Here is a 57,527-nt window from a genome sequence, read left to right as displayed (position 1 = left end):
CGCTTTCGCAACTGGCCCGTTTTCCCATCGATGCGATTAAACTTGACCAAGCTTTTGTCCGTAATATTCACAAACAACCTGTCTCGCAGTCATTAGTGCGCGCGATTGTCGCCGTCGCCCAGGCATTGAATCTGCAAGTCATCGCCGAAGGCGTGGAAAGCACAAAAGAAGATGCCTTTTTAACCAAAAACGGCATCAATGAGAGGCAAGGATTTTTGTTTGCCAAACCAATGCCTGCCGTGGCCTTTGAACGTTGGTTTAAACGTTACCTGAAACGCTTATAAAGAGACGAATGTATATAATTAGCGATATATAATCTTATCACACATCATTTTCTTGAATGAAAATTGGCCTTTGCCACTATACGCTTCTCTTTTAGTGGCAATTTTTGCATTATTCATTTTTGCCTTTATTTGCCATAAGGATACCCTCATGTCTGAATTTGATGCCCAGCGCGTTGCCGAACGTATTGATATTGTGTTAGATATCCTTGTGGCGGGCGATCACCACTCTGCGATCCATAATCTCGAGATACTAAAAGCAGAACTCTTGCGCCAGGTTGCTGCATCTACGCCAGACATCCCGAAGGCACCGTGGGAGATTTAACAGTCGTGCTTTCAGGCTTTCCATTTAGCAGAAAAGGATGCCAGGCGCGTCAGCTTTTTTATTGAATATTATAACGTTATAAGAATTACAGCGATGAATTCCCGACAACAAACAATTCTACAGATGGTCATTGACCAGGGTCAGGTTAGCGTAACCGAACTGGCAAAAGCCACTGGTGTTTCTGAAGTTACTATTCGCCAGGATCTCAACACCCTCGAAAAACTGAGTTATCTGCGCCGCGCGCATGGTTTTGCAGTTTCGCTTGATAGCGATGATGTTGAAACCCGGATGATGAGTAATTATACGCTGAAGCGTAAACTTGCCGAGTTTGCGGCTTCTCTGGTTCAGTCAGGTGAAACTATCTTTATTGAAAATGGCAGCAGCAATGCCCTTTTGGCTCGCACGTTAGGCGAACAGAAGAAAGATGTTACCATCATTACGGTTAGCAGCTACATTGCGCATTTGTTGAAAGACGCCCCCTGTGAAGTTATTTTACTTGGTGGCGTGTACCAGAAGAAAAGCGAAAGCATGGTTGGCCCTCTGACACGTCAGTGTATCCAGCAGGTTCATTTCAGTAAGGCATTTATTGGTATTGATGGCTGGCAACCTGAAACTGGATTTACTGGACGCGACATGATGCGTACCGACGTAGTCAATGCAGTGCTGGAAAAAGAGTGCGAAGCAATAGTTCTGACGGACAGCTCAAAATTTGGTGCCGTACATTCTTACTCCATCGGCCCTGTTGAGAAAATCAAACGGGTCATTACCGACTCGAAGATACCTGCCAGCCACCTGTTGCATCTTGAGCATAATAGACTGACAGTTCACGTCGTCGACAATTAATTTCCCCTCCTCTACGGATGATTTGCACTTTCGCAAATCATCCGCTCTAAGATGATTCCTGGCTGTTAATTAAGACTATTTACCTGTCCTTAAAACTTCAAAGTTGTAAACTTAACATTAGCGATATAACAGGAAGTGACTGTCACCTGCGTGATATAACCCTGCGCGAGAGGATTTCACGGAAAATAACTTTTTCAGAAAGCGTCTTAACTATTATAGTTAAAGAGAGCTTACTTCCGTGAATCATAAATTCAGGAGAGAGTATTATGTTTGTAACGAGCAAAAAAATGACCGCGGCTGTTCTGGCGATTACGCTGGCTATGTCTCTGAGTGCCTGTTCTAACTGGTCTAAACGAGATCGTAATACCGCAATCGGTGCGGGTGCAGGTGCTTTAGGTGGCGCAGTACTGACTGATGGCAGCACGCTGGGTACGTTAGGCGGTGCGGCAGTCGGTGGTATTATCGGTCACCAGGTCGGTAAATAATCGTAAATAAATGTCGATTAGCGACTCGCAATTATAATACGCTTAACTCTGTTCAGTACGAAATAACTGAATAATACACACAGTAAAATAAACGAAAGCCACGGAATATTTTCGTGGCTTTTTTTGTTAACCGCCTGCGAGTTTTACCTTCATGCCTTTCGCTTCAAGCATTGATTTTAATAAATCACGCTTATCACCCTGAATTTCGATAATTCCTTCTTTTACTGACCCTCCGCAGCCGCATTTTTTCTTCAGTTCTGCCGCTAGCTTTATCAGTTCAGCTTCATCGAGATCAACACCAGTAATCAGGCAAACACCCTTACCTTTGCGACCGCTGGTTTGACGTTGAATACGCACAACGCCATCACCTTTAGAGCGTAAAGGGGCCTCTTTCGGTTCATCGATACGTCCAGTCTCCGTTGAATAGACCAGACGGCTGTTGGAATCACTCATTATGCACTCCGCTGTAACGAGGCGTTGATCGCTTTCAGCGTTTGCGCTGGATCCGCAGATTGCGTCACCGGGCGACCAATCACCATATAATCAACCCCAGCTGCCAGCGCCTGTTCTGGCGTCATAATGCGGCGCTGGTCTCCAGCATCACTCCCCTGAGGACGAATACCCGGCGTAACCAGTTTGAAGTCCTGACCAAACGCTTGTTTAAAACGAACGGCTTCCTGGGCAGAACACACCACGCCATCAAGACCACATTTTTGTGTCAGCGCCGCCAGACGCTCTGCATAATCCGCTGGTGACAGTGTCACGCCGAGATCCGCCAGATCGCTTGATTCCATGCTAGTCAGCACAGTTACCGCTATTAACAACGGCGCGTCTTTGCCAAACGGAACCAGCGCCTCACGAGCAGCGGTCATCATACGCGCCCCACCAGATGCATGAACATTCACCATCCACACACCTAAGTCAGCCGCTGCGGCCACGGCGTGCGCTGCTGTGTTGGGAATGTCGTGAAATTTCAGGTCAAGGAAGATATCAAAACCACGCTCTTGCAGTTCACGGACAAACTGTGGCCCAAACAGAGTAAACATCTCTTTGCCAACTTTCAGACGACAATCGCGTGGGTCGATTTTGTCGACAAATGCCAGCGCAGCATCACGATTATTATAATCAAGGGCAACAACGACGGGAGAACGCGTAACAGCGCGGGAAGAAGATGAAGCAGTTAACGTCATGACCAGACCTTCTTGATGATGGGCACCGGAAGTGGCGCGAAAAAGGTAAACGGCGTGCATTCTACCCGTGGAAATAAAAAATTAACAGTTGCGATTTCTCTCCTGTCAGGCTTTTCCATACAGGAGTTACCGAAGCACATTTGTTGATAACAACTATTAGTATGTTGTAACTAAAATTGTTTTTTTTTAAAAACTACAGGCCGTCCAGACCACGAATTGGTTTAATGGTCGACCAGGCCCGACAGGACGGACAATGCCAGTAAAGGGTATAAGCGGTAAAACCACACTTCTGGCAGCGATAACGCGGCTTACTGCGTACCTTCTCACCAACCATATCGCGCAGCACCATCAGGCTCTCTTTTGCACGCCCTTCTTCCGCTTCATTGAGGTGGTAATCCATCAATTTGTGGAACACGCGCATGGTTGGATGACGTTGCAACTGCCGCGTAATGTAAACCTGAGCTGCATCGCTCCCGTCACGCGATTCAATGATGTCAGCAAGCATCAGTTCAGCATCAGCACCCGTATTTTCTTCCACCGCTCGCTGGAGAAACTCTGCCCATTCGTCAGTTTTACCCAACTGCTGATAGCAGGTTTGCAGCATTTCCAGCGTTTCGCTGACCAGTTCTCTGTCCTGAGAAATAACGCGTTGCAGGCTTTCGACCGCTTTGCCATACTCGCCTTTGGCCATAAACACACGCCCCATCATGATGGATACGCGCGCGCTGTTTTTGTCGGCCGCCGCCCCTTTTTTCAGCAACGTCATGGCACGATCGAGATCTTCGCTGGCAATGTATTGAAGAGCTAATTCACAATAGAAATGAGCTATTTCGACCCGCTGTTTATCTTTACCCAGTTTAACCAAACGTTCGGCGACATCGATCGCCTTTTGCCATTCACTGGTGGCCTGGTAGATTTGCAGGAGTTGTTGCAAAGCGCCAACACGGAAGTCAGTTTCATCAGTCAATTGATTAAACATATCTTCCGCACGATCGTACAATCCGGCAGCCATGTAATCACGACCCAGTTGCTGAATTGCCAACAGGCGCTGTTCATAGGTCAGCGAGGCGCTTTCCATTAAGGTTTGGTGGATGCGAATTGCGCGATCGACTTCGCCACGGGATCGGAACAAGTTTCCGAGCGTAAGGTGGGCTTCAACGGTGCCGGTGTCCTCTTTGAGCATATCGAGGAACAGGTCCACCGCCTTATCTTGTTGATTGCTAAGCAGAAAGTTAACCCCCGCCACGTAATCACGTGACAGGCGATTGGCTTCATCTTGCTTGTTTTGTTGCGCACTTCTGCGGCCCATATACCAGCCATAGGCAGCGGCTACAGGCAAAAGCAGAAACAACAACTCCAGCATAGAAGGTTATTCCTTCGCCACTGACGCATGCGGCGCTACCGCCACATCAGTCGAGGATGAAAGCTGATTTTCCAGTCGCTTTATTTTACGTTCAGCACGCGCCAGAGAAACACGTACTCGCAGCCAGAACAGTCCGCAAATTAACCAACCGATAGCAAAACCCGCAGCAAACAATACCGCCAGCAAAGTAGAGATACGATACTCCCCTTGCGCTAACAGATAGTTAAACGTCACCTGTTGATCGTTCTGCGCACCTAACGTGACCGAAATCACGAAAATCGCCAACACCAATAAGAAAATGAGTAAATATTTCACATTACTTCCCGTTATGTGGTTAGAGCGCATAAATTATGGTCAACTTACCGCAATAGCCCTTTAAAGTACCATTTTCACGCCGACTGCGAAATGGCAACTACGTGCATTGTTGGTGATTTAAGGGCGAAAATCAGAAAATCAACCAGCGTTAACTTTCTTCTTCTCGTTGCGCTATCTCACGATTTTCTTCCGGAGGTGGTGTTAATGGCCCACAAATTCGTTGTGCAAGCCAGGTTGCCACCGCCACCAGCGCCCACGAAATCAATGTAGCCACCACCAAATCACGCGGCCAATGCATCCCGAGTAGCAGACGGCTTCCCATAACTCCCGTGGCCCAAACCAGCAAGAGTGCAATGGTGAACGTTCGCCGACGCGGCCACAGTAACCCAACGGCCAGCAGCGCCCAACTGGCAGCAAACATCGTGTGACCGGAAGGAAAGGCAAAACCCGTCTCTTTCTGCCAGTGAGAGCGTAAATAGCCCGGTATATTATTTTCTGCAGCCAACTGTTCTTTCACTAAACTTCCGCGTTCCGCACGTTTTAAAGTGTAGAACTCCTCAACCGGAATATGATGTGTTTTTTCCAGCCATATCACAAAGGGGCGCGGCTCCTGAACTTTATCTTTTATCCAGGATTTCACGCCTTGTCCAATGAGGATCGCCGCAGCCAGAATGGTAAACAGCATAATTGCGGCTTTGAGGCGAAAACGCAGACACCAGAGAAACCAAGCGAATAAAATCAGATGTGTAATGACGCCCCAGGGCTGAGTAACGGTTTCAGTGATCCAAAAGGCCGCTTTTAACAGCCAACTTTGATCTCCTGGTTGCCAACGCCAGCCAGAAATCCATACAGCTACCGGCATTACAAGTAATAGTGCAGCTCCCACTGCGGTACGTCTGGCAATCGAACGCATGGCCTCTCCTTTTTATAATTCCCACAATCATAACTGAAAATGCCTGCTCCAGTAAAAATTGACAGATTTGTGCCATTCAGTGAACGATTGGCGCGTCGTGATTAGGAGAACCCCTTCGCGTTATGGCAAAATAAGCCAATACAGAACCAGCATTATCTGGAGAATTTCATGCAGCTTAAACGTGTGGCAGAAGCCAAACTGCCAACCCCATGGGGCGATTTCCTGATGGTGGGATTTGAAGAACTGGCAACCGGACACGATCATGTCGCGTTAGTTTATGGCGACATTTCAGGACATACTCCTGTCCTGGCACGCGTCCATTCTGAGTGTCTGACCGGTGATGCCCTGTTCAGCTTGCGCTGCGATTGCGGCTTCCAGCTTGAAGCGGCATTGACGCATATTGCCGAAGAAGGCCGTGGTATTTTGCTGTACCACCGTCAGGAAGGACGTAACATCGGTTTGTTGAATAAAATCCGTGCTTATGCGTTACAGGATCAAGGTTACGATACTGTAGAGGCCAATCATCAGTTAGGTTTCGCCGCTGATGAACGTGATTTCACCCTCTGCGCCGACATGTTCAAGTTACTGGGCGTTAATGAAGTCCGTCTGTTAACCAACAACCCGAAAAAAGTCGAAATTCTGACCGAAGCGGGTATCAACATTGTTGAGCGCGTGCCGTTGATTGTTGGCCGTAACCCAAATAATGAACACTATCTCGATACTAAAGCCGAGAAAATGGGCCATTTGTTCAACAAATAACCCTGTTTGCTACAGACTTAATATATTTGCCGGATGATCCACATCCGGCAAATAAAGTTGAATTACTTCAACATATTACGGATGACATAATGCAAAATACCGTCGTTCCGGTAATAGGTTAATTCTGTTGCAGTGTCGATGCGACAACGGCACGGCACAACGTCCTGCACACCATCAGCTCGCGTTAGTGTCACAGGAACCGTAGCGCCAGGTTGCAGATTTTGCAGATCGGCAATATCAATCTTCTCTTCCCCCGTCAGCCCTAACGATTTACGCGTCACCCCTTGCGGGAACTCCAGCGGCAAAATACCCATGCCGATTAAATTCGAACGGTGAATACGTTCAAACGATTCTGCAATCACCACGCGAATACCGAGCAGACGCGGGCCTTTTGCCGCCCAGTCTCGACTCGAACCTGACCCATATTCTTTCCCGGCAATTACCGCCAGCGGTGTTTTCTCTTGCTGATAGCGCATCGCCGCATCATAAATAGAGATAACATCATTGCCTGGTAGATGGCGCGTCATCCCCCCTTCAACACCAGCCACCATTTCGTTACGAATGCGAATATTGGCGAACGTGCCACGCATCATCACTTCATGGTTACCACGACGCGAACCGTAGGAGTTAAAATCTTTACGCTCAACACCACGACCTTGTAGATATCGACCCGCGGGACTATCAGGCTTAATGCTGCCTGCCGGAGAGATATGGTCAGTGGTAACCGAATCCCCCAGCATTGCCAGAATTCGCGCACCGTGAATATCTTCCACTGGCGCAGGGGTTGCCTGCATTTCATCAAAGAAAGGGGATAAGCGAATGTAGGTCGAATCATCCTGCCATCCGTAGGTATCTGATCGTACAACCTTAATCTCCTTCCACTCCGCAGTCCCTTCGAAAACTTCCGCGTACTCCTTACGGAACATTTCAGTGGAGACTTGCGCAACAGCGCGAGCAATCTCTTGAGTCGATGGCCAGATATCTTTCAGATATACCGGATCGCCTTTACGATCGTGCCCCAGAGGTTCGGAAGCCAGGTTGATATTCATATTGCCCGCCAGTGCATAGGCAACCACCAGCGGCGGCGAAGCCAACCAGTTGGTTTTAACCAGCGGATGAATACGTCCTTCAAAGTTACGGTTGCCAGACAGTACCGCGCCAACGGTTAAATCGCCCTTTTTGATCGCGGTTTCGATAGGATCGGGCAACGGACCAGAGTTACCAATACAGGTGGTACAACCATAGCCCACAAGGTTAAAACCCAGTTCATCAAGATACGGCGTCAGTTTGGCTTTTGCCAGATAGTCAGAAACCACTTTCGAGCCAGGCGCGAGAGACGCTTTGACCCACGGTTGTCGTTTCAGCCCCAGGGTGACGGCTTTTTTCGCCAGTAATCCGGCCGCCATCAGCACGCTGGGGTTAGAGGTATTGGTACACGACGTTATCGCGGCAATAACCACCGCACCATCAGGCAACTGATACTGATGCCCGTTCATAACATAATCGACCGGCTGGCGATCTTTATGCGTGGCGTTGACTTCCAGTTCATTACTGGCGGCAAAAGCTTTTGGCACATCAGGCAGCGCAACACGATCTTGTGGACGCTTTGGACCGGCAAGACTAGCGACTACGTCGTCCATATTCAATTCAAGCGTACTGGTAAAGACCGGTTCATCACCTGCGTTCCGCCACATCCCCTGCGCTTTAGCATATTTCTCAACCAGTTCAACCTGGTCTTCACTACGGCCGCTTAACCGCATGTAATCGAGAGTGACAGCATCGATTGGGAAGAAGCCACAGGTCGCACCATATTCCGGCGACATATTGGCAATGGTTGCACGATCCGCCAGTGGCAGTGAATCCAGACCATCACCGTAAAATTCGACGAATTTACCTACTACGCCATGTTTACGTAGCATCTGAGTAACGGTCAGCACCAGGTCGGTGGCGGTAATGCCTTCACGCAGTTTACCGGTGAGTTTAAAGCCCACCACATCAGGAATGAGCATGGAAACTGGCTGACCTAACATCGCCGCTTCCGCTTCAATTCCACCAACGCCCCAGCCTAACACACCAAGACCGTTGATCATGGTCGTGTGCGAGTCGGTGCCAACGAGCGTATCCGGATAAGCAATCCACTCCCCTTCCTGCAATTCACTCCACACCGCTTTGCCGAGATATTCAAGGTTCACCTGGTGGCAAATCCCAGTGCCTGGTGGCACAACGCTAAAACGACTGAACGCCTGCTGCCCCCATTTCAGAAATACATAACGCTCGTGGTTGCGCTCCATTTCCAGGCGTACGTTTTCCTCAAATGCCTCATCATCGCCAAAGCGATCGACGGTCACCGAGTGGTCAATCACCAGATCGACCGGTGAGAGCGGATTCACCTTCGCGGTATCGCCACCGAGACGTTTTACGGCTTCCCGCATCGCCGCAAGATCAACAACAGCAGGTACGCCGGTAAAATCCTGCATCAACACTCTGGCTGGACGGTAGGCAATTTCGCGGCCGGCGTGGGCATTTTTCAGCCATCCCGCCAGCGCATGAATATCTTCTTCGGTGACCGAATTGCCATCCTGCCAGCGCAGCAGGTTTTCGAGCAGAACTTTGAGCGACTTAGGCAGACGGGTGATATCGCCCAGTGATTTGGCAGCAAGCGGCAGGCTGTAGTAGTGGTAAGTTTTATCTTTGGCCTGCAACGTGTCCTTACTGGCTTCTCGTAGGGTTGACGACATAGCTCCTCCTTAATAACAGGGTTGCGATGCCCTGATTCTCTTCAGGGTGAATATTAAAGATAACACAAACATCGCGTAACGATTTGATAACAACCCAAATTGATAAAAGAGGAGAAAACGTGTGGCAAAGCAAAAGAAAACCCCGCCGCAGCGGGGTCAGGGATCAGTGAGTAACGATCCAGAGGAGTTCAGCCCAGAAGAGCATCGACAGAGAAAATGCGCCCATCCAGGACCAGTATTTCGTATTTGTAGTGATCATAGGCTACACCCTTAACAGTTATTACTTTATGTTGAGATAACTCAACCTGTTATTGCTGTGGTGTAATAAAAGCCGTTATATTCATTAATATATTGGGGAACAAGAATGATGATAATTATTGTTTCTGCTGATCATCTTCAGCAAACATCTCTATAAAGGCTTGCTGTTGCGGTGTTAGTTTCCAGCTATGGGGTATAACGACGGAACAATCCCGTTTCGTTTCCGTTGCATTGTCATTCTGCTGACATAATGGTGACGGCTCCTGATGTTGCTCCTGAACGACCATAGTTATCCCCACACTTTCCAAATCAGCAGTGCGACAACCACCCAAAAGAGCGCAGAACCAAGAAATACCGCAAGCCAAGCTTTGCGTTTTAATTCAGGGTCCCGGCGGGGGTCCTGATTTCCAGAAGGCATTGCTAACCTCATATAATCGCCATCACTTATCAGAAAGATGCTAAACGATTGGTATAATTAATCAAATGATAGGACAAATCCTAATGAAACTTTAGTCAAAAATCCAGCGAATTTACGAATCGTTTCCAGTGAATAATTCAATCTTTTGACCTGAAATAGATATTTGAAGAGTGGAGTTTGCAACGCGGATAAATAGACACTACTTTATGCTCGATTTGCCATAAAAATTTTGTGGATATTTATATTGTGAGCGACTAACAAATAAAAAGGAATAGAGAATATATTCCGGCACCTTTGTCACATAAAAAGATGCCGGAAATAACGTGGGTAATTATTTTTCTGGCAATTTGATATCTTTGAACATGACTTCAATTTCTTCATTGGAACGCAGTGCAACGGCGGCATCAACGACGTCTCGCGTTAAATGCGGCGCAAAACGCTGAATGAAATCATACATATAGCTGCGTAAAAACGTACTACGGCGAAAACCAATTTTAGTTGTGCTGTGGCTGAAGATATCATGTGCATCGACACGCACCAGATCGGGGTCTGAAACCGGATCGACCGCCATGCTGGCAATGACCCCTACTCCCAGCCCAAGACGAACGTAGGTTTTAATGACGTCAGCATCAGTTGCTGTGAAGACAATACGCGGTGTCAGCCCTGCGCGGTTAAACGCTGTGTCCAGTTCGGAACGGCCGGTAAAGCCGAAGGTATAGGTTACTAGCGGATACTGCGCCAGTTCTTCAATCGTGATTTCCTTTTTGCCCGCCAGAGGATGATCCGGGGTTACCACAATGGCCCGGTTCCAGTGGTAGCACGGCAACATCACTAAATCTTCATATAAATGCAGGGCTTCCGTGGCAATTGCGAAATCAGCATTACCTTTAGAGACTGCATCAGCAATTTGTGTCGGCGAGCCCTGATGCATATGCAAAGAAACTCGAGGATAACGCTCGATAAAGCCTTTAATGACATTTGGCAGCGCATAACGTGCCTGAGTATGGGTAGTGGCAATATACAGCGAACCTTTATCAGGCCAGGTGTGTTCACCGGCTACCGATTTAATGGCGTCGACCTTTGACAACACTTCACGAGCAATACGGATAATTTCCTGCCCTGCGGGGGTTACCTGCGTCAGGTGCTTACCGCTACGGGAAAAAATTTGAATGCCAAGTTCATCTTCCAACATTCTGACTTGCTTACTGATCCCGGGTTGTGATGTGTAAAGTCCTTCAGCCGTTGAGGAGACATTCAGGTTATGATTGACTACCTCAACAATATAGCGAAGTTGTTGTAATTTCATGTTAAACCATCCAATTAGACGCCATCAGAACATCGTTTTTTCGCCACACCTGGCGGGTGACTAATACGATTTAATAATAAAAAAAGTGATAACTATAACCACTATATCATTTATAGCTTTAGTGTATAGGTATGTAGAAAAAATAATATGCAATGAAAAAGGGCCGCTTTTGCGACCCTTTGTTTATAAAAACCTGACAGACTTAAAGGTTATTTTTTCCCTTCAACCCATTTGCCATCAACATAAAATGCTGACCAGCCAGTTGCCTTTCCGTCTTTTTCCGAAGAGACATATTGCTGTTTAGTTTTGCGGCTAAAGCGAACCATTGTCTTATTACCGTCTGGATCTTGCTGCGGAGCCTCCGCCAGATAACGCAGTTTTTCCGGTAGACGGTCGCGGAAGCGATAAAGCTCTTCCACCAGCGGCGCACGCGTTTCACGAGATTTCGGGAAGGTGTTGGCAGCCAGGAACACTCCAGCAGCGCCGTCACGGAGCACGAAATAAGCATCCGATTTTTCGCACGCTAATTCTGGCAGCGGAACCGGATCTTCTTTCGGTGGCGCCACTTCTCCGTTACGTAAAATCTTACGCGTGTTTTTACACTCTTCGTTGGTGCAGGCCATGTATTTACCGAAACGCCCCATTTTCAGGTGCATTTCAGAGCCACATTTTTCACACTCAACGATCGGGCCGTCATAACCTTTAATGCGGAATTCGCCCTCTTCGATCTCGTAACCATCGCAGGTTGGGTTATTACCACAAACATGCAACTTACGTTTTGGATCGATGAGATAGCTGTCCATCGCCGTGCCGCATTTCGGGCAACGACGTTTGGCGCGCAGGGCGTTAGTTTCAGCGTCTTCGCCTTCCAGTACGTTCAGTACTTCGTTTTCCGGCACCAGGTTAATGGTGGTTTTGCAACGCTCTTTCGGCGGCAGCGCATAGCCAGAACAGCCAAGGAATACCCCGGTGCTCGCTGTACGAATACCCATTTTGCGGCCACAGGTAGGGCAATCAATGCTGGTCAAAACCATCTGGTTTGGACGCATACCGCCCTCTTCCGGATCTTTTTCCGCTTTATCAAGCTGCTGGGTGAAATCCGAGAAGAAGTGATCCAGTACGGCTTTCCATTCCGCTTCGTGATTTGCCACCTGGTCGAGGCTGTTTTCCATCTGCGCGGTGAAGTCGTAATTCATTAATTCGCGGAAATTTTCTTCCAGACGATCGGTTACGATTTCACCCATTTTTTCCGCATAGAATCGACGGTTTTCCACACGCACATAGCCGCGATCCTGGATGGTCGAAATAATCGACGCATAGGTAGACGGACGACCAATACCGCGTTTTTCCAGTTCTTTAACCAGCGAGGCTTCGCTGAAACGGGCTGGCGGCTTGGTAAAGTGCTGTGCCGGAGTCAGTTCAACAAGCGACAGAGAGTCGCCTTTATCGACTGCCGGTAAAATACGATCTTCATCGCCTTTACGCAGCGCAGGCATTACTTTCGTCCAGCCATCAAAGCGCAGAATACGTCCGCGTGCTTTCAGGCGGAAATCGCCTGCACCGACGGTCAGCGTGGTGGAATCATATTTCGCCGGGGTCATTTGACAGGCAACAAACTGACGCCAGATTAACTGGTAAAGTTTCTGTGCGTCCGCTTCCATATCCTTCAGCGATTCCGCCATCACATTGACGTCAGAAGGACGAATTGCTTCGTGCGCTTCTTGTGAGTTTTCTTTGCTGGCGTACTGATTCGGACTTTCCGGCAGATATTTATTACCAAAATTATCGCTGATATAACCGCGAACCATATTTACCGCGTCCTGACTCAGGTTAGTGGAGTCAGTACGCATGTAAGTGATATAGCCTGCTTCATACAGACGCTGCGCCATCATCATGGTCTTTTTCACGCCAAAACCAAGACGGGTGCTGGCAGCCTGTTGCAGCGTAGAGGTAATAAAAGGAGCGCCAGGTTTACTGGTGGTCGGTTTGTCTTCACGTTCCAGCACGCTATAGCGCGCTTTTTCCAGCAGACTTACCGCAGCCTGAGTTTGTTCTTTATTGACCGGGCGGAACGGTTTGTCATTCTGATGAGTCACCTGCAAAGCCAATGCCTCGCCGGATGGCGTGGTCGTGCTGGCATCCACTTCCCAGAACTCTTCCGGTACGAACGCTTTAATTTCACGCTCACGTTCAACCACCAGGCGGACCGCTACCGACTGCACACGCCCGGCAGACAGACCACGAGCAATTTTTTTCCACAGCAGCGGAGAAACCATATACCCCACCACGCGGTCCATAAAGCGACGCGCCTGCTGGGCATTAACACGATCGATATTCAGCTCACTTGGCTTGTTAAATGCCTGACGAATCGCGTTTTTCGTAATTTCGTTAAATACCACTCGGCTATAGCGCGCATCATCACCACCAATCACTTCCCGCAGGTGCCATGCAATGGCTTCCCCTTCGCGGTCAAGGTCGGTTGCGAGATAGATGTGGTCGGCTTTTTCAGCCAGTTGTTTCAGTTCAGAGACGACCTTCTCTTTACCTGGCAACACTTCATAGTGCGCCTCCCAATTGTGCCACGGGTCAACCCCCATACGGTTGACGAGAGCGCCACGTTCATCCTTTTTAGGCTTTTTAGCCGTCTTGGTGGAGGTAGAGTCGGCACTCTTTTTGGCTGCTGAGCCACTGGTCGGCAAATCGCGGATGTGACCGACGCTGGATTTCACCACGTAGTCACTACCCAGATACTTGTTGATCGTTTTGGCTTTTGCCGGGGACTCAACGATGACAAGAGCTTTACCCATATTCACCTTACCTAATTTGATTCTTCCAGGAATGCGTCGCACATTGATAAACCTTCCACTGGCAACGAGTTACCGATATGGACTCGCTCTCTGCGGATATCAACCCCTTGTCGTGACTCTGTTCACGATAATTCAGGTGACTGAGTTAACAGGTCTGGCCTACAGGCGCTATAGCACGACGTAATTTTGGTCGAATGTCAAGCAAATCTATTGCCAGATTGACGAAAGCGTCACACTGTACCTGATAAAATCCGTTACGCAACTTTATTAGCATGCAAAATCCAAAGTTGCCAGTAAGGCGCTCTTGCCGTCAGCGTGGTATATTTGTCTGCAAGCCATGCCTGGCGTAGACTAATGTCCTTGTTTAAGGAGTAAATAATGAACAAAGAGACACAACCCATCGACCGCGAAACGCTGTTGAAAGAGGCTAACAAAATCATACGTGAGCATGAGGATACGCTCGCAGGGATTGAAGCCACCGGCGTCACGCAGCGTAATGGCGTGCTGGTGTTTAGCGGCGATTATTTTTTAGATGAACAAGGATTGCCGACAGCGAAAAGCACCGCGGTGTTTAATATGTTCAAACACCTGGCCCATGTGCTCTCGGAAAAATACCATCTGGTCGATTAAAGCAAAACGCGAGGTTTTACCCTCGCGTTCATCTTTTACATCAACGGCTTTTGCCCGCGTTGCCACCAGCGTAGCAACAATCGGTCGGCGCTCTCTGCCGCGCTGCCAGTGAATCGATCGATCAACCGTTTACGCTGCATATAGCGTACATTGACCACTTCACGACCTTCCATCAGGCTAAGGATCACTTCATCACTGGTGTTGATTTCGTCAACCAGGCCTTTCTCCACCGCCTGTTGTCCGTACCAGTGTTCACCGGTTGCCACCATTTCAATGTCCAGAGACGGACGCATACGCTTCACAAAATCTTTAAATAACTGATGCGTTTCGTTCAGTTCTTCGCGGAATTTCTCGCGCCCTTCTTCGGTGTTTTCACCCAGCACTGTCAGCGTGCGCTTATACTGCCCGGCAGTGTGCAGTTCGATATCAATATCTTTGCTTTTCAGGAAGCGGTTAAAGTTGGGCATTTGCGCCACAACACCAATAGAGCCAACGATTGCAAACGGCGCTGAAACAATTTTATCCGCCACACAGGCCATCATGTAACCGCCGCTGGCAGCCACTTTGTCTACCGTAACGGTTAAAGGAATATTTTTATCACGCAGGCGCTGCAACTGTGAAGCCGCCAGACCGTAACCATGTACCATGCCTCCGGGGCTTTCCAGACGCAGAACGACCTGATCCTGCGGTTTAAATGCCGCGAGTACCGCAGTAACCTCTTCACGTAGCGCGTTCACTTCATGGGCGTCCATGCTGCCCTTGAAATCCAGCACCCAGACTCGTGGCTTGCTTTCGGCTGCCACCTCGCCCAGTTTGGCTTTTGCTTTCGCTGCCTTCGCTTCTTGCTTGTGCTTTTTCTTCTGCGCTTTGTGCCACTGTTTTTGCTGATGTGGATCCATCAGCGCCGCAGCCAGTTCTTCTTTCATCTCCTTATACTGTTCGCTGAGATTGTTGACTCGTAACTCGCCACGCTGGCGTTTATTACGTTGAGCAACATTGACAATAATGGCGGCAATAGCCGCAATCGCCACCACAACGGTGACGATTTTCGCCAAAAACAAACCATATTCAGACAACAATTCCACGAGTCCCACCTTGGTTAAACAACGCTTTGGCTCACAGTTTACAACAGGCATGTTAAGCCGTCTCGCAGAGATGTTATTGCGGCGAAAGTATGACAAAGTATTCATTTTACGGCGTTATCGCCCCAGGCTGATTGAAATGCCCTCCTGTTTCAGGCATAAAACCCCAAAGTCATAAAGTACACTGGCAGCGCGACTGTTGATGTCGTCGGGGAGTAGCCATGCATTACCAACCAAAACAAGATTTACTCAATGATCGTATTATCCTGGTGACAGGCGCCAGCGACGGCATTGGTCGTGAAGCCGCTTTAACTTATGCGCGCTATGGCGCGACGGTCATTCTGCTGAGCCGGAACGAAGAAAAATTACGTCAGGTGGCCCAGAGCATGTTCGAAGAGACAGGACGCCAGCCGCAATGGTTTCTTCTCGATTTGCTGACCTGTACGTCCGAAGACTGCCAACAACTGGCACAGCGTATTGCTGTTAATTACCCGCGTCTGGACGGCGTGCTGCATAACGCCGGATTGCTCGGCGATGTTTGCCCAATGCGCGAGCAAAATCCGCAGGTCTGGCAGGACGTCATGCAGGTCAACGTTAATGCCACCTTTATGCTCACCCAGGCACTGCTTCCTTTATTACTCAAATCGGACGCCGGTTCGCTGGTCTTTACCTCATCAAGCGTTGGGCGTCAGGGGCGTGCCAACTGGGGCGCATATGCGGTGTCGAAATTTGCCACCGAAGGAATGATGCAAGTGCTGGCCGATGAATATCAGCAGCGCCTGCGCGTCAACTGCATTAACCCCGGCGGTACACGTACTGCAATGCGTGCCAGTGCTTTCCCCACCGAAGATCCACAGAAACTCAAAACACCCGCCGATATCATGCCACTCTATTTATGGCTGATGGGCGATGACAGCCGCCGTAAAACCGGCATGACCTTTGACGCCCAACCGGGCCGCAAACCAGGAATTTCCCAATGAGTGATGAACGCTACCAACAGCGTCAGCAGCGTGTTAAAGAGAAAGTTGATGCTCGCGTGGCGCAAGCGCAGGATGAGCGTGGCATTGTCATCGTCTTTACCGGCAATGGAAAAGGCAAAACCACCGCGGCATTTGGTACCGCAACTCGCGCGGTTGGCCATGGCAAAAAAGTGGGGGTCGTGCAGTTTATTAAAGGTACCTGGCCTAACGGCGAGCGCAATTTGCTGGAGCCACATGGCGTTGAGTTTCAGGTGATGGCAACGGGCTTTACCTGGGATACGCAAAATCGCGAGTCTGATACCGCCGCCTGCCGTGAAGTCTGGCAACATGCAAAGCGGATGCTGGCAGATCCCTCAGTGGATATGGTTTTGCTCGATGAGCTGACTTATATGGTGGCGTATGACTATTTGCCACTTGAAGAAGTGGTGCAGGCGTTAAATGAACGTCCAGATCAGCAGACGGTGATTATCACGGGTCGTGGTTGTCATCGGGATATTCTTGAACTGGCGGATACGGTAAGTGAGTTACGCCCCGTGAAACATGCGTTTGATGCTGGCGTAAAAGCGCAGATAGGGATCGATTACTAAGTGAAAGCACCTCAAAAGAAACCTCTTGAGGTGCTTTAATCATAATTATATTCAAGCGGCAATAGCAAAATTCAGAATGCGTGTAATCTCATTAAAATGTCTCTGATATGTTCCATGATTCTCAGCGTCAACATCTTCAATAAATAATATCAATTCAGTAATTAACGCATTAGCATTGTCATAATTTATCTCGGCTAACTCTGGCGAAGTTTCAGTACCATAGTTAATCGTCAGGTTGTTCATAACTGTGAGGATATGGATAAAATATTTATGACAAACATTGCATGTGGTTTTATTGCCCAGGGTATTATACAGCATATCAAGTAATGCCAGTATCCTACGATTTTGCACATCGTTCATAAAAAGCCTCCTATAACATTATTCCGCTGGCAATAAGTAATTTTGCCAGCCCCTCAGACGCCTTTAACCCACTAATGACCTGTGCGCGTAATATCTCATTTAACCTTTTTTGTTCAGCTGCCGTGCGTGTTTTATTAACGTATAAGCTTTTCAGATAATCACCCTTATCTATAAAGGCATTTAAAGCCTCAATCGCAGGCATGGCAGGTGCCGATGCCTGTAGTCTGGTTTCATTCACATTGATTACTGAACTTAGAAACTCTTTCCTGTTTTTCAGCGTGTTAAACTCTGTATTCTTAGAGTTTTTAGATGCCGTATTATAATAGAACATATTATCATGCACATTCGCAAAGGTATAATTTTCAATCTTGTTGCTTTTTGTATAAATATCATTACGCAAAACTGTCATGTTCTTTATAAGTCTTACCCAGTTTTCATCTACCGTTTTACCTATTTTCCCAGAATTGACTTTTATTATATATAACTCATTGAAATAATTTACTAAATATTTAACCGCCGCTGCAGACTGAGCTAAATCTTTGCTATATGAAACACCAAGTAGCGTTTGTGCGTTGTTTGCGTGATCCAGAGCCTGTTTAAGTAATGCCACTTGCTGACTTTCCGTTGTTGCCATATCCTCAGTCAGAAGTTCTACATAAGCGCTCATGCTATTAATGACTTCCATTGAAGCCAGTAATTTTTCTTTCTCGAAAGGGACTAATTGTACTTGTTTTGTATTTGGCCCTGGACGCTGGCATAATTTCCCTCCATTACCATCACCGCCTATATCTATGGCATAATCAGGTCGCAGGGCACAATCCGGATTAGTTGCATAGAAATTAACAAGGAAGTTTTCACGAGAAGCATAATATTGTTTAAAGAAACTTGCATTCGCTGCCACCGCTTTGTTACCCACAGTAATAACAGTTTCAGCTTGTTCGTTTTTCAATGCTTCAGTTGCACAACCTGAAAGCATTAACAGCGATAGAAATATTCCACTATATCTAATCATAACCCACCTCTTGACGTTGAGTTTATCTCAGATAATTAAATAGTAATGTGGCTATTTCCGGGCATTATTCATAAGCAAGTATGAAATTAAATTAAAATACTGCGACTATTTATCATGCTTCAAATGAAGAAAAGGCCCCGCAGGGCCTTTATTTTATACTCATCTTAAATTAACCGTTATTATTACGTCCGCCAGAACGACGACCGCCGCTCACCTGGCTATGACGTTTCACCGCACGTCGAATTTGATTTGCCTTCATGCGACGACGATCTTTTTCTACAGCGACTTTAGAGCTGGTTTCTGGCGGTAGATCCACCAGTTCGCGCAGATAGTTAGTCTGGGCGAGATCCAGCTCCGTCCAGCCGCCACGTGGCAGACCTTTCGGCAGTGGAATATCACCGTAACGCACACGGATCAGGCGACTTACCTGCACGCCAACCGCTTCCCACAGACGACGAACTTCACGGTTACGGCCTTCGGTCAGAGTAACGTTGTACCACTGGTTGATCCCTTCACCGCCGCTGAACTTGATGGTTTTAAAGGCTGCCGGACCATCTTCCAGCTGCACACCACGGCTTAAATCACGCAGTTTCGCGTCGTCAACCTGACCAAATACACGCACGGCATATTCACGTTCAACTTCACGGCTTGGATGCATTAAACGGTTTGCCAGTTCACCATCGGTGGTGAACAGCAACAGACCACAGGTGTTAACGTCCAGACGACCCACGGCAATCCAGCGTGCGCCACGCAGCTTCGGCAGACGGTCAAACACCGTTGGGCGCCCTTCCGGATCGTTACGGGTACACAACTCACCTTCTGGTTTGTAATAGGCCAGAACGCGACAAATTTGTTCAGCGGACTCACGTACCGAAATCAGGTGACCATCGATACGGATTTTCAGCCCAGGGGTAACTTCAACGCGATCGCCGAGTTTGGCAATTTTGCCATCAACACTCACACGACCGGCTTCAATAATAGATTCGATTTCACGGCGAGAACCGTGGCCGGCACGCGCCAGCACTTTCTGTAACTTTTCGCTCATTGAGCTTCCTTTTGGTGTCGCCTTCCCAGGCGTCTGGTATGCTTTTGTGCAACAATGAGTCAGAACTTACATCTGACTCACTGATAGTAAAGTCTGTTTGAACTCTTCAGGCCGTAGCTGGCCTGCCTTTGAGGCGGAACATCATACACGATCTTTATGGTTAAAGCTTGTTTCGATTAACATCGGCTTTATTACCAACCACCACCAGCGCCAGAACCACCACCGGAATAGCTCCGCCCCAACAAACTGGTATAGGCCCCGCAACTCAGGTGCGTCTGTAATGAGAATAAAACGCCGTTACGGGCAATCTCTGGAGCGCGAATCGCCGAAGAAAGCGAAGGGGCAATGCGTAACGCCCATTCCCTCCCCAAATTTGCCGATATAGCCCAACCTAACAACGCGTAATCCAGCTTCCGTGTTTCCCCTTTCCGCCGCCGCCCACTGTGCGTTGCCGCCTCTTTACGCGCAAGATAGTTAACGATAGCTTCACCGTGGGCATAACGTTGCTGCCCAGTTTGGGTAAACTTTGGCAGAAAAATATACCCCATGCCAGTGAGATAAGCGGTCAGGAAAACAGCGCTAAAATAACCCGCCGGCATGTACCAGTAAAAGAATACATCTCCGACATTGATATAGAGAGAATAGAAGGCCACGCCTGAACAAATCAGTGGTAAAAACAAAGTGATGATTACACGATTAACGCAAGGCTTGTCATCATCGCGGGCAAACAAAAGCTCAAGGGAACAAAATAAAAAAGGAAGAAGCCAGCAGACCATAATAAACATATCGCCCACCAGACTCATTCCTGCCCAACCTACCGGACTCAGGTTACCGTAGAGAATGACCGCCAATATCGCCATTCCGCCCCATTGCAAAAACGCATCAGGTCGGTAAAACGAAGACTTTTTACGCGGCAGATAAAATTTCTGCATCCGTAAAAATGCTCTGCGTAAGACTCTGTTGCGCCTCCCCGTAAGAACGACCTTATCGCCTTTACGAAATAGCGCTTCCAGTAATAACTGTTCGGTGGGCAGTAATACCGCATTATTTCTGGTCGCGCCTTCATTAACACGAATCAGGGTTTGCTGATTTTTGTCATACTGATCTTCCAGATGAATTTTTCCTTTCACAATCAGATTTACGATATCGGCACAAAAACCTTTATCGTCGTAAACCAGTTTCGCATCGAGACGTAACATGCCGGGCGTATAATCTGGCGGAATGACATCGGTTTCAATCACATCTACCGGCGTAAATTGCGGCCTGCGCTTCCAGAGATATAACCATCCACACGCCAGGAGCAAACACGGTAACCAAATGATAAGAGACGATGTTGAGGGCCAAAAAAGATGGCTAAAGATATTCGCCGTGTGTTGTGCCGGGGCATTATCCAGCAAGGCATGAGGCCAGCGGTAGAGAACCGTGAAATCTTCACGATAAAACGGATCGCGAGATTCAATTTTTCCGTCCTCAAGGATGCGCCCATTTCGATATGTGTCGCCCTCTTCTCCAGTAAAGAGATCGATTTCGCTAAATGGATTACCCGCAATATTAGAGAACTGGAGAGAAAATCGGGTCTTATAAATTTCAAACGGCCAGTTGTTACCGGTCACGTTCCAGATTAGCAGGTCAGAGTCACCATCGCGTAGAAAAGCATTTTTAACCTGATAATGAATTTGATAATGATAGTCGCCTTGAGGCAAGAAACGTTGTTTATCGCCCACGACAATACTCATTAACCCGATATGCCAGTCAAGATGCCAGAGTTCAGGAACGCCATCACGGGTGACGCTAATAATGCGATAGTTCAGCAGCGCCGCGTCACCATTAGGCTGCATCCATAGTCGGGGTAAATCACGATAAAACCCGTGCTTAATCTGCTGATTTCGCGCCTGAAAATGAATGTTCTCTTTGATGTCGAGCACCCCATCCGGTTGCAGAGTGGCTTCAACATCAAAGAGCGAGATCCCTTCTTCATATGAAGGGATCTCCGTGTTTTTCGCATAACTCAACGAAGAGAAAAAAAGCCCAACTATCAACAGCAAAATGCAGCGATATATCCCTGCCATAATCTTCCATCCGTGGAACGCAATTTTTTATAAGAAAGGCTTCACATCACCCACGCCTTCACGCACCACGACCGGCGTATCATCGGTAAGATCAATGACCGTTGTCGGTTTCTGCCCGAGATAGCCGCCGTGGATAATCAAATCCACCTGTTTTTCCAGACGGTCTTTAATTTCTTCCGGATCGGATTCGGTAAATTCGCTGCCCGGTAGCATCAGCGATGTGGAAAGCATCGGTTCGCCCAATACTTCAAGCAACGCCTGCGCAATCGGGTTAGAAGGCACACGCATCCCAATGGTTTTGCGTTTTTCCTGCAACAGACGGCGTGGCACTTCCTTCGTCCCCTTCAGGATGAAGGTATAGTTGCCCGGCGTGTTGTTTTTCATTAAACGAAACGCAACGTTATCCACGAATGAATAGGTCGAAAGTTCAGAAAGATCGCGACACATCAGGGTAAAGTTGTGACCGTCCGGCAGCTGGCGAATACGACAAATACGCTCCATCGCGTTTTTATCTTCAATTTTACAGCCGAGTGCGTAGCCGGAATCGGTTGGATAAACAATCACCCCGCCTTTACGCACGATCTCCACCGCCTGGTTGATCAGACGTTGCTGCGGGTTATCAGGATGAATATAAAAAAACTGGCTCATAATTCCCTCTCTGTGGTGTTCTGCGGCTGTTCCCATAGCTGCCAGACGCCTTCAACGCCAGCGGGCAGCCAGAGTTTACGACCCAGTTCGATCCACGGGCATGGCTGATGAAAATCAGATCCTTGTGATGCCCATAAATGATGCTGGCGGGCAAGTGTCGCCAGCTGGGTACGTTCATTGGGCGATTGCTGGCACTGCGCGACTTCCATCGCGTCGCCGTGGTGTTCGGCAAAATGCGCAACCAATCTTTTCAGCCATTTAGCACTAAGATTGTACCGCCCAGGATGAGCAAGCACCGCCTTACCGCCAGAATGATGAATGACATCAATAGCTTGTTCTATTGTACACCACTGTGGCGGAACGTATCCGGTTTTCCCGCGCGCCAGATACTTTTTAAAGACATCCGCCATTGAACTGGCTTTGCCGCACTCCACCAGGAAACGAGCAAAATGACCGCGCGTCACCGCACCGCCCTGCGCCAGTCGTTGCGCGCCTTCCAGCGCCCCCGGTATTTGCGCTTTTTCAAGTCTTTCGGCAATTAGCTGCGCCCGCTGATTGCGCCGTTCTGTCTGCTGCGCGAGGAACTCACACATTAGCGGATGAGTAATATCAATATTCAGCCCGACAATATGAATTTCATGATTTTCCCAGACCGTGGAAATTTCCACGCCGGGAATAAGATTCAGCGCCAGTCCCGAACGTGAAATTTCCTCTCTTGCTGGCGCGATTGCAGCTGTGGTGTCATGGTCGGTGATCGCCAGAGTGCCGACGCGCATCTCGACCGCACGGTGCACCAACGCCTCTGGCGTCAGGCAGCCATCGGAAGCTGTGGTATGGCTGTGCAGGTCGTAAATCACTGCGTAATTCGTGTCGCTCAAGGCGCACTCCCGTTTTGGATAATGTTTTTGGCGCCGACATCATAACGGTTCTGGCAAATATTCTGAAATGAGCTGTTGACAATTAACCATCGAACTAGTTAACTAGTACGCAAGTTCACGTAAAAAGGGTATCGACAATGAAAGCGATTTTCGTACTGAAAGGTTGGTGGCGCACTTCCTGAAACGGGCAGTGTATTCACCATGCGTAAAGCAATCAGATACCCAGCCCGCCTTATAAGCGGGCTTTTTTTTGAACAAAATTAGAGAATAACAATGCAAACACAAAAACCGACTCTCGAATTGTTAACCTGCGAAGGCGCTTATCGCGATAATCCCACCGCGCTTTTTCACCAGTTGTGTGGGGATCGTCCAGCAACGCTGCTGCTGGAATCCGCAGATATCGACAGCAAAGATGATTTAAAAAGCCTGCTGCTGGTAGACAGTGCGCTGCGCATTACAGCTTTAGGTGACACTGTCACAATTCAGGCGCTTTCCGGCAATGGCGAAGCCCTGCTGACACTACTGGATAACGCCCTGCCTGCGGGTGTGGAAAATGAACAATCACCAAACTGCCGTGTGCTGCGCTTCCCCCCTGTCAGTCCACTGCTGGATGAAGACGCCCGCTTATGCTCCCTTTCGGTTTTTGACGCTTTCCGCTTATTACAGAATCTGTTGAATGTACCGAAGGAAGAACGAGAAGCAATGTTCTTCGGCGGGCTGTTCTCTTATGACCTTGTGGCGGGATTTGAAGATTTACCGCAATTGTCAGCGGAAAATAACTGCCCTGATTTCTGTTTTTATCTCGCTGAAACGCTGATGGTGATTGACCATCAGAAAAAAAGCACCCGCATTCAGGCAAGCCTGTTTGCTCCCAATGAAGAAGAAAAACAGCGTCTCACTACGCGCCTGCACGAGTTGCGCCAGCGACTGACCGAAGACGCGCCGCCGCTGCCGGTGGTTTCCGTGCCGCATATGCGTTGTGAATGTAACCAGAGCGATGAAGAGTTCGGTGGCGTAGTGCGTTTGTTGCAAAAAGCGATTCGCGCCGGAGAAATTTTCCAGGTGGTGCCATCTCGCCGTTTCTCTCTGCCCTGCCCGTCACCGCTGGCGGCCTATTACGTGCTGAAAAAGAGTAATCCCAGCCCGTACATGTTTTTTATGCAGGATAATGATTTCACCCTGTTTGGCGCGTCGCCGGAAAGCTCGCTCAAGTATGACGCCACCAACCGCCAGATTGAGATCTACCCAATTGCCGGAACACGTCCACGCGGTCGTCGTGCCGATGGTTCACTGGACAGAGACCTCGACAGCCGCATCGAACTGGAAATGCGTACCGATCATAAAGAGCTTTCTGAACATCTGATGCTGGTGGATCTCGCCCGTAATGATCTGGCACGCATTTGTACCCCCGGCAGCCGCTACGTCGCCGATCTCACCAAAGTTGACCGTTACTCTTACGTGATGCACCTGGTCTCCCGCGTGGTCGGTGAGCTGCGCCACGATCTCGACGCCCTGCACGCTTATCGCGCCTGTATGAATATGGGGACGTTAAGCGGTGCGCCGAAAGTACGCGCTATGCAGTTAATTGCCGAAGCGGAAGGTCGTCGACGCGGCAGCTACGGCGGCGCAGTAGGTTATTTCACCGCGCATGGCGATCTCGACACCTGCATTGTGATCCGCTCGGCGCTGGTAGAGAACGGAGTCGCCACCGTGCAGGCCGGTGCTGGCGTGGTACTTGATTCTGTTCCGCAGTCGGAAGCCGACGAAACCCGTAATAAAGCCCGCGCTGTACTGCGCGCTATTGCCACCGCGCATCATGCACAGGAGACATTCTGATGGCTGACATTCTGCTGCTCGATAATATCGACTCTTTTACTTACAACCTGGCAGATCAGTTGCGCAGCAATGGTCATAACGTGGTGATTTACCGCAACCATATTCCAGCGCAGACCTTAATTGAACGCCTGGCGACGATGAGCAATCCGGTACTGATGCTTTCTCCTGGCCCCGGTGTGCCAAGCGAAGCCGGTTGTATGCCGGAACTCCTCACCCGCCTGCGCGGTAAGCTGCCAATCATTGGCATTTGCCTCGGACATCAGGCGATTGTCGAAGCTTACGGGGGCTATGTCGGTCAGGCGGGCGAAATTCTTCACGGTAAAGCGTCGAGCATTGAACATGACGGTCAGGCGATGTTTGCCGGATTAACAAACCCGCTGCCGGTGGCGCGTTATCACTCGCTGGTTGGCAGTAACATTCCGGCAGGTTTAACCATCAACGCCCATTTTAATGGCATGGTGATGGCGGTGCGTCACGATGCGGATCGCGTTTGTGGGTTCCAGTTCCATCCGGAATCCATTCTTACCACTCAGGGCGCTCGCCTGCTGGAACAAACGCTGGCCTGGGCGCAGCAGAAACTAGAGCCAACCAACACGCTGCAACCGATTCTGGAAAAACTGTATCAGGCACAGACGCTTAGCCAACAAGAAAGCCACCAGCTTTTTTCAGCGGTGGTGCGTGGCGAGCTGAAGCCAGAACAGCTCGCGGCGGCGCTGGTGAGCATGAAAATTCGCGGCGAGCACCCGAACGAAATCGCCGGAGCAGCAACTGCGCTACTGGAAAACGCCGCGCCGTTCCCGCGCCCTGATTATCTGTTTGCCGATATCGTCGGCACCGGCGGTGACGGCAGCAACAGTATCAATATTTCGACCGCCAGTGCGTTTGTCGCCGCGACCTGTGGGCTGAAAGTGGCGAAACACGGTAACCGCAGCGTCTTCAGTAAATCTGGCTCGTCGGATCTGCTGGCGGCGTTCGGTATTAATCTTGATATGAATGCCGATAAATCGCGCCAGGCGCTGGATGAATTAGGCGTCTGTTTCCTCTTTGCGCCGAAATATCACACCGGATTTCGCCACGCGATGCCGGTTCGCCAGCAACTGAAAACTCGCACCCTGTTCAACGTGCTGGGGCCATTGATTAACCCAGCGCATCCTCCGCTGGCGTTAATTGGTGTCTACAGCCCGGAACTGGTGCTGCCAATTGCCGAAACCTTGCGCGTGCTGGGGTATCAACGTGCAGCGGTGGTGCACAGCGGTGGAATGGATGAAGTGTCCTTACACGCTCCGACCATTGTTGCCGAGCTGCACGATGGTGAAATTAAAAGCTATCAACTGACCGCTGAAGATTTTGGCCTGACGCCCTACCACCAGGAGCAACTGGCTGGCGGAACACCGGAAGAAAACCGTGACATTTTAACACGCTTGTTACAAGGTAAAGGCGACGCCGCCCATGAAGCAGCCGTCGCGGCGAATGTCGCCATGTTAATGCGCCTGCATGGCCATGAAGATCTGCAAGCCAATGCGCAAACCGTTCTTGAGGTACTGCGCAGTGGTTCCGCTTACGACAGAGTCACCGCACTGGCGGCACGAGGGTAAATGATGCAAACCGTTTTAGCGAAAATCGTCGCAGACAAGGCGATTTGGGTAGAAGCCCGCAAACAGCAGCAACCGCTGGCCAGTTTTCAGAATGAGGTTCAGCCGAGCACGCGACATTTTTATGATGCGCTACAGGGTGCACGCACGGCGTTTATTCTGGAGTGCAAGAAAGCGTCGCCGTCGAAAGGCGTGATCCGTGATGATTTCGATCCGGCACGCATTGCCTCGATTTATAAGCATTACGCTTCGGCAATTTCGGTGCTGACTGATGAGAAATATTTTCAGGGGAGCTTTGATTTCCTCCCCATCGTCAGCCAAATCGCCCCGCAGCCTATTTTATGTAAAGACTTTATTATCGACCCTTACCAGATCTATCTGGCGCGCTATTACCAGGCCGATGCCTGCTTATTAATGCTGTCGGTTCTGGACGATGAACAATATCGCCAGCTTGCTGCTGTCGCCCACAGTCTGGAGATGGGTGTGCTGACCGAAGTCAGTAATGAAGAGGAACTGGAGCGCGCCATTGCATTGGGGGCAAAGGTCGTTGGCATCAACAACCGCGATCTGCGTGATTTGTCGATTGATCTCAACCGTACCCGCGAGCTTGCGCCGAAACTGGGGCACAACGTGACGGTAATCAGCGAATCCGGCATCAATACCTACGCTCAGGTGCGCGAGTTAAGCCACTTCGCTAACGGTTTTCTGATTGGTTCGGCGTTGATGGCCCATGACGATTTGAACGCCGCCGTGCGCCGGGTGTTGCTGGGTGAGAATAAAGTATGTGGCCTGACGCGTGGGCAAGATGCTAAAGCAGCTTATGACGCGGGCGCGATTTACGGTGGGTTGATTTTTGTTGCGACATCACCGCGTTGCGTCAGCGTTGAACAGGCGCAGGAAGTGATGGCTGCTGCACCGTTGCAGTATGTTGGCGTGTTCCGCAATCACGATATTGCCGATGTGGTGGACAAAACTAAGGTGTTATCGCTGGCAGCAGTGCAACTGCATGGTAATGAAGATCAGCAATATATCGACGCACTGCGTGACGTGCTGCCCGCTAACGTTGCCATCTGGAAAGCATTGAGCGTCGGTGAAACTCTTCCCGCGCGCGATTTTCAGCACGTCGATAAATATGTTTTCGACAACGGCCAGGGTGGAAGCGGGCAACGTTTCAACTGGTCACTGTTAAATGGTCAATCGCTTGGCAACGTCCTGCTGGCGGGTGGCTTAGGCGCAGATAACTGCGTGGAAGCGGCACAAACCGGCTGCGCCGGGCTTGATTTTAATTCTGCTGTAGAGTCGCAACCGGGCATTAAAGACGCACGCCTTTTGGCCTCGGTTTTCCAGACGCTGCGCGCATATTAAGGAAAGGAACAATGACAACATTACTTAACCCGTATTTTGGTGAGTTTGGCGGCATGTACGTGCCACAAATCCTGATGCCTGCTCTGCGCCAGCTGGAAGAAGCTTTTGTCAGCGCGCAAAAAGATCCTGAATTTCAGGCCCAGTTCAACGACCTGCTGAAAAACTATGCCGGGCGCCCAACCGCGCTGACCAAATGCCAGAACATTACAGCCGGGACGAACACCACGCTGTATCTGAAGCGCGAAGATTTATTGCACGGCGGCGCACATAAAACCAACCAGGTTCTGGGCCAGGCTTTGCTGGCGAAGCGGATGGGTAAAACCGAAATCATCGCCGAAACCGGAGCCGGTCAGCATGGTGTGGCGTCGGCCCTTGCCAGCGCCCTGCTCGGCCTGAAATGCCGTATTTATATGGGTGCCAAAGACGTTGAACGCCAGTCGCCTAACGTTTTTCGTATGCGCTTAATGGGTGCGGAAGTGATCCCGGTGCATAGCGGTTCCGCGACGCTGAAAGATGCCTGTAACGAGGCGCTGCGCGACTGGTCCGGTAGTTACGAAACCGCGCACTATATGCTGGGTACCGCAGCTGGCCCGCATCCTTATCCGACCATTGTGCGTGAGTTTCAGCGGATGATTGGCGAAGAAACGAAAGCACAGATTCTGGAAAGAGAAGGTCGCCTGCCGGATGCTGTTATCGCCTGTGTTGGCGGCGGTTCGAATGCCATCGGCATGTTTGCTGATTTCATCAACGAAACCAATGTCGGCCTGATTGGCGTGGAGCCAGGCGGTCACGGCATCGAAACCGGCGAACATGGCGCACCGTTGAAACATGGTCGCGTAGGCATCTATTTCGGCATGAAAGCACCGATGATGCAGACCGAAGACGGGCAAATTGAAGAATCTTACTCCATCTCTGCCGGACTGGATTTCCCGTCCGTTGGCCCACAACATGCGTATCTCAACAGCATCGGTCGCGCTGATTACGTGTCGATTACCGATGATGAAGCGCTGGAAGCCTTTAAAACGCTGTGCCTGCACGAAGGGATTATCCCGGCGCTGGAGTCCTCCCACGCCCTGGCCCATGCGCTGAAAATGATGCGCGAAAACCCAGAAAAAGAGCAGCTACTAGTGGTTAACCTTTCCGGTCGCGGCGATAAAGACATCTTCACCGTTCACGATATTTTGAAAGCACGAGGGGAAATCTGATGGAACGCTACGAATCTCTGTTTGCCCAGTTGAAGGAGCGCAAAGAAGGCGCATTTGTTCCTTTCGTCACCCTCGGTGATCCGGGCATTGAGCAGTCGCTGAAAATTATCGATACGTTGATCGAAGCAGGTGCTGATGCTTTGGAGCTAGGCATCCCCTTCTCCGACCCGCTGGCAGATGGCCCGACCATTCAAAACGCCACACTGCGTGCTTTTGCGGCAGGTGTGACCCCGGCACAATGTTTTGAGATGCTGGCACTGATTCGTCAAAAACATCCGACCATTCCTGTTGGCCTGCTAATGTACGCCAACCTGGTGTTTAACAAAGGCATTGATGAGTTTTACGCTCAATGTGAAAAAGTCGGCGTCGATTCGGTGCTGGTTGCCGACGTGCCAGTGGAAGAGTCTGCGCCCTTCCGCCAGGCCGCGTTGCGTCATAATGTCGCGCCGATCTTTATCTGCCCGCCGAATGCCGACGATGATTTGCTGCGCCAGATAGCCTCTTACGGTCGTGGTTACACCTATTTGCTGTCGCGTGCGGGCGTAACCGGAGCGGAAAACCGCGCGGCATTACCACTCAATCATCTGGTCACGAAGCTGAAAGAATACAATGCCGCGCCTCCATTGCAGGGCTTTGGCATTTCAGCACCGGAACAGGTAAAAGCAGCGATTGATGCAGGGGCCGCAGGCGCGATTTCTGGTTCGGCAATTGTAAAAATCATCGAGCAACATATTAATGAGCCAGAAAAAATGCTGGAAGCACTGAAAGCTTTTGTACAACCGATGAAAGCAGCTACACGAAGTTAATTTGAGACAAACCGCCAGAAAACATCTGGCGGTTTATTGATGGTAAAAAATTAGAAGCGGTAACCCGCAGAGAACATAAATACCCACGGGTCGAGGCGTACGTTGTCAGAATAGCGTCCTGCAGGCAGCACTGCGCCATTGGATTTATATTTCACCTCAGTGTCGATATCCATGTACCAGACCGACATATTAAGCAACCAGTCACGGTTGATGAGATAATCCACACCTACTTGTCCCGCCACGCCCCATGAATCCTTCAGACTAAGGTCGGATAAACCAAGACCTTCACCGGTGTCATTGAAGTCATTATTAAAAAAGGTGGTGTAGTTAATACCCGCACCAATGTAAGGACGGAATTTACTGCCGGAATCGCCAAAATACCATTGTGCCATCAGTGTTGGCGGTAAATGGTGGACTGTCGCAATATCCCCGGTTGTGGCTGTGCCAACCTTATGACGAAACGGAGATGCCGCCAGCAATTCCACACCAATGTTATCAGTCGCCATATAGGTGAAGGTCAGGCCCAGTTGGGTGTTATTGGTCACGCTAAAGCCACCCAGGCTTCCCAGAGTTCCATCCGCGCCTTCCGTTGGACGTACCGTTGCCGAACCTGCACGAATAAAGAACTCGCCTGCTTCGTGAGCATAGACGCTACCAGAGAGAAGTGTACTGACTGCCAATGCCGCCACTGTTAATTTTTTCATGTTCGCTCCGTCGTTATGGTTATAAAAACGTGACGAATATACCTACATTGGAGTAACAAATGATCCTACATAGATCACATTGCATTCGCTAAATGACCATTTATTGATCTGGATTAATTTAGAAGTTGTATCGCAAATCCTGGTTAACATGATTCAAATCAATTTGAATGCTTTCCATCTCCGAAAGTATTCTTTTGCTACCTTATTGGCCTTTTAAGCAGGCGGTAAGTTGCGGTATTTATGCAAACAGCCCTTCTGCTTGTCAGGAATTTGTCGTGTCTGGAGAAAGCAATGGATCCTGTGATCGCACCCACGCACGCTGTGGATTACCTGCGCTTTACAAAGATATGCTTTTCCATACAAGTCGTGATGCTGCCACTGAAGGGATAACCAGGGTACAATTGCCCGCTAATTAACACCTGCATAAAACTCAAGGAGAGTGCATGTCTATCACGGCGCAGTCCGTATACCGTGACACCGGAAATTTCTTCCGTAATCAATTTATGACCATTCTGTTGGTATCGTTGCTTTGTGCATTTATCACAGTGGTGTTAGGACATGTTTTCTCACCCAGTGACGCACAGCTTGCGCAGCTCAATGACGGCGCGCCCGTTAGTGGCGGCGGTGGGTTGTTCGATCTGGTGCAAAATATGTCCCCGGAACAGCAACAAATTTTGCTGCGTGCTTCCGCTGCGTCCACTTTTTCAGGATTAATCGGTAACGCCATACTCGCCGGAGGCGTAATATTAATCATCCAACTGGTGTCTGCGGGTCAGAGAGTCAGTGCGCTACGCGCTATTGGTGCCAGTGCGCCGATATTGCCAAAGTTATTTATTCTGATTTTTCTGACTACCCTTTTAGTACAGATTGGCATCATGCTGGTGGTCGTTCCGGGGATTTTAATGGCCATTTTACTGGCACTGGCGCCGGTGATGTTGGTGCAGGATAAAATGGGCGTTTTCGCCTCTATGCGCAGCAGTATGCGGCTGACATGGGCGAATATGCGTCTGGTGGCACCTGCAGTACTAAGCTGGTTACTGGCAAAAACACTGTTGCTGCTGTTTGCCTCTTCGTTTGCCGCATTAACCCCGGAAATTGGTGCCGTACTGGCGAATACTTTAAGCAACCTGATTTCAGCCGTATTGCTTATCTATCTGTTCCGCCTGTACATGTTGATTCGCCAATAACCTGAAGTATTTGATTACGGAATCGTAAAATGAAGCAGTTTCTTGATTTTTTACCGCTGGTTGTCTTCTTCGCGTTCTACAAAATTTATGACATCTATGCGGCAACTGCGGCGCTCATCGTCGCCACGGCAATTGTGCTTATTTATAGCTGGGTTCGCTTCCGGAAAGTTGAGAAGATGGCCCTGATCACCTTTGTTCTGGTGGTCGTTTTCGGTGGTCTGACGCTGTTCTTCCACAATGATGAGTTTATTAAATGGAAGGTCACCGTCATCTACGCTCTGTTTGCCGGTGCTTTGTTGGTTAGCCAATGGGTAATGAAAAAACCGCTGATTCAGCGGATGCTGGGTAAAGAACTCACTCTACCGCAGCCAGTATGGTCGAAGCTGAACCTGGCTTGGGCAGTCTTCTTTATTCTTTGTGGTCTGGCGAATATCTACATCGCATTCTGGCTACCGCAAAATATTTGGGTCAACTTCAAAGTGTTCGGTCTGACCGCCCTCACCTTAATCTTCACACTGTTAAGCGGTATTTATATCTACCGCCATATGCCGCAGGAAGATAAATCATAATCTGTCTGCCGGCCCTTCGGGGCCGGCGCTGCATATCCTCTGTTCTCATTTGGAAAATCATAGTAGCATCGCGCCTGTGATTTTCCTTTTATGTCGGTTTTACCATGTCTACAACACCTAACGTCCCTCAGGGCGATCTTGTTTTACGTACTTTAGCCATGCCTGCCGATACCAATGCCAATGGCGATATCTTTGGTGGTTGGTTGATGTCGCAGATGGATATTGGCGGTGCCATTCTGGCAAAAGAAATTGCCCACGGTCGCGTCGTGACCGTGCGGGTTGAAGGAATGACTTTCTTACGGCCAGTTGCGGTTGGTGATGTGGTGTGCTGCTATGCGCGCTGTCTCCAAAAAGGGACGACATCAGTCAGCATTAATATTGAAGTATGGGTGAAAAAAGTGGCGTCTGAACCGATTGGGCAGCGCTATAAAGCGACGGAAGCGTTATTTAAGTATGTTGCCGTCGACCCTGAAGGAAAGCCTCGTGCCTTACCTGTAGAGTAATAGTCAAAAGCCTCCAAGTTGGAGGCTTTTGATTTTCTGTTTATTGAATTTCGGTGGTGCCGTTAATTTTAAACAGGATATTCACCACAATCCCACTTCCAGGTTTGCCCGGCTCATAACGCCATCTGCGCATCGCGTTTTTCACTTCGCGCTCAAACATGTTCGCCGGTTTGGCTGAAAGAATTTGTACGTTATCCACGCGACCATCCGGTGTGACGTCAAATTTAACTTTAACCTGCCCTTCAATGCGTAGTGCCTGCGCGCGCGCCGGATACTGCGGCTGATTACGGCTTAATGCCCGTGGACCAGACGCGACACTTGTGACCGGTTTGCTGGTTGCAGCCGTTGCCGTACTTGATGTTGGGCGAGCAGGTGCCGTATTTTCAAACGGTGACGCCGGACGTGACTCTACCGGTTTGACATCGCGTTTCGGCTGCTCCTGTACCTTTTTCACCGGCTTCGGTTTTGGCTTAGGTTTCGGCTTCGGCTTTTCAATGACTACCGGTGCTTCTTTTGGCGGTTCTGGTATCGGCTCAGGCTCCGGTTCTGGCTCCACCACTGGTTCCGGCGGCGGTTGAACGGCTTGTGGCGGCTCAAGTTCGGCCGGGGCAACCATGGTGACAGAAATCGGCTGCGCGGGCGCAGGTAGTTCAATAACCTGATGTACCGAGGTATAGAGTAGACCCGCCACAACAGCACCATGAATGCAGACCGAAAGTAACGTCGGCCAGGGGAAGCGGCGAGGTAAATCAAGGGTCATTGAAGTCATAATCGTTTCAGTAAAAAAACCAGGCCTCGATTTTAAATGCAAATAGCAATCATATTCAATAAGGCAAGGCGATCAGGATCAGTGAAAACGCAATTTTTGGCGCTATTAACCTTACTTTTAGTGACGCCTTAACAAAGACATCATCTTTCCGTTGCAGATCTTCGCCCTTTCAAATAACGTACTTTATAACTTTTCCGAACAAGGAGTTGTGCCCGTGTTGTATGTTATTTACGCTCAAGACAAAGCCGATAGCCTCGAAAAGCGCCTTTCCGTTCGTCCGGCACATTTAGCACGTTTGCAGTTACTGCATGATGAAGGGCGTCTGCTGACCGCCGGTCCAATGCCAGCGGTAGACAGTAACGATCCAGGCGCCGCAGGATTTACTGGCTCAACCGTTATTGCTGAATTTGAATCGCTGGAAGCAGCCCAGGCCTGGGCAGATGCCGATCCATACGTGGCTGCGGGAGTCTATGAGCAAGTTTCCGTGAAACCCTTTAAGAAAGTGTTCTGAATATCAACATCCAGGGGCGCGGTGACAGAAACCGTGCTCTTGTTTTTACTTTATATTTACCGATACCCCCAATCCACCACCACAAACAGATAATAACTTTATCTGTATCTCCCTATATACCCTCGGCATCTCCGTCTAAAAATGACAAAATTTCTCTGCCTGATTCGGTTTTGATCAATCAAAACCTTTGATTGCTGCGGATAAAGTCATCTACTATGGTTTAACACATTCACGTGCCGCATGTTTTTCACATTCTGTACGCGTGAAGATAATTAAACAAAATTGTGGTTACAGAGGTATCAGTGAGTCACTGGGCTACATTCAAGCAAACAGCGGTAAATTTATGGGTGACCCTGCGGCACGATGTTATCGCGCTGGCGGTCCTTTCAAATGGATTGCTTATTTTCAAAACAATTTATGGCATGTCGGTCAATCTGCTCGATATTTTCCATATCCAGGCGTTTTCAGAACTTGACCTCTCCTTGCTGGCCAATGCGCCACTGTTTATGCTCGGCGTCTTTCTTGTTTTGAACTCGATCGGCTTGCTATTTCGGGCAAAGCTGGCATGGGCTATCAGTATCATTTTATTGCTGATAACGCTGATTTACACCCTGCACTTTTATCCCTGGCTGAAATTCAGCATTGGTTTTTGCATCTTTACCTTGATAATTTTGTTGGTGCTGCGTAAAGACTTCTCTCACAGTAGTGCTGCGGCCGGGACAATTTTTGCTTTTATTAGTTTTACGACGTTACTGTTTTACTCTACCTACGGCGCACTTTATTTAAGCGAAGGTTTTAATCCGCGAATAGAGAGTCTAATGACCGCGTTCTATTTTTCGATAGAAACTATGTCAACCGTGGGCTACGGCGATATCGTCCCGGTTTCTGAATCAGCGCGCCTGTTTACTATTTCGGTCATTATTTCCGGTATTACCGTTTTTGCCACCTCCATGACCTCGATTTTCGGCCCGCTTATCCGCGGAGGATTCAATAAACTTGTGAAAGGAAACAATCATACAATGCATCGTAAAGATCACTTTATTGTTTGCGGGCATTCCATTCTGGCAATCAACACGATTCTGCAACTGAATCAACGCGGACAAAACGTCACGGTTATCAGCAACCTGCCAGAGGATGACATAAAACAGCTTGAACAAAGACTCGGTGACAATGCCGATGTTATCCCCGGTGACAGCAATGACAGTTCAGTACTAAAAAAAGCGGGAATTGATCACTGTCGAGCTATTCTGGCGTTAAGTGATAATGACGCCGATAATGCTTTTGTCGTTCTGTCGGCGAAAGATATGAGCAAAGATGTTAAAACCGTGCTTGCCGTCAGTGATAGCAAAAACCTGAATAAGATTAAGATGGTGCATCCGGATATTATTCTTTCACCGCAGCTATTTGGTAGCGAGATACTGGCGCGTATTCTCAATGGGGAAGAAATTAATAATGATATGCTCGTCTCGATGTTGCTGAATTCCGGGCATGGCATTTTCAGCGATAACAATGACGACGAAACCAAAACTGACAACAATGAATCTGCGCAAAAATAGATTTTAACGGCGGGAAGATAATCTTAATGGGCACCGCGTTGGTGCCCAGAACATTTAGATATTGTAGATCGCAAACAATAACGAGTTTCGCTGTTTGTTTAGAAGGCACTTCCTGATGCTGTGGATACGCATATTTCGGCGTGACTGCCCCTCAAGCCAACGCGATTTCCGTCGGCTAGCCTGACGCTGCATGCGCCAGCGCCCCACTTCCGTTCTACTCCGCTTCATGTTAACTACTCTATGCAATAACAGAGCGGTCATTATACCCCCGGTCCCGACGCTGACCAGTGCTTTTAACGCGTTTTTATTTGCCAGATGAATCCATATGCGTAAACTCATAACAATGCGCTTTCAAAAGGATTTCTAATCTATGACAACCGTTTATACGTTGGTGAGTTGGTTGGCCATTCTGGGATACTGGTTGCTCATTGCAGGCGTAACTTTACGCATTCTAATGAAACGACGCGCAGTTCCCTCCGCCATGGCCTGGCTGTTGATCATTTACATTCTGCCGTTGGTCGGAATTATTGCTTATCTGGCTGTTGGCGAACTCCACTTAGGCAAACGCCGCGCCGAACGCGCCAGAGCGATGTGGCCTTCCACGGCGAAATGGCTTAACGATCTTAAAGCCTGTAAGCATATTTTTGCGGAAGAAAATAGCAGCGTCGCTGGACCGTTATTCAAGCTCTGCGAGCGTCGTCAGGGGATCGCCGGGGTCAAGGGTAATCAGCTGCAACTGATGACCGAGTCTGATGATGTGATGCAGGCGTTAATCCGCGACATTCAACTCGCTCGCCATAACATTGAGATGGTGTTTTATATCTGGCAACCAGGCGGTATGGCAGACCAGGTGGCAGAATCTTTGATGGCCGCCGCACGACGCGGTATTCATTGCCGATTAATGCTCGACTCTGCGGGGAGTGTTGCTTTTTTCCGTAGCCCGTGGCCAGAGTTAATGCGAAATGCCGGTATCGAAGTGGTCGAGTCCTTAAAGGTTAACCTGATGCGCGTATTCTTACGCCGCATGGACCTGCGCCAGCACCGCAAGATGATCATGATCGATAACTACATTGCCTACACCGGCAGCATGAATATGGTCGATCCGCGCTTCTTCAAACAGGATGCGGGCGTAGGACAATGGATTGATCTGATGGCTCGCATGGAAGGCCCTATCGCCACCGCGATGGGAATTATCTACTCTTGCGACTGGGAGATTGAGACGGGAAAACGTATTTTACCACCACCGCCTGATGTCAATATTATGCCGTTCGAGCAGGCCAGCGGTCATACGATTCATACCATCGCTTCCGGCCCGGGATTCCCGGAAGACCTGATTCATCAGGCTTTGCTGACTGCAGCTTATTCAGCTCGTGAATATTTAATCATGACGACGCCCTACTTCGTCCCCAGCGATGACTTACTTCACGCAATCTGCACGGCGGCGCAACGCGGGGTTGATGTCAGTATTATTTTGCCGAGGAAAAATGACTCAATGCTGGTAGGCTGGGCCAGTCGCGCATTCTTTACAGAACTACTTGCTGCTGGGGTTAAGATTTATCAGTTTGAAGGTGGGTTACTGCATACCAAGAGCGTGCTGGTCGATGGCGAATTAAGTCTGGTTGGCACCGTTAACCTCGACATGCGTAGTCTGTGGCTGAATTTTGAAATCACGCTGGCTATTGACGATAAAGGTTTTGGTGCCGATCTGGCTGCAGTTCAGGACGACTATATTTCTCGTTCGCGTCTGCTCGATGCGCGGCTGTGGTTAAAACGTCCACTCTGGCAACGTGTCGCCGAGCGACTGTTTTACTTCTTCAGCCCGTTGCTGTAAAACGTCGCCAACAGAGATTAAACAGGTAGTGACTATGGATATGGATTTAAACAATCGCCTGACTGAAGATGAAACGCTTGAGCAGGCCTACGATATTTTTCTTGAACTGGCCGCTGATAATCTCGATCCGGCTGATGTTCTGTTGTTCAATCTGCAGTTTGAAGAGCGCGGTGGTGCAGAGTTATTTGACCCGGCAGAAGACTGGCAGGAACATGTTGATTTCGACTTGAACCCGGACTTTTTTGCCGAAGTGGTGATTGGTCTGGCAGACAGTGAAGATGGCGAAATCAACGATATTTTCGCCCGTATTTTGTTATGCCGCGAAAAAGATCACAAACTTTGCCATATTATCTGGCGGGAATAACGCTTGCCATCGGATGTGACGTAGCTGCGTCACATCCGTTCTTCCTTTTACACATCTATCTTTCCCCTCCTCCCAGTTCATTGCCACAAATACGACAATACTTCGCATCGTGTGCATGATGTTGGGTATTGCATTTAGGACAACAGAGAAGTTTTTTAGTCTGTTCAAGTTCACTGGTGAGTTGCGCAGTAATAATCCCCGTCGGAATTGCAATGACTGAGTAGCCAATCAAGATTAATACCGAAGCCACCATCCTTCCTGCCGCAGTATGTGGTGTAATATCACCATAACCAACGGTGGTTACCGTCACTATCGCCCAGTATACGGCTGTGCCCAGCGAGTTAAATTCGTTTGATGCACCTTCTATGGCGTACATTAACGCCCCAGCGACGATCATCACAATGGCAATAAAAGCATAAAAAAGAATCAACTGATGGCGGGCATTATTTATCGCCCGCCATAGACTGTTTAAGGCAGGCATAAAGCGGAGCAGGCGCAAAATTCGCAACGCACGAATCGCTCTCATCGCTCGCCAGGCAAATAAATAAGTAAAACCAATTTCAGGCCATAGCCAGATGACATACAGCGGCAAAATGGTGGCCAGATCGATAAATCCCCAAAAGCTAAAAACATAACGTACCGGATTCGGCCAGCTTAATATTCGCAGGAAATACTCGATCGTGAAGACAAAAGTAAAGAAGAATTCTACCCAAACAAAGATATGCCATTCGTCGTAAGTTAGCTGGAATTGCGATCCAATACCGGATTCTATGAAGACAGCGCCAACGCTTAACAATGCGAGGAAACCAAATAGCGCCTCGCAGCGTCGCCCGGTTTTCGTATGCTGATCAAAAAGGAAATGATAAACCCGTTGGCGATACTCTGAAAGATGTGCTGTCACCTGTACCTCCCATGAAAAAGGGCCGGCAATCTGCCAGCCCTTAACACGTTATAATGGGTCTACTTTCAGGCAAGAGACGGCATGTCTGAAACTGCCTTCCAGCACCGGGCGTGTTTTGGCACACTCAGGACCGGCTATCGGGCAACGGGTACGGAACACACATCCGGAAGGCGGGTTGATGGGCGACGGTAATTCCCCTTCCAGTAACTGGATAGATTTGTTCTTCTCCAGATCAGGATCTGGAATGGGGACTGCCGACATCAATGCTTTGGTATAGGGATGCAACGGATTGTGGTAAACCTCATCATACGTCCCCAACTCTACCGCATGGCCGAGATACATCACCAGCACGCGATCGGAAATGTGTTTTACCACGGCCAGATCGTGAGCGATAAAGATTAATGACAATCCCATCTCACGTTGCAACTGCTGGAGTAAATTCACCACCTGCGCCTGGATTGACACGTCCAGCGCCGACACCGGTTCGTCGCAGATAATCAGCTTCGGTTCAAGAATAAGTGCACGCGCAATCCCGATACGCTGACACTGACCGCCGGAGAATTCATGCGGATAGCGGTTAATCAGGTTAGGTAGCAAGCCGACTTTCATCATCATCACCTTCACACGCTCGCGAATTTCATGGCGTGACATTTTCGGATGATAGGTACGCAGCGGTTCAGCGATGATCTCGCCGATGGTCATACGCGGGTTTAGCGATGCCAACGGGTCCTGGAAAATCATCTGAATATCACTGCGGACGGCACGCCATTCATCGGGCTTCATGCCCAGCAACTCTTTACCTAACCAGGCAACATGACCATCGGTGGCCTTGACCAAACCAATGATAGCGCGAGCAAAGGTAGACTTACCGCAACCTGATTCCCCTACGACGCCCAACGTTTCCCCTTCATATAACCTGAGCGTCACACCATCAACGGCCTTAAGGGTTTTCGGCGGTTGCCAGAACCACTGTTTGCTATCTTTGATCTCAAAGTGCACTTTCAAATCGGCAATTTCGAGGAGGACTTTTCTTCCTTCGGTTACAGCATTCATAACAGTTCCTCCACCGGTTTAAAGCAGGCACGCAGTCGGCCTGGCGTGAACTCTTCCAGCGGCGGCGCGCTACTGCAAATCTCCATCGCATACGGACAACGCGGCTGGAACGGGCAACCTTTCGGCAAACGTAGCAGGTTTGGCGGGTTACCTGGGATGGTCAACATCGTTTCACCTTCCGCATCAAGACGCGGTACCGCATTGAGTAAACCGATAGAATAAGGATGAACGGGTTCATAAAAGACATCGCGCGCGTTGCCATATTCCATTGTGCGCCCAGCGTACATCACCAGCACTTTGTCACAGATCCCCGCGACTACGCCGAGATCGTGGGTGATCATGATAATGGCAGTATTAAATTCCCGTTTCAGTTCATTCAATAGCGTCATGATCTGCGCCTGTACGGTCACGTCCAGCGCAGTAGTCGGTTCATCGGCAATCAGCAATTTAGGTCGGCACAACAACGCCATCGCAATCATCACACGCTGACGCATGCCGCCAGAAAACTCATGAGGAAACATCTTCATACGCTTACGCGCTTCTGGCATTTTCACCGCATCGAGCATTCGTACCGATTCTTCAAACGCTTCGGCCTTGCCCATACCTTTATGCAGCATCAGCACTTCCATCAACTGCTCGCCGACGCGCATGTATGGATTTAACGAGGTCATCGGGTCCTGAAAAATCATCGAGATTTGTTCAGCACGCAGTTTATTAAGTTCACGTTCTGGCAGATTGAGGATTTCGCGCCCATTAAAGGTTGCCGATCCACCAATGCGTCCGTTAGCCGCCAGCAGCCCCATTAAAGCAAACGCGGTTTGCGACTTACCGGAGCCAGATTCGCCAACGATACCCAGCGTTTCCCCGGCACGCAGGGAAAAATTTAAATCATTGACCGCCGTGACGTCACCGTCCGGGGTGCTAAATGTCACTCGCAAATCTTTCACGTTCAGCAGTGCGTCAGCCTGTTGCTGTGCGAGCGGCACGGTTGCAGTTTCAATTACGCTCATGGCTGCACTCCTTAACGATCTTTCGGGTCGAGGGCATCACGCAAGCCATCGCCGATAAAGTTGAAACAAAACAGTGTCACCACAAGGAAACCTGCCGGAAATAGCAGCAACCATGGAGAGACTTCCATCGAGTTCGCGCCATCACTGAGCAATGCGCCCCAACTACTTAATGGCTCTTGCGTACCCAGTCCCAGGAAGCTAAGAAAAGACTCAAAGAGGATCATGCTGGGCACCAGCAGAGAGGCATAGACCACCACCACACCAAGCACATTCGGCACAATGTGGCGAATCACAATGCCGGGCGTAGATACACCGCCAACTTGTGCCGCCTCAATAAACTCTTTGCGCTTCAGACTAAGGGTTTGACCACGCACGATACGTGCCATGTCCAGCCAGGAAACCATCCCAATCGCTACGAAAATCAGCAGGATGTTTTGACCGAAAAAGGTCACCAGCAAAATGACGAAGAACATGAACGGAAAGGAGTTGAGGATTTCCAGCAGGCGCATCATTACGGAATCCACCTTGCCGCCAAGATAACCGGAAAGTGAACCATAAAGCGTTCCTACGACTACTGCCACCAGTGCTGCAGCAACACCAACCATTAATGAGATGCGCCCACCAATTGCAACGCGCACCAGCAGATCGCGACCGGAAGAGTCGGTACCAAAGTAGTGGCCAGATTCCATATCCGGGGCGCTGGACATCATCGCCCAGTCGGTGTCGTCATAGGCAAATTGCGAGAGCATCGGCGCCAGGATAACAAACAGTGCAATAAGCACCAGTACAATCAGACTGGCCACTGCTGCACGGTTATGCATAAAACGTCGACGTGCGTCCTGCCATAAACTGCGGCCTTCGACCTCCAGCTTTTCACTGAAATTCTCCAGCGTCTCGCTGTTTTTCTTACTTAACATCATCGCGAGCTCCAGTATCAGTAACGGATTTTCGGGTCGATAACCGCATATAGCACATCGACAATGGCATTGAACAAAATGGTTAAAGCACCAACCAGAATGGTCAGGCTTAACACCAATGAATAGTCACGGTTCAAGGCACCATTAACAAACAATTGTCCGATGCCCGGCAAACCGTAAATGGTTTCGATAACCATAGAACCGGTGATAATGCCAACAAATGCGGGTCCCATATAAGAAAGTACCGGTAGCAACGCAGGTTTTAATGCGTGGCGGAAAATAATGCGCCGCATGGGCAGACCTTTCGCGCGTGCGGTACGAATGAAGTTGGAGTGTAAAACTTCAATCATTGATCCACGGGTAATACGCGCAATACTGGCGATATAAGCCAGTGATAAGGCAACCATCGGCAGGATCATAAATTTCAGCGCCCCACCATTCCAGCCACCGCCCGGTAGCCAATGCAAAATGATCGCGAATATCATGACTAATAATGGCGCAACGACAAAGCTTGGTATAACCACTCCCGTCATAGCCAATCCCATGACGGTATAGTCCCATTTGGTGTTTTGTTTTAATGCGGCAATAACGCCAGCACTAACGCCCAGTACCACTGCGAGGAAAAATGCAGCAGCGCCCAGTTTTGCTGAAACGGGAAAACTGGATGCGACCAGGTCATTGACCGAATAATCTTTATATTTAAATGAAGGGCCGAAATCGCCATGAGCCAGTTGTTTCAGATAGCTGAAATACTGCGTCATGATGGGATCGTTAAGATGATATTTCGCTTCAATATTGGCCATTACTTCTGGCGGTAATGTACGTTCGCCGGTAAAGGGACTTCCCGGCGCGAGGCGCATCATAAAGAACGAAATAGTAATAAGAATAAATAGCGTCGGAATCGCTTCCAGACAGCGACGTAGAATAAATTTTAACATTGCCGTACCTTCTGGCCTGTGCCTTCTGTAATGCGATAAAAAGCAGACACCGTGGAGCAGGATACACCTGCCCCACGCATTGCCATTAGTGCTTCACAATGTACATATTTCGGGTGTAGGTATTATCCAACGGATCTTTACCGGTATAACCCCCAACCCACGGTTTTACCAGACGCGCGTTCACGTAGTAATAAACCGGAACAATGGCCGAATCTTTATCCAACTGTTGCTCTGCTTTCGTGTACAGCGCCGTGCGCTGCGCCTCGTCTGTAGCTTTCAGGGTTTCCGCCATAATGCTGTCAAAGGCCGGGCTCTTATAATGCGCGGTGTTCATCGAACTGTTCGACAGCATGGTGTTCAGGAAGGAAGTTGGTTCATTATAGTCTGCACACCAGCCTGCACGGGCCACATCGAAAGTACCCTGGTGGCGGGTATCGAGGAATGTTTTCCATTCCTGGTTAACCAGTTTAACGTCCACGCCGATATTTTTCTTCCACAGTGAAGAGGCGGCAATCGCCAGCTTTTTATGCAGATCGGACGTGTTATATAACAGATTAATCGTTAGCGGTTTGTCTGCGGTATAGCCCGCTTCTGCCAGCAGTTTTTTCGCTTCTTCGTTACGTTTTTCCTGGCTCCAGCCAAACCATTCTGGTTGCGTCAGTTTTGCGCCATCGGTATATGGCGGCGTGTAACCATAGGCCGGCATATCGCCCTGCGCTTTGACTTTATTAACAATGATATCGCGATCCATACCCAGTTTCAGTGCGGTACGCACACGCACATCATTGAATGGCGGTTTCTGGTTGTTAATCTCGTAATAGTAAGTGCACAGGTATGGATCAACGTGAACTTCGTTCGGGATTTCTTTTTTCAGTTTCTGGAACAGTTCGATCGGCATGTTGTTATAAGTCATATCGATTTCGCCGCTACGATAACGGTTAACATCGGTAACTTCAGAAGCGATCGGTAAATAGGTCACCTGGTTAATTACCGTTTTAGCGTTATTCCAGTAGGTCGGGCTGCGCTCAAGAACGATACGTTCGTTAACAACCCAATCTTTTAATGTATAGGCGCCGTTAGTAACGATATTGCCTGGCTGGGTCCATTTTTCGCCAAATTTCTCAATAGCGGCTTTTGGCACCGGGGAAGTAGATGGGTGAACCAGTAACTTATAGAAGTACGGAACAGGTTCACTTAAGGTGACTTCTAATGTGTGGTCATCGAGGGCTTTAACACCGAGATCGGTAATTGGTTTCTTCCCTTCCAGTATTTCATCAATACCCGCAATATGCCCGTATTGTAAGTAGCTTGCGTAGGGAGAAGCGGTGTTCGGATCAACAGAACGTTGCCAGCTATACACAAAGTCTTGTGCCGTGACTGGCATGCCGTCAGACCATTTCGCATCTTTACGCAGGTGGAACGTCCAGACTTTAGCGTCCTTGTTATCCCAGGATTCAGCCACGCCAGGGGCCGGATGACCATCAAGATCGCTAACCAGCAAACCTTCAAACAGGTCACGGCTGATATTCGACTCAGGAACCCCTTCAATTTTGTGCGGATCTAATGACTGAACTTCAGAACCATTGTTGCGAACCAGCGTTTGTTTTTCCGCTAGTGTGACTCCTGCGGGTACATCAGCTGCCAGTGCGATATTCCCTGCCATAAGCGCAGCCAGAACGCCTGCTGCCACTAAACTTCTCTTGGTGATGTTGGTCATTGTGTTTTGGACTCCCTCATTATAATTACTGGTTTTTACCAGCATGTGTAATCCCGGATTAGGATACCTGTACAGCTCGGAGACTTTTTGCTGCCAGGTTGCTTTATCGTTACTAATTGCTATCACCGACTTTATTTATTCTGGTGATTCAGATGACCACCTTATGTCGATTCTTACTGTGTCTCCCCTGTCGAGACACATTATTTTTTGCAGCGTCTTTTAATCGCAAATCATTCTCATTGCCAATAAAAATCGCCAAACGGTTGGCCGAAAAGTATCAAATGCCCTTCTTGCCCGCCAATACATTTTGCAAAATTGTTACGCAATTCTCTTTTACTAACCATACCAGTACGTATACCCCTCGTTATCCAATCAATAAAATAATTTAAAAACAAAGGGATATAACTAAAAAAAGCAATACTGCCTTTTCCGGTTATAGTCCAGATAGAAAATACGCACAATAATTTAACAAATGAATACTATTTAGCACTTTTCTCTGCCAAAGCCAGTAGAATTACTAATATCATTTCAATTATTCTTCAGCAAGGCCCAGGATTATGATGTGATGAAAATAACATGATGTTGTGGATCGCCAGATAAGGATAGTCTTATAACTATCTGTAAAATGGGGATAAAATTATCTATTTCTTTTGTTAACTACGTTGGCTTGCAGTAAAAATAATGATGAAAGAAACGGAGCATCATGACTCCGTTTCATATGAAAGGAATTAATTGAGCAGACCCGGGAAAATCCCTTTGATACCGTTGACGATAAATTCAATCCCTAATGCCATTAGCAAGAGCCCCATAATACGGGTAATGACGTTGATGCCAGTCTGACGCAGCACCCTCACCAGCCAGGGTGCCATGCGGAATAAACCCCAGCAACATAAAGCGAACAACGCGATTGCTACAAAAAAACCGAACAGATAACCAATGCTGTGATAACGCGTTCCCCATACGATAGTTGAACTGATTGCCCCTGGTCCTGCCATCAGAGGTAATGCGAGCGGTACAACGCCAATGCTTTCACGAATTGCGGTTTCTGATTTTTCTTGTTTGTTCTGTTTATCCTCGCCAAGCTTACCGCTGATCATCGACATTGCAATTGTCACGACCAGTATGCCGCCCGCGATGCGGAACGAATCAATAGATATTCCAAAAAGTTGCAGAATCGTGTCGCCGAGAAACAGTGCGATCCACAAAATAATGGCTACAGACAAGTTGGCGGTCAGATTTGTTTTGTTTCTCGCTGCCGCAGTCTGATAGCTGGTCATACTGATGAACACGGGGATGATCCCTACCGGGTTAACCAGCGCAAATAACCCGATGAAAAACTTAAAATAAACGGGAAAATCAAAAAGTGTCTGAATCACGGTTAGCTCCGAAGCAAAAGCCGGATAATGTTATCTTTAAACAAGGGTAAAAATACGTGCTGACAATACGCCTTTTGTCAGCATTTTTCACCTCCTAACTATCTAAAATTACTATCATTCATTATTGTTATCTAGTCGTACAAAACATGCTAAGGTAGCCAACAATTAATACTACAATTTATTAACTATTAGCTATTATGGCTAAAAGCGGAGCTGAAAGGTGTCAGCTTCGCGAAATTTTGATCTGGATCACTTAATCGGTACCCAGAAGTGAGTAATCTTGCTTACGCCACCTGGAAGTGACGCATTAGAGATAAATGACTCTAATGTTTAAACTCTTTTAGTAAATCACAGTGAGTGTGAGCACGAGTAAGATTTTGATTTTCAAAGGTTAAGCAAATCATCATCGCACTGACTATACTCTCGTATTCGAGCAGATGATTTACTAAAAAAGTTTAACATTATCAGGAGAGCATTATGGCTGTTACTAATGTCGCTGAACTTAACGCACTCGTAGAGCGTGTAAAAAAAGCCCAGCGTGAATATGCCAGTTTCACTCAAGAGCAAGTAGACAAAATCTTCCGCGCCGCCGCTCTGGCTGCCGCAGATGCTCGAATCCCACTCGCAAAAATGGCCGTTGCCGAATCCGGCATGGGTATCGTTGAAGATAAAGTGATCAAAAACCACTTTGCTTCTGAATATATCTATAACGCCTACAAAGATGAAAAGACCTGCGGTGTTCTGTCTGAAGACGACACTTTCGGTACCATCACTATCGCTGAACCAATCGGTATTATCTGCGGTATCGTTCCAACAACTAACCCGACTTCAACCGCTATCTTCAAATCTCTGATTAGCCTGAAGACCCGTAACGCCATCATTTTCTCACCACACCCGCGTGCTAAAGATGCAACCAACAAAGCTGCTGATATCGTTCTGCAGGCTGCTATTGCTGCTGGTGCACCAAAAGATCTGATTGGCTGGATCGATCAACCGTCTGTTGAACTCTCCAACGCATTGATGCACCACCCTGACATTAACCTGATCCTTGCGACCGGTGGTCCAGGCATGGTTAAAGCAGCATACAGTTCCGGTAAACCGGCGATCGGCGTAGGCGCAGGCAACACCCCAGTTGTTATTGATGAAACTGCTGATATCAAACGTGCAGTTGCATCCGTACTGATGTCCAAAACCTTCGACAACGGCGTAATTTGTGCTTCTGAACAGTCTGTTGTTGTTGTTGATTCTGTTTATGATGCTGTACGTGAGCGTTTTGCCACCCACGGCGGCTACATGCTGCAGGGCAAAGAGCTGAAAGCTGTTCAGGACGTTATCCTGAAAAATGGCGCACTGAACGCAGCTATCGTTGGTCAGCCAGCTTATAAAATTGCTGAACTGGCAGGCTTCTCTGTACCAGAAAACACTAAGATTCTGATCGGTGAAGTGACTGTTGTTGATGAAAGCGAACCATTCGCTCATGAAAAACTGTCCCCGACTCTGGCAATGTACCGTGCGAAAGATTTTGAAGATGCGGTAGAGAAAGCAGAGAAACTGGTTGCTATGGGCGGTATCGGTCACACATCTTGCCTGTACACCGACCAGGATAACCAGCCGGCACGCGTTTCTTACTTCGGTCAGAAAATGAAAACTGCCCGTATCCTGATCAATACCCCGGCTTCTCAGGGCGGTATCGGTGACCTGTACAACTTCAAACTCGCGCCTTCCCTGACTCTGGGTTGTGGTTCCTGGGGTGGTAACTCCATCTCTGAAAACGTTGGTCCGAAACACCTGATCAACAAGAAAACCGTTGCTAAGCGAGCTGAAAACATGTTGTGGCACAAACTTCCGAAATCTATCTACTTCCGCCGTGGCTCTCTGCCAATCGCGCTGGATGAAGTGATTACTGATGGCCACAAACGTGCGCTCATCGTGACTGACCGCTTCCTGTTCAACAACGGCTATGCTGACCAGATCACTTCTGTACTGAAAGCAGCTGGCGTAGAAACTGAAGTGTTCTTCGAAGTTGAAGCTGACCCGACTCTGAGCATTGTTCGTAAAGGTGCAGAACTGGCGAACTCCTTCAAACCAGACGTGATTATCGCGCTGGGTGGTGGTTCCCCGATGGATGCTGCGAAGATCATGTGGGTTATGTACGAACACCCAGAAACTCATTTCGAAGAACTGGCGCTGCGCTTTATGGACATCCGTAAACGTATCTACAAGTTCCCGAAAATGGGCGTGAAAGCGAAAATGATCGCAGTCACCACAACTTCCGGTACCGGTTCTGAAGTTACACCGTTCGCGGTTGTAACCGATGACGCAACTGGCCAAAAATATCCGCTGGCAGACTATGCTCTGACCCCGGATATGGCGATTGTTGACGCCAACCTGGTTATGGATATGCCGAAGTCCCTGTGTGCTTTCGGTGGTCTGGACGCAGTAACTCACGCCATGGAAGCATATGTTTCTGTACTGGCTTCTGAGTTCTCTGATGGTCAGGCTCTGCAGGCGCTGAAACTGCTGAAAGAATATCTGCCAGCGTCCTACCACGAAGGGTCTAAAAACCCGGTAGCGCGTGAACGTGTTCACAGTGCGGCAACTATCGCAGGTATCGCGTTTGCTAACGCCTTCTTGGGTGTATGTCACTCAATGGCACATAAACTGGGCTCTCAGTTCCACATTCCGCATGGTCTGGCAAACGCCCTGCTGATTTGTAACGTTATCCGCTACAACGCGAATGACAACCCGACCAAGCAGACTGCATTCAGCCAGTACGACCGTCCGCAAGCTCGTCGTCGTTATGCTGAAATTGCAGACCATCTGGGCCTGAGCGCTCCGGGCGACCGTACTGCTGCTAAGATCGAGAAACTGCTGGCATGGCTGGAAACGCTGAAAGCTGAGCTGGGTATTCCGAAATCTATCCGTGAAGCTGGCGTTCAGGAAGCAGACTTCCTGGCAAACGTTGATAAACTGTCTGAAGATGCATTCGATGACCAGTGCACCGGCGCTAACCCGCGTTATCCGCTGATCTCCGAGCTGAAACAGATTCTGCTGGACACCTACTACGGTCGTGATTACGTAGAAGGCGCAACCGTTGCTAAAGAAGCAGCTCCGGCTAAAGCAGAGAAAAAAGCGAAAAAATCCGCTTAATCGGTAGCTCTGTATAACATCATAAACGGTCCCATTCGGGGCCGTTTTTTTGTTTCAGGCAAAGAACGGCTATGTAAACTCAAATAATCCAGCTGTATTAATTCATCATGTTTGCATTGTCGGAAAACGAGCACAAAGCGAGATTGTCGACAAATAACTCTACCTCGTAGGTAATGAGGCATCGACGCACTAAAATCGTTCTGTGGTACGTTGAGTGATGATTAAGAATAGAGAAAGGATGATGACTCGGAAGAAGTTAGTAAAACGGACTGACAGGATAAAAGCGCCCTATTCACCCTGTCAGTAAAGAAAAATTTATTAGTCGTGCCGATGATTGTCCTGAATCGCCGTCAAAGAGCCGATCTCTAACGCTTCTTTATAGTGTTTACGGCAAACCGAGACGTAACGCTCATTACCACCAATAACCACCTGCTCACCTTCGTTATAAGGTCTACCCGCCAGATCAAGACGTAGCACCATACTTGCTTTGCGGCCACAAAAACAAATAGTTTTTAATTCGACCAGTTTGTCTGACCATGCCAGTAAGTATTGGCTACCAACAAACAATTCACCGCGAAAATCGGTACGCAAACCATAACAAAGTACGGGTATATCGAGTTGATCGACAACCTCCGATAATTCATATACTTGTTGTCTGGTTAAAAACTGGCATTCATCAACAAGTACGCAATGAATTGTCTGCTGTTCGTGTTCCGCACGAATCTCATCAAATAATGATGAATTTTGGTTAAATAATTTTGCAGGTGATGACAAACCTATACGCGAGCTGACTTTCCCTGCCCCGAAACGATCATCAATTTCCGCCGTATATACGACAGTGCGCATACCGCGTTCCTGGTAATTGTATGAAGATTGCAACAATGCCGTAGACTTACCCGCATTCATTGCGGAATAGTAGAAATATAGCTGCGCCATCAGCCACAGGCCCTCAATGATATGAAATAAAGTTGGCAGGAGTTTATCATAATTCGTCAGTTTTACAGCGTAACAGTGAGCACAGAAGTAGTATATTCGTCATCCATTACGAATGACTGGCATAATCCTTCAGAGCTATCTTTACCACGGCCTTGCTTGTTATAAACGCGTAAATGACTCTTGGTAACTATTCACAATCTTTAACCTGTTGCGCACGTAATAACCCCAGTTGGCCTCCAGGAAAGAGCAATACGAAGTCCTTGCACTTATTGCGACTGTTCTACTTTTCATCATTCGCTTAATAGGGGATTTTCATAAACAGGGCTAATACCCAAGAGTGAAAAGGCTCCAGCGCATGTTAATCTCCACATAAAATGTGACATGAATCAGGAAGTTTTAACCTTAAGTGATGTGAAAGCATCGATGTAAATAGGGCTATATGCCACGTCATTTCTGGCTAATTTTATGAAAAGATATTTATTGTCGGTACGAAATAAAGAACATTTTTGAATTCCTTACATTCCTGGCTATTGCACAACTGAATTTAAGGCTCTATTATTACCTCAACAAACCACCCCAATATAAGTTTGAGATTACTACAATGAGCGAAGCACTTAAAATTCTGAACAACATCCGTACTCTTCGTGCGCAGGCAAGAGAATGTACACTTGAAACGCTGGAAGAAATGCTGGAAAAATTAGAAGTTGTTGTTAACGAACGTCGCGAAGAAGAAAGCGCAGCTGCTGCTGAAGTTGAAGAGCGTACTCGTAAACTGCAGCAATATCGTGAAATGCTGATCGCTGACGGTATTGACCCGAACGAACTGCTGAATAGCATTGCTGCTGTTAAATCTGGCACCAAAGCTAAACGCGCACAGCGTCCGGCTAAATATAGCTATGTTGACGAAAACGGCGAAACCAAAACCTGGACTGGCCAGGGCCGTACTCCAGCTGTAATCAAAAAAGCAATGGATGAGCAAGGTAAATCCCTCGACGATTTCCTGATCAAGCAATAATCTTTTCTTGATTCTGTTTGCTTAAAATCCCGCCATTGGCGGGATTTTTTATTGTCCGTTTTAAGACTCTCTGATAAGAATACGCTATAAAAAAACGGCATTGATCACTCAATGCCGTTTCGTAGAAAACATCGTGATAGATGTTACTTCTTAATGCCTATCTCTTCTTCAAGCCAAGCTTTAAATTCAGTACCCAGAGTGTTGTGGCGAATACCGTATTCAACGAAGGCCTGCATGTAACCTAATTTATTACCGCAGTCATGGCTCTTCCCTTTCATATGATAGGCTTCAACCGTTTCTTTTTCGATCAGCATATCAATCGCGTCGGTGAGCTGAATTTCATCACCTGCTCCCGGAGGGGTTTTTGCCAGCAGCGGCCAAATATCAGCACTGAGAACATAACGGCCGACAATAGCAAGATTAGACGGCGCTACATCTGCTTTCGGTTTTTCTACCACACCGACCATCGGTACACTTTCGCCAGGCGCTAAATCCACACCTTTGCAATCCACAACACCATATGCCGTCACATCAGCAACAGGCTCCACCATTATCTGGCTGTGACCAGTTTCATCAAAGCGACGAATCATCTCTGCAAGGTTATCCTGCGATAAATCGGATTCATATTCATCCAGAATAACGTCAGGCAAAATAACAGCCACAGGTTCATCACCAACTACCGGATGGGCACACAATACTGCGTGTCCCAAACCTTTCGCCAGCCCCTGACGAACTTGCATAATAGTCACGTGTGGTGGACAAATGGACTGCACTTCATCAAGCAACTGGCGTTTTACACGTTTTTCCAGCATTGCTTCCAGTTCAAAACTGGTATCGAAATGGTTTTCAATAGAGTTTTTAGATGAGTGAGTGACCAGCACAATTTCAGTAATGCCAGCCGCAATACATTCATTCACGACGTATTGAATTAATGGCTTATCGACAAGCGGCAGCATCTCTTTCGGGATAGCTTTCGTCGCCGGCAACATCCTGGTTCCTAATCCCGCAACGGGGATAACGGCTTTTTTGACTTTCGTATTAATGGCAGCCATTTAAATTCTCCTGGACTGTTCGTGTATTGAACGTGTTCATATTTCTGTGTCGCATCCCAGTATATCAGTACCCTGACGAGGCCTGGTTCTGAAAAGGAGGCGAGTTAACATAATTAAGACAATTACTTAAACGAATGGCGACGATAGTACCACCAGCCGACACCAGCGCGTAATGCAATTTTATCCCATATAATCGTTTGCTCATTCCGCAGACAACATCAAGCGCAGTCTTCCACCTGTTCCCCAAATTTGACATTGCCAGGCATCACATCGCTGGCTCAATTGATTCAAATAGGCGTTGCCTAATGTTCCTAACGGAACGCCATTACTGATTTGAATCTGGTGTTCACCAGCATTTAACGTTGCATTCAGGCCAGCGGAAACCAAAATGAGATTTTTTAATTCACGATGATAATAGCCGACTAATAGCGGGAACTGGCCAGGCAGATTGGCCTGCCGCAGTAAATGATTTACCTGCTTCAATAACGCTCCCAACTCTGGCAAACGCTGATTTTGGTGGGCAATCTGTTCCTGCAATAACCCATTAAACAGCGCGCGTAATAACAAGGCGGCAAGGACACCATTATGTCCGGCGCGAGTTACATCGAGACAATAAAAAGCCAGATCGTTTTCCGAAAGAGCTGCAATATCAAGCACCAGCCCCGGTTTATCAACGGCCACCAGTTGGCGATAATTAACCCGGCAATGGGAAATCACCTGCTGAACCGGAGGTTGTAATTCTTGCAATAATTTAGCAGCCGCAGTGGGATTATCCACCATCGCATCCCAGTCGCGAAAAAGCCTTTCTTCTTCCTCTACACGCGAATTAAACATACTGGGATAGAGACACGCAAAAACCATCTCGCGCAGACGGTTGAGATCTTTAACTGGTTTTAGCAAAACATCTTCCACGCCCAGACGTAACGCTTTCGCAATATCTGCCATGTTTTCCGTAGCGGAAATCACCAGGACTGGTGTTTGGTCACCCCGGTTGCGAATATGTTCCAATAGTTTCAGGCCGTTCATTCTCGGCATTGCAATATCACATATCATTAGATCGGGTGTGAAACCTCCCAGTAGCTCAAGGGCATCCACCCCATCAGCCGCCAGTACCGTTGTCGCTCCCAATGAGGAAAACCACGAATCCAGAAGCGAGCGAAATACCGCCTCATCTTCAACTATGAGAATCTGTTTTCCGACCAATGGCTGCGTCATGTTCTCTCCCCTGACTGGCTTTATTCAATAGTGGCATGCTATTGCCATCAGTGCCTGTCAGAATTAACTTAAGTGTAGATAAAAAATCAGGTCAAAACGTTAGTTCGAACTAGCGGTAAAAGCTCATCCATTTTCTTCTCAACCGCCAATTGTCCTGCCGAAATGGCAGCCTGCGCACGATGAAAATCGAGCGTGGAAATCTGTGGGCAAACGGGTTGAATCAGAATATCAGGCGGGTCCCCTGCCATACGGTTTCTTTTAAGGCGGTTTTCCAATACCTGAATAGAGGTAGTCATAATCTCTGTTGCTGTCGGTGCCGTGACGCCTCGACGCGCAGTAATACTACTTAGCCGCTCTTTCAGCCGCGCATGCCAGGGTAGATCATCTTCACTCTCGCCATTTTCAGCACCGACATTAAATGAAAGAAGATCTTGCTGCATTAAGTGAGCGTCGTGCTGGAGATCAACCGCAATTACGATATCTGCGCCCAACGCACGAGTAAGAGAGATAGGAATGGGATTAACGACTGCGCCATCAACAAGCCAGTAGCCGTTATGCGCGACCGGTGCCATCAAGCCCGGAATACTGCAGGATGCACGAATAGCGAGATGGAGATCACCTTCGGTAAACCATAATTCACGCCCTGTGCTTAGATTGGTGGCGACTGCAGCGAAGCGGCGTGAACAATTCTCGATTTCTGTTTCTGGCATTATTTCACGATATCGATTGAACACACGCTCACCGCGCAGCAGTCCACCGCGCTGCCAGGAGAGGTCCATCAGTCGTAAAACATCCCAATAGCTAAAAGAGGTAACCCACTCTTCCAGCGCAGATAATCGACCACAGGCATAGGCTGCGCCTACCAGCGAACCAATTGAACATCCTGCGACGATATCAATTTCAATGCCCATTTTTTTAAGCGCGTTAATGACGCCAATATGCGACCATCCTCGTGCAGCACCGGATCCCAGCGCCAGCCCTATTTTTACTTTTCTCATTGTTCCTGATAGCGTCCCCTGGAATGCAGCCGTAGCCACATCGCTACCGCTCGGTTAACATAGTGCTACTCCGGCGGTTAAAACGCCGTTATTGTTTCCAGGGAGATTATTTGTGTCTAAGCTTTGTCCCTGTGGTAGTGCTGTCGAGTATAGCCTATGTTGCCACCCTTATGTGTCTGGTGAAAAGGTTGCACCAGATCCCGAACGTCTCATGCGTTCGCGTTACTGCGCTTTTGTGATGCACGACGCAGATTATTTAATTAAAACCTGGCATCCATCCTGTGGCGCCTCGGTGTTACGCGCTGAATTAATTGCCGGATTTGCACATACCGAATGGTTAGGTTTGACCGTATTTGAACGTTCATATCACGAAGGTGACGACGTAGGTTATGTCAGTTTTGTCGCTCGTTTTACTGAGAAGGGTAAATCCGGGGCGATTATTGAGCGTTCGCGATTTTTGAAAGAAAACGGTCAATGGTACTATATTGATGGTACACGTCCGCAGTTTGGTCGCAACGATCCCTGCCCTTGTGGTTCAGGTAAAAAATTTAAAAAGTGCTGCGGCCAATAAAGGTTGACGGTACGGTTTAGCAAACACTCTCAACAAGGTTTTTCCAGCAATGCATTCACTCCAACGTAAAGTTCTGCGTACTATTTGCCCGGATCAAAAAGGTCTGATCGCGCGTATTACTAATATTTGCTACAAGCACGAGTTAAACATCGTGCAGAACAATGAATTTGTTGACCACCGTACCGGGCGCTTTTTTATGCGCACGGAACTGGAAGGTATTTTTAATGATTCCACCCTGCTGGCGGATCTCGATAGCGCATTGCCAGAAGGTTCAGTGCGTGAACTGAATCCCGCAGGTCGCCGCCGCATAGTCATTCTGGTGACTAAAGAAGCGCATTGCCTGGGCGATCTGCTGATGAAAGCCAACTACGGTGGACTGGATGTTGAAATCGCTGCGGTTATTGGTAACCACGAGACTTTACGTTCTCTGGTGGAACGTTTTGATATTCCGTTTGAATTGGTGAGCCATGAAGGGTTAAGCCGCAACGAGCACGATCAGAAGATGGCGGATGCCATTGAAGCGCATCAACCTGATTATGTGGTGCTGGCGAAATATATGCGCGTGCTGACGCCGGAGTTTGTCGCGCGCTTCCCGAATAAGATCATCAATATTCACCATTCGTTCTTGCCTGCGTTTATTGGCGCACGCCCCTATCACCAAGCTTATGAACGCGGCGTGAAGATTATTGGCGCAACAGCACACTATGTAAATGACAACCTGGATGAAGGTCCAATCATCATGCAGGATGTCATTCATGTGGATCACACTTACACAGCCGAAGACATGATGCGTGCAGGTCGTGATGTTGAGAAAAACGTATTAAGCCGCGCGCTTTACCAGGTTTTGGCACAGCGTGTATTTGTTTACGGTAACCGGACGATTATTCTTTAATCGCTGGCAAAATAGAACTGGTTGGCTTTAATCCGTTACGGATGAAAATTACGCAACCAGTTCATTTTTCTCAACGTAACCCTTTACAGCGGCGTGTCATTTGATATGATGCGCCCCGCTTCCCAGTGAGGGAGCAGGCCAGTAAAAAGCATTACCCCGTGGTGGGGTTCCCGAGCGGCCAAAGGGAGCAGACTGTAAATCTGCCGTCATCGACTTCGAAGGTTCGAATCCTTCCCCCACCACCATCTCAAGCATTACCTACAATATGAATTACCCTTGGTGGGGTTCCCGAGCGGCCAAAGGGAGCAGACTGTAAATCTGCCGTCATCGACTTCGAAGGTTCGAATCCTTCCCCCACCACCATCACTTCCTGATAAAAACTCATTTCAAACTTATCGATATCGTTTCATATTCTGCCCATGCGGGGAAGGATGAGAAGCTTCGACCAAGGTTCGACTCGAGCGTCAGCGAGAGAGCGTTGCCGCAGGCAACGACCCGAAGGGCGAAGCGCGCAGCGCTGAGTAATCCTTCCTCCACCACCATCACTTCCTGATAAAACTCATTTCAAGCTTATCGATATCGTTTCATATTCTGCCCATACGGGGAAGGATGAGAACCTTCGACCAAGGTTCGACTCGAGCGTCAGCGAGAGAGCGTTGCCGCAGGCAACGACCCGAAGGGCGAAGCGCGCAGCGCTGAGTAATCCTTCCCCCACCACCATCTCTTAATTCGTTTCTCAATCTATCTGCGCCTCCCCCATTCGCCGTAAAAACTGCTGCTGTAGCCTCAGCAAATCGGCTAACGTCAATAACTGATAATCCAGACCTTGCTGGCTGGCAATTTGCGCGATAATGCGGCTTAACGCTGGATAATGGCGATGATGCCAGTGAGGAAAAAGATGATGGGTAAGATGCAAATTAATTCCGCCCAGCCAGTAGCCAAGCCAGGCAGGTTGCGGCGTCCAGTCAAAGGTAGTGGCGAAGGTATGCGCCAGCCGGCCCACGGCCATTTTGCCCTCTTCTGGCGGTAACTGCGTATGCCCCTTCGCCCAGTGCGTTCCGATAATCAACATCACAAAGATCAATGACGCCAGCAGCTGGCTAAGCAGATAAGTCAGCACGATGGTCATAAAACCAAATTCAGACAGTAGCCAGGGAAGTATCAGACAGAGCGCACAATGCGCCAGTTTCCCGGCTAAGAAATATCCCCAGCCAGCAAAACCACGCAGGGCCAGATGCCGTGTTACCGGCGTAAACCCGGCGCGATCGAGCCAGTCCACCACCCAGATATACCAGGGAAAGGTGAGCGCGGCGACCAGCGGCCAGTAGCGATGTTGCTGGCGCATAAAAGGTCGCCACTGCTGCCACGGAGTCTGGCGAAGAATGCCATTTTCTGCAGTATCCGGATCGTAAAATTCAATATTGGTAAAGCCGTGATGAAAGCGAACGTGGCGCACCCGCCAACAGTCCGGATCAAGCCCCATTGGAAAAGCAACCCACCGGTTAAGCCACGCATTGGCCTTTTTACCGCGCAAAAACGCATCATGCGACGCGTCATGCACCACATTGACCGCTAACAGCATGGCGCAAAACATCATCGCCAGATACCACAACAGATACAGCCCCCACTGGCTTTGAGACAACGCCAGTGCATAACAGCACAGACAGGCAATAATCAGTGCCGCCATTTTGGTGAA

The 57,527-nt window shown here is 48.6% G+C and carries 58 protein-coding genes, 2 tRNA genes, 2 other RNA genes, 1 pseudogene and 1 other annotated feature (2 of these 64 cut by a window edge); of the genes and pseudogenes, 30 read left to right on the top strand and 33 right to left on the bottom strand.

All coding sequences use genetic code 11. The annotated features are described in order from the left end of the window. The 4 genes from pdeR to osmB all read left to right on the top strand — a co-directional run. On the top strand, positions 1–284 hold the final stretch of the coding sequence (gene pdeR, locus D9738_RS05820) for a cyclic di-GMP phosphodiesterase (RefSeq protein WP_130259736.1). The gene continues 1,702 nt to the left of window position 1, outside the view; only the last 284 of its 1,986 coding nucleotides appear in the window; the start codon falls outside the window, past its left edge; it ends in the stop codon at positions 282–284. A gap of 148 nt (positions 285–432) precedes the next feature. Next, positions 433–606, top strand: coding sequence for a protein YciZ (yciZ, locus tag D9738_RS05815; protein WP_130208833.1), 174 nt, complete (start codon positions 433–435; stop codon positions 604–606). A gap of 93 nt (positions 607–699) precedes the next feature. Then, complete coding sequence (locus tag D9738_RS05810; protein WP_130259735.1) at positions 700–1,449, top strand: DNA-binding transcriptional regulator YciT; 750 nt, start codon at positions 700–702, stop codon at positions 1,447–1,449. 266 nt (positions 1,450–1,715) lie between these two features. Then, positions 1,716–1,934 carry an osmotically-inducible lipoprotein OsmB gene (gene osmB / locus D9738_RS05805; protein ID WP_000498252.1) on the top strand — a complete coding sequence of 73 codons (219 nt, stop codon included), beginning with the start codon at positions 1,716–1,718 and terminating at the stop codon, positions 1,932–1,934. 126 nt (positions 1,935–2,060) lie between these two features. On the opposite strand, the gene yciH is transcribed toward osmB, so the two are convergent. From yciH to pgpB, 5 genes are all read right to left on the bottom strand, one after another. Then, positions 2,061–2,387, bottom strand: coding sequence for a stress response translation initiation inhibitor YciH (gene yciH / locus D9738_RS05800; RefSeq protein WP_130259734.1), 327 nt, complete (start codon positions 2,385–2,387; stop codon positions 2,061–2,063). Further along, a complete protein-coding gene (gene pyrF, locus D9738_RS05795) occupies positions 2,387–3,124 on the bottom strand; it encodes an orotidine-5'-phosphate decarboxylase (RefSeq protein ID WP_130208839.1) in 738 nt (245 codons plus the stop codon). The genes yciH and pyrF overlap by 1 nt, the downstream gene beginning before the upstream one ends. Before the next feature lie 193 nt (positions 3,125–3,317). Then, positions 3,318–4,487, bottom strand: coding sequence for a lipopolysaccharide assembly protein LapB (lapB, locus tag D9738_RS05790; RefSeq protein ID WP_130208841.1), 1,170 nt, complete (start codon positions 4,485–4,487; stop codon positions 3,318–3,320). 6 nt (positions 4,488–4,493) lie between these two features. Next, entirely contained in the window at positions 4,494–4,802 is a 309-nt protein-coding gene (gene lapA, locus D9738_RS05785; protein ID WP_130259733.1) for a lipopolysaccharide assembly protein LapA, read from the bottom strand. 148 nt (positions 4,803–4,950) lie between these two features. After that, positions 4,951–5,715, bottom strand: a complete 765-nt coding sequence (gene pgpB / locus D9738_RS05780) for a phosphatidylglycerophosphatase B (RefSeq protein ID WP_130259732.1) — start codon at positions 5,713–5,715, stop codon at positions 4,951–4,953. Between the two features lie 168 nt (positions 5,716–5,883). On the opposite strand from pgpB, the gene ribA reads away from it, so the two are divergent. Beyond that, positions 5,884–6,474, top strand: a complete 591-nt coding sequence (ribA, locus tag D9738_RS05775; protein ID WP_130208847.1) for a GTP cyclohydrolase II — start codon at positions 5,884–5,886, stop codon at positions 6,472–6,474. Between the two features lie 62 nt (positions 6,475–6,536). Here the strand turns inward: ribA and acnA are convergent, their stop codons facing one another. The 6 genes from acnA to topA all read right to left on the bottom strand — a co-directional run bounded on the left by acnA (position 6,537) and on the right by topA (position 14,001). Continuing rightward, a complete protein-coding gene (gene acnA / locus D9738_RS05770; RefSeq protein WP_130259731.1) occupies positions 6,537–9,212 on the bottom strand; it encodes an aconitate hydratase AcnA in 2,676 nt (891 codons plus the stop codon). Positions 9,213–9,375: 163 nt separating this feature from the next. Continuing rightward, positions 9,376–9,471 (bottom strand): small membrane protein YmiC, encoded by a 96-nt coding sequence (ymiC, locus tag D9738_RS05765; protein ID WP_130208851.1) that lies wholly within the window; start codon positions 9,469–9,471, stop codon positions 9,376–9,378. 115 nt (positions 9,472–9,586) lie between these two features. Then, positions 9,587–9,757 carry a hypothetical protein gene (locus tag D9738_RS05760; protein WP_130208853.1) on the bottom strand — a complete coding sequence of 57 codons (171 nt, stop codon included), beginning with the start codon at positions 9,755–9,757 and terminating at the stop codon, positions 9,587–9,589. A 2-nt stretch (positions 9,758–9,759) separates the two neighbouring features. After that, the gene (locus D9738_RS05755) at positions 9,760–9,900 is read right to left on the bottom strand and encodes a YmiA family putative membrane protein (RefSeq protein WP_212741620.1); all 141 of its coding nucleotides are present in this window, start codon (positions 9,898–9,900) and stop codon (positions 9,760–9,762) included. 319 nt (positions 9,901–10,219) lie between these two features. Continuing rightward, positions 10,220–11,194 (bottom strand): HTH-type transcriptional regulator CysB, encoded by a 975-nt coding sequence (gene cysB, locus D9738_RS05750; RefSeq protein WP_064527218.1) that lies wholly within the window; start codon positions 11,192–11,194, stop codon positions 10,220–10,222. A 209-nt stretch (positions 11,195–11,403) separates the two neighbouring features. Next, the gene (gene topA / locus D9738_RS05745) at positions 11,404–14,001 is read right to left on the bottom strand and encodes a type I DNA topoisomerase (RefSeq protein ID WP_130259730.1); all 2,598 of its coding nucleotides are present in this window, start codon (positions 13,999–14,001) and stop codon (positions 11,404–11,406) included. A gap of 378 nt (positions 14,002–14,379) precedes the next feature. Between topA and D9738_RS05740 the strand changes: the two genes are divergently transcribed. Further along, positions 14,380–14,631, top strand: a complete 252-nt coding sequence (locus tag D9738_RS05740; protein ID WP_130208857.1) for a YciN family protein — start codon at positions 14,380–14,382, stop codon at positions 14,629–14,631. Positions 14,632–14,666: 35 nt separating this feature from the next. Here the strand turns inward: D9738_RS05740 and sohB are convergent, their stop codons facing one another. Further along, complete coding sequence (gene sohB, locus D9738_RS05735) at positions 14,667–15,716, bottom strand: protease SohB (protein WP_130259729.1); 1,050 nt, start codon at positions 15,714–15,716, stop codon at positions 14,667–14,669. A 218-nt stretch (positions 15,717–15,934) separates the two neighbouring features. Between sohB and D9738_RS05730 the strand changes: the two genes are divergently transcribed. Continuing rightward, positions 15,935–16,693: a YciK family oxidoreductase gene (locus D9738_RS05730; protein WP_130259728.1), complete on the top strand. Its 759-nt coding sequence runs from the start codon at positions 15,935–15,937 to the stop codon at positions 16,691–16,693. Beyond that, entirely contained in the window at positions 16,690–17,280 is a 591-nt protein-coding gene (cobO, locus tag D9738_RS05725) for a cob(I)yrinic acid a,c-diamide adenosyltransferase (RefSeq protein WP_130259727.1), read from the top strand. The genes D9738_RS05730 and cobO overlap by 4 nt, the downstream gene beginning before the upstream one ends. 51 nt (positions 17,281–17,331) lie before the next feature. Here cobO and D9738_RS05720 read toward each other — a convergent pair whose 3' ends face one another. The 6 genes from D9738_RS05720 to rnm all read right to left on the bottom strand — a co-directional run bounded on the left by D9738_RS05720 (position 17,332) and on the right by rnm (position 23,292). Further along, positions 17,332–17,640 carry a hypothetical protein gene (locus tag D9738_RS05720; protein ID WP_130259726.1) on the bottom strand — a complete coding sequence of 103 codons (309 nt, stop codon included), beginning with the start codon at positions 17,638–17,640 and terminating at the stop codon, positions 17,332–17,334. A 10-nt stretch (positions 17,641–17,650) separates the two neighbouring features. Further along, positions 17,651–18,652 carry a hypothetical protein gene (locus D9738_RS05715; RefSeq protein ID WP_130259725.1) on the bottom strand — a complete coding sequence of 334 codons (1,002 nt, stop codon included), beginning with the start codon at positions 18,650–18,652 and terminating at the stop codon, positions 17,651–17,653. Between the two features lie 169 nt (positions 18,653–18,821). Beyond that, on the bottom strand, positions 18,822–19,697 hold the full coding sequence (gene rluB, locus D9738_RS05710; protein ID WP_130259724.1) for a 23S rRNA pseudouridine(2605) synthase RluB: 876 nt from the start codon (positions 19,695–19,697) through the stop codon (positions 18,822–18,824). Between the two features lie 191 nt (positions 19,698–19,888). After that, positions 19,889–21,766: a DUF2207 domain-containing protein gene (locus D9738_RS05705; protein WP_130259723.1), complete on the bottom strand. Its 1,878-nt coding sequence runs from the start codon at positions 21,764–21,766 to the stop codon at positions 19,889–19,891. 27 nt (positions 21,767–21,793) lie between these two features. Continuing rightward, positions 21,794–22,414, bottom strand: a complete 621-nt coding sequence (locus D9738_RS05700) for an L-threonylcarbamoyladenylate synthase (RefSeq protein WP_001516499.1) — start codon at positions 22,412–22,414, stop codon at positions 21,794–21,796. Next, on the bottom strand, positions 22,411–23,292 hold the full coding sequence (rnm, locus tag D9738_RS05695) for an RNase AM (RefSeq protein ID WP_001285663.1): 882 nt from the start codon (positions 23,290–23,292) through the stop codon (positions 22,411–22,413). Before rnm ends, D9738_RS05700 begins: the two co-directional genes overlap by 4 nt. A 137-nt stretch (positions 23,293–23,429) precedes the next feature. On the opposite strand from rnm, the gene trpL reads away from it, so the two are divergent. The 6 genes from trpL to trpA all read left to right on the top strand — a co-directional run bounded on the left by trpL (position 23,430) and on the right by trpA (position 30,096). Next, positions 23,430–23,474: a trp operon leader peptide gene (gene trpL, locus D9738_RS05690; protein WP_001700591.1), complete on the top strand. Its 45-nt coding sequence runs from the start codon at positions 23,430–23,432 to the stop codon at positions 23,472–23,474. Next, positions 23,451–23,544 (top strand) — a sequence feature (Trp leader region). Its footprint overlaps the gene before it by 24 nt. 21 nt (positions 23,545–23,565) lie before the next feature. Continuing rightward, positions 23,566–25,128 carry an anthranilate synthase component I gene (trpE, locus tag D9738_RS05685; RefSeq protein WP_130259722.1) on the top strand — a complete coding sequence of 521 codons (1,563 nt, stop codon included), beginning with the start codon at positions 23,566–23,568 and terminating at the stop codon, positions 25,126–25,128. Continuing rightward, positions 25,128–26,723: a bifunctional anthranilate synthase glutamate amidotransferase component TrpG/anthranilate phosphoribosyltransferase TrpD gene (trpD, locus tag D9738_RS05680; RefSeq protein ID WP_130259721.1), complete on the top strand. Its 1,596-nt coding sequence runs from the start codon at positions 25,128–25,130 to the stop codon at positions 26,721–26,723. The genes trpE and trpD overlap by 1 nt, the downstream gene beginning before the upstream one ends. Then, a complete protein-coding gene (gene trpCF, locus D9738_RS05675) occupies positions 26,724–28,085 on the top strand; it encodes a bifunctional indole-3-glycerol-phosphate synthase TrpC/phosphoribosylanthranilate isomerase TrpF (RefSeq protein ID WP_171021408.1) in 1,362 nt (453 codons plus the stop codon). It begins immediately after the preceding gene. 11 nt (positions 28,086–28,096) lie between these two features. Then, positions 28,097–29,290: a tryptophan synthase subunit beta gene (gene trpB / locus D9738_RS05670; RefSeq protein ID WP_130258918.1), complete on the top strand. Its 1,194-nt coding sequence runs from the start codon at positions 28,097–28,099 to the stop codon at positions 29,288–29,290. Continuing rightward, complete coding sequence (gene trpA, locus D9738_RS05665) at positions 29,290–30,096, top strand: tryptophan synthase subunit alpha (protein WP_130259720.1); 807 nt, start codon at positions 29,290–29,292, stop codon at positions 30,094–30,096. Before trpB ends, trpA begins: the two co-directional genes overlap by 1 nt. Before the next feature lie 50 nt (positions 30,097–30,146). Here trpA and ompW read toward each other — a convergent pair whose 3' ends face one another. Continuing rightward, the gene (ompW, locus tag D9738_RS05660) at positions 30,147–30,800 is read right to left on the bottom strand and encodes an outer membrane protein OmpW (RefSeq protein WP_130259719.1); all 654 of its coding nucleotides are present in this window, start codon (positions 30,798–30,800) and stop codon (positions 30,147–30,149) included. A gap of 201 nt (positions 30,801–31,001) precedes the next feature. Here ompW and D9738_RS25030 point away from each other — a divergent pair. The 4 genes and pseudogenes from D9738_RS25030 to yciA all read left to right on the top strand — a co-directional run. Beyond that, positions 31,002–31,216, top strand: a pseudogene (locus D9738_RS25030) (YkgJ family cysteine cluster protein); the annotation flags it as partial. 27 nt (positions 31,217–31,243) lie between these two features. Further along, entirely contained in the window at positions 31,244–31,987 is a 744-nt protein-coding gene (locus D9738_RS05655) for a YciC family protein (RefSeq protein WP_130208877.1), read from the top strand. A gap of 29 nt (positions 31,988–32,016) precedes the next feature. Continuing rightward, a complete protein-coding gene (locus D9738_RS05650; RefSeq protein ID WP_000808667.1) occupies positions 32,017–32,556 on the top strand; it encodes a septation protein A in 540 nt (179 codons plus the stop codon). A gap of 104 nt (positions 32,557–32,660) precedes the next feature. Beyond that, positions 32,661–33,059 carry an acyl-CoA thioester hydrolase YciA gene (yciA, locus tag D9738_RS05645; RefSeq protein ID WP_130208879.1) on the top strand — a complete coding sequence of 133 codons (399 nt, stop codon included), beginning with the start codon at positions 32,661–32,663 and terminating at the stop codon, positions 33,057–33,059. Positions 33,060–33,099: 40 nt separating this feature from the next. Here yciA and tonB read toward each other — a convergent pair whose 3' ends face one another. Next, positions 33,100–33,819, bottom strand: a complete 720-nt coding sequence (gene tonB, locus D9738_RS05640; RefSeq protein WP_064528843.1) for a TonB system transport protein TonB — start codon at positions 33,817–33,819, stop codon at positions 33,100–33,102. A gap of 223 nt (positions 33,820–34,042) precedes the next feature. Here tonB and D9738_RS05635 point away from each other — a divergent pair, with 223 nt between their 5' ends. After that, the gene (locus D9738_RS05635) at positions 34,043–34,339 is read left to right on the top strand and encodes a YciI family protein (protein WP_000967596.1); all 297 of its coding nucleotides are present in this window, start codon (positions 34,043–34,045) and stop codon (positions 34,337–34,339) included. 302 nt (positions 34,340–34,641) lie between these two features. Beyond that, entirely contained in the window at positions 34,642–35,895 is a 1,254-nt protein-coding gene (kch, locus tag D9738_RS05630) for a voltage-gated potassium channel protein (RefSeq protein WP_130259718.1), read from the top strand. Between the two features lie 54 nt (positions 35,896–35,949). Here the strand turns inward: kch and D9738_RS05625 are convergent, their stop codons facing one another. Continuing rightward, positions 35,950–36,123, bottom strand: coding sequence for a YciY family protein (locus D9738_RS05625; protein ID WP_122983112.1), 174 nt, complete (start codon positions 36,121–36,123; stop codon positions 35,950–35,952). Between the two features lie 142 nt (positions 36,124–36,265). Here D9738_RS05625 and cls point away from each other — a divergent pair, with 142 nt between their 5' ends. Continuing rightward, positions 36,266–37,726 (top strand): cardiolipin synthase, encoded by a 1,461-nt coding sequence (gene cls / locus D9738_RS05620; RefSeq protein WP_130208884.1) that lies wholly within the window; start codon positions 36,266–36,268, stop codon positions 37,724–37,726. 34 nt (positions 37,727–37,760) lie between these two features. Next, positions 37,761–38,090: an HI1450 family dsDNA-mimic protein gene (locus D9738_RS05615; RefSeq protein WP_000366958.1), complete on the top strand. Its 330-nt coding sequence runs from the start codon at positions 37,761–37,763 to the stop codon at positions 38,088–38,090. A gap of 55 nt (positions 38,091–38,145) precedes the next feature. Here the strand turns inward: D9738_RS05615 and D9738_RS05610 are convergent, their stop codons facing one another. From D9738_RS05610 to ychE, 7 genes are all read right to left on the bottom strand, one after another. Further along, positions 38,146–38,991, bottom strand: a complete 846-nt coding sequence (locus D9738_RS05610; RefSeq protein ID WP_130259717.1) for a potassium channel family protein — start codon at positions 38,989–38,991, stop codon at positions 38,146–38,148. A gap of 48 nt (positions 38,992–39,039) precedes the next feature. Continuing rightward, a complete protein-coding gene (gene oppF, locus D9738_RS05605; protein ID WP_130259716.1) occupies positions 39,040–40,044 on the bottom strand; it encodes a murein tripeptide/oligopeptide ABC transporter ATP-binding protein OppF in 1,005 nt (334 codons plus the stop codon). Further along, positions 40,041–41,054: a murein tripeptide/oligopeptide ABC transporter ATP-binding protein OppD gene (gene oppD / locus D9738_RS05600; protein ID WP_130208888.1), complete on the bottom strand. Its 1,014-nt coding sequence runs from the start codon at positions 41,052–41,054 to the stop codon at positions 40,041–40,043. The genes oppF and oppD overlap by 4 nt, the downstream gene beginning before the upstream one ends. Positions 41,055–41,065: 11 nt before the next feature. Beyond that, positions 41,066–41,974: an oligopeptide ABC transporter permease OppC gene (gene oppC, locus D9738_RS05595; RefSeq protein WP_000979659.1), complete on the bottom strand. Its 909-nt coding sequence runs from the start codon at positions 41,972–41,974 to the stop codon at positions 41,066–41,068. 14 nt (positions 41,975–41,988) lie between these two features. Further along, on the bottom strand, positions 41,989–42,909 hold the full coding sequence (gene oppB / locus D9738_RS05590) for an oligopeptide ABC transporter permease OppB (RefSeq protein WP_001516507.1): 921 nt from the start codon (positions 42,907–42,909) through the stop codon (positions 41,989–41,991). An 85-nt stretch (positions 42,910–42,994) separates the two neighbouring features. Beyond that, positions 42,995–44,626, bottom strand: coding sequence for an oligopeptide ABC transporter substrate-binding protein OppA (gene oppA / locus D9738_RS05585; RefSeq protein WP_130259715.1), 1,632 nt, complete (start codon positions 44,624–44,626; stop codon positions 42,995–42,997). A 728-nt stretch (positions 44,627–45,354) separates the two neighbouring features. Further along, complete coding sequence (gene ychE / locus D9738_RS05580; RefSeq protein WP_000616766.1) at positions 45,355–46,002, bottom strand: NAAT family transporter YchE; 648 nt, start codon at positions 46,000–46,002, stop codon at positions 45,355–45,357. 477 nt (positions 46,003–46,479) lie between these two features. Between ychE and adhE the strand changes: the two genes are divergently transcribed. Beyond that, positions 46,480–49,152 carry a bifunctional acetaldehyde-CoA/alcohol dehydrogenase gene (gene adhE / locus D9738_RS05575; RefSeq protein ID WP_130216022.1) on the top strand — a complete coding sequence of 891 codons (2,673 nt, stop codon included), beginning with the start codon at positions 46,480–46,482 and terminating at the stop codon, positions 49,150–49,152. A gap of 318 nt (positions 49,153–49,470) precedes the next feature. On the opposite strand, the gene tdk is transcribed toward adhE, so the two are convergent. Beyond that, positions 49,471–50,088 carry a thymidine kinase gene (gene tdk / locus D9738_RS05570; protein WP_130208894.1) on the bottom strand — a complete coding sequence of 206 codons (618 nt, stop codon included), beginning with the start codon at positions 50,086–50,088 and terminating at the stop codon, positions 49,471–49,473. Positions 50,089–50,689: 601 nt separating this feature from the next. Here tdk and hns point away from each other — a divergent pair. Continuing rightward, positions 50,690–51,103 carry a histone-like nucleoid-structuring protein H-NS gene (gene hns / locus D9738_RS05565; RefSeq protein WP_105289150.1) on the top strand — a complete coding sequence of 138 codons (414 nt, stop codon included), beginning with the start codon at positions 50,690–50,692 and terminating at the stop codon, positions 51,101–51,103. 143 nt (positions 51,104–51,246) lie between these two features. Here hns and galU read toward each other — a convergent pair whose 3' ends face one another. From galU to rssA, 3 genes are all read right to left on the bottom strand, one after another. Next, positions 51,247–52,155, bottom strand: a complete 909-nt coding sequence (galU, locus tag D9738_RS05560; RefSeq protein ID WP_130208896.1) for a UTP--glucose-1-phosphate uridylyltransferase GalU — start codon at positions 52,153–52,155, stop codon at positions 51,247–51,249. A 201-nt stretch (positions 52,156–52,356) separates the two neighbouring features. After that, the gene (gene rssB / locus D9738_RS05555; protein WP_130216020.1) at positions 52,357–53,370 is read right to left on the bottom strand and encodes a two-component system response regulator RssB; all 1,014 of its coding nucleotides are present in this window, start codon (positions 53,368–53,370) and stop codon (positions 52,357–52,359) included. Between the two features lie 86 nt (positions 53,371–53,456). After that, positions 53,457–54,368: a patatin-like phospholipase RssA gene (rssA, locus tag D9738_RS05550; RefSeq protein ID WP_130208900.1), complete on the bottom strand. Its 912-nt coding sequence runs from the start codon at positions 54,366–54,368 to the stop codon at positions 53,457–53,459. A 112-nt stretch (positions 54,369–54,480) separates the two neighbouring features. Between rssA and D9738_RS05545 the strand changes: the two genes are divergently transcribed. From D9738_RS05545 to D9738_RS05520, 6 genes are all read left to right on the top strand, one after another. Further along, a complete protein-coding gene (locus tag D9738_RS05545; RefSeq protein ID WP_130208902.1) occupies positions 54,481–54,939 on the top strand; it encodes a YchJ family protein in 459 nt (152 codons plus the stop codon). Positions 54,940–54,988: 49 nt separating this feature from the next. Then, complete coding sequence (gene purU, locus D9738_RS05540) at positions 54,989–55,831, top strand: formyltetrahydrofolate deformylase (RefSeq protein ID WP_130208904.1); 843 nt, start codon at positions 54,989–54,991, stop codon at positions 55,829–55,831. A gap of 160 nt (positions 55,832–55,991) precedes the next feature. After that, positions 55,992–56,076, top strand: a tRNA-Tyr gene (locus D9738_RS05535). A gap of 33 nt (positions 56,077–56,109) precedes the next feature. Then, positions 56,110–56,194, top strand: a tRNA-Tyr gene (locus D9738_RS05530). A 47-nt stretch (positions 56,195–56,241) separates the two neighbouring features. Continuing rightward, positions 56,242–56,373: non-coding RNA, RtT sRNA (locus D9738_RS05525), on the top strand. Between the two features lie 46 nt (positions 56,374–56,419). Next, positions 56,420–56,551, top strand: a non-coding RNA gene (locus tag D9738_RS05520) — RtT sRNA. Between the two features lie 16 nt (positions 56,552–56,567). Here D9738_RS05520 and D9738_RS05515 read toward each other — a convergent pair. Then, positions 56,568–57,527: the 3' portion of an acyl-CoA desaturase gene (locus D9738_RS05515; RefSeq protein ID WP_130259714.1), read on the bottom strand. It continues 132 nt past the right edge of the window; 960 of the gene's 1,092 nt are visible here — the last part of the coding sequence; its start codon lies off the right edge, out of view — the gene reads right to left on this strand; it ends in the stop codon at positions 56,568–56,570.

Source organism: Escherichia sp. E10V5 (assembly GCF_004212315.1).
In the GTDB taxonomy this organism is placed as follows: domain Bacteria; phylum Pseudomonadota; class Gammaproteobacteria; order Enterobacterales; family Enterobacteriaceae; genus Escherichia.
Note: the sequence above shows the minus strand (reverse complement) of the source record. Positions and strands in the feature narration are given on the sequence as shown.

What these genes read in the sequence shown, in the direction of transcription:
- yciZ (WP_130208833.1), top strand. Translation starts at nt 433, where the DNA reads ATGTCTGAATTTGATGCCCAGCGCGTTGCCGAACGTATTGATATTGTG.
- D9738_RS05810 (WP_130259735.1), top strand. Translation starts at nt 700, where the DNA reads ATGAATTCCCGACAACAAACAATTCTACAGATGGTCATTGACCAGGGT.
- osmB (WP_000498252.1), top strand. Translation starts at nt 1,716, where the DNA reads ATGTTTGTAACGAGCAAAAAAATGACCGCGGCTGTTCTGGCGATTACG.
- yciH (WP_130259734.1), bottom strand. Translation starts at nt 2,387, where the DNA reads ATGAGTGATTCCAACAGCCGTCTGGTCTATTCAACGGAGACTGGACGT.
- pyrF (WP_130208839.1), bottom strand. Translation starts at nt 3,124, where the DNA reads ATGACGTTAACTGCTTCATCTTCTTCCCGCGCTGTTACGCGTTCTCCC.
- lapB (WP_130208841.1), bottom strand. Translation starts at nt 4,487, where the DNA reads ATGCTGGAGTTGTTGTTTCTGCTTTTGCCTGTAGCCGCTGCCTATGGC.
- pgpB (WP_130259732.1), bottom strand. Translation starts at nt 5,715, where the DNA reads ATGCGTTCGATTGCCAGACGTACCGCAGTGGGAGCTGCACTATTACTT.
- ribA (WP_130208847.1), top strand. Translation starts at nt 5,884, where the DNA reads ATGCAGCTTAAACGTGTGGCAGAAGCCAAACTGCCAACCCCATGGGGC.
- acnA (WP_130259731.1), bottom strand. Translation starts at nt 9,212, where the DNA reads ATGTCGTCAACCCTACGAGAAGCCAGTAAGGACACGTTGCAGGCCAAA.
- ymiC (WP_130208851.1), bottom strand. Translation starts at nt 9,471, where the DNA reads ATGATCACTACAAATACGAAATACTGGTCCTGGATGGGCGCATTTTCT.
- D9738_RS05760 (WP_130208853.1), bottom strand. Translation starts at nt 9,757, where the DNA reads ATGGTCGTTCAGGAGCAACATCAGGAGCCGTCACCATTATGTCAGCAG.
- D9738_RS05755 (WP_212741620.1), bottom strand. Translation starts at nt 9,900, where the DNA reads ATGAGGTTAGCAATGCCTTCTGGAAATCAGGACCCCCGCCGGGACCCT.
- cysB (WP_064527218.1), bottom strand. Translation starts at nt 11,194, where the DNA reads ATGAAATTACAACAACTTCGCTATATTGTTGAGGTAGTCAATCATAAC.
- topA (WP_130259730.1), bottom strand. Translation starts at nt 14,001, where the DNA reads ATGGGTAAAGCTCTTGTCATCGTTGAGTCCCCGGCAAAAGCCAAAACG.
- D9738_RS05740 (WP_130208857.1), top strand. Translation starts at nt 14,380, where the DNA reads ATGAACAAAGAGACACAACCCATCGACCGCGAAACGCTGTTGAAAGAG.
- D9738_RS05730 (WP_130259728.1), top strand. Translation starts at nt 15,935, where the DNA reads ATGCATTACCAACCAAAACAAGATTTACTCAATGATCGTATTATCCTG.
- cobO (WP_130259727.1), top strand. Translation starts at nt 16,690, where the DNA reads ATGAGTGATGAACGCTACCAACAGCGTCAGCAGCGTGTTAAAGAGAAA.
- D9738_RS05720 (WP_130259726.1), bottom strand. Translation starts at nt 17,640, where the DNA reads ATGAACGATGTGCAAAATCGTAGGATACTGGCATTACTTGATATGCTG.
- D9738_RS05715 (WP_130259725.1), bottom strand. Translation starts at nt 18,652, where the DNA reads ATGATTAGATATAGTGGAATATTTCTATCGCTGTTAATGCTTTCAGGT.
- rluB (WP_130259724.1), bottom strand. Translation starts at nt 19,697, where the DNA reads ATGAGCGAAAAGTTACAGAAAGTGCTGGCGCGTGCCGGCCACGGTTCT.
- D9738_RS05705 (WP_130259723.1), bottom strand. Translation starts at nt 21,766, where the DNA reads ATGGCAGGGATATATCGCTGCATTTTGCTGTTGATAGTTGGGCTTTTT.
- D9738_RS05700 (WP_001516499.1), bottom strand. Translation starts at nt 22,414, where the DNA reads ATGAGCCAGTTTTTTTATATTCATCCTGATAACCCGCAGCAACGTCTG.
- trpE (WP_130259722.1), top strand. Translation starts at nt 23,566, where the DNA reads ATGCAAACACAAAAACCGACTCTCGAATTGTTAACCTGCGAAGGCGCT.
- trpD (WP_130259721.1), top strand. Translation starts at nt 25,128, where the DNA reads ATGGCTGACATTCTGCTGCTCGATAATATCGACTCTTTTACTTACAAC.
- trpCF (WP_171021408.1), top strand. Translation starts at nt 26,724, where the DNA reads ATGATGCAAACCGTTTTAGCGAAAATCGTCGCAGACAAGGCGATTTGG.
- trpB (WP_130258918.1), top strand. Translation starts at nt 28,097, where the DNA reads ATGACAACATTACTTAACCCGTATTTTGGTGAGTTTGGCGGCATGTAC.
- trpA (WP_130259720.1), top strand. Translation starts at nt 29,290, where the DNA reads ATGGAACGCTACGAATCTCTGTTTGCCCAGTTGAAGGAGCGCAAAGAA.
- ompW (WP_130259719.1), bottom strand. Translation starts at nt 30,800, where the DNA reads ATGAAAAAATTAACAGTGGCGGCATTGGCAGTCAGTACACTTCTCTCT.
- D9738_RS05655 (WP_130208877.1), top strand. Translation starts at nt 31,244, where the DNA reads ATGTCTATCACGGCGCAGTCCGTATACCGTGACACCGGAAATTTCTTC.
- D9738_RS05650 (WP_000808667.1), top strand. Translation starts at nt 32,017, where the DNA reads ATGAAGCAGTTTCTTGATTTTTTACCGCTGGTTGTCTTCTTCGCGTTC.
- yciA (WP_130208879.1), top strand. Translation starts at nt 32,661, where the DNA reads ATGTCTACAACACCTAACGTCCCTCAGGGCGATCTTGTTTTACGTACT.
- tonB (WP_064528843.1), bottom strand. Translation starts at nt 33,819, where the DNA reads ATGACCCTTGATTTACCTCGCCGCTTCCCCTGGCCGACGTTACTTTCG.
- D9738_RS05625 (WP_122983112.1), bottom strand. Translation starts at nt 36,123, where the DNA reads ATGAAGCGGAGTAGAACGGAAGTGGGGCGCTGGCGCATGCAGCGTCAG.
- cls (WP_130208884.1), top strand. Translation starts at nt 36,266, where the DNA reads ATGACAACCGTTTATACGTTGGTGAGTTGGTTGGCCATTCTGGGATAC.
- D9738_RS05615 (WP_000366958.1), top strand. Translation starts at nt 37,761, where the DNA reads ATGGATATGGATTTAAACAATCGCCTGACTGAAGATGAAACGCTTGAG.
- oppF (WP_130259716.1), bottom strand. Translation starts at nt 40,044, where the DNA reads ATGAATGCTGTAACCGAAGGAAGAAAAGTCCTCCTCGAAATTGCCGAT.
- oppD (WP_130208888.1), bottom strand. Translation starts at nt 41,054, where the DNA reads ATGAGCGTAATTGAAACTGCAACCGTGCCGCTCGCACAGCAACAGGCT.
- oppC (WP_000979659.1), bottom strand. Translation starts at nt 41,974, where the DNA reads ATGATGTTAAGTAAGAAAAACAGCGAGACGCTGGAGAATTTCAGTGAA.
- oppB (WP_001516507.1), bottom strand. Translation starts at nt 42,909, where the DNA reads ATGTTAAAATTTATTCTACGTCGCTGTCTGGAAGCGATTCCGACGCTA.
- oppA (WP_130259715.1), bottom strand. Translation starts at nt 44,626, where the DNA reads ATGACCAACATCACCAAGAGAAGTTTAGTGGCAGCAGGCGTTCTGGCT.
- adhE (WP_130216022.1), top strand. Translation starts at nt 46,480, where the DNA reads ATGGCTGTTACTAATGTCGCTGAACTTAACGCACTCGTAGAGCGTGTA.
- tdk (WP_130208894.1), bottom strand. Translation starts at nt 50,088, where the DNA reads ATGGCGCAGCTATATTTCTACTATTCCGCAATGAATGCGGGTAAGTCT.
- hns (WP_105289150.1), top strand. Translation starts at nt 50,690, where the DNA reads ATGAGCGAAGCACTTAAAATTCTGAACAACATCCGTACTCTTCGTGCG.
- galU (WP_130208896.1), bottom strand. Translation starts at nt 52,155, where the DNA reads ATGGCTGCCATTAATACGAAAGTCAAAAAAGCCGTTATCCCCGTTGCG.
- rssB (WP_130216020.1), bottom strand. Translation starts at nt 53,370, where the DNA reads ATGACGCAGCCATTGGTCGGAAAACAGATTCTCATAGTTGAAGATGAG.
- rssA (WP_130208900.1), bottom strand. Translation starts at nt 54,368, where the DNA reads ATGAGAAAAGTAAAAATAGGGCTGGCGCTGGGATCCGGTGCTGCACGA.
- purU (WP_130208904.1), top strand. Translation starts at nt 54,989, where the DNA reads ATGCATTCACTCCAACGTAAAGTTCTGCGTACTATTTGCCCGGATCAA.